The 57,671-nt window shown below is 40.5% G+C and carries 54 protein-coding genes, 8 tRNA genes, 1 pseudogene and 1 riboswitch (2 of these 64 running past the window's edge); of the genes and pseudogenes, 50 read left to right on the top strand and 13 right to left on the bottom strand.

The annotated features are described in order from the left end of the window. The 13 genes from ACXADT_RS14060 to ACXADT_RS14000 form a co-directional block, all read left to right on the top strand. Window positions 1–419 carry the 3' portion of an NRDE family protein gene (locus tag ACXADT_RS14060; RefSeq protein ID WP_474811924.1) on the top strand. Its footprint begins 337 nt before the window's first position, so 419 of the gene's 756 nt are visible here — the last part of the coding sequence; its start codon lies off the left edge, out of view; it ends in the stop codon at window positions 417–419. A 127-nt stretch (window positions 420–546) separates the two neighbouring features. Further along, window positions 547–705 carry a hypothetical protein gene (locus ACXADT_RS14055; RefSeq protein ID WP_270182004.1) on the top strand — a complete coding sequence of 53 codons (159 nt, stop codon included), beginning with the start codon at window positions 547–549 and terminating at the stop codon, window positions 703–705. A 173-nt stretch (window positions 706–878) separates the two neighbouring features. After that, window positions 879–954: transfer RNA gene (locus tag ACXADT_RS14050), tRNA-Val, on the top strand. Window positions 955–977: 23 nt separating this feature from the next. After that, window positions 978–1,053 (top strand) — tRNA-Thr (locus ACXADT_RS14045). A gap of 5 nt (window positions 1,054–1,058) precedes the next feature. Further along, window positions 1,059–1,143 (top strand) — tRNA-Leu (locus ACXADT_RS14040). A gap of 18 nt (window positions 1,144–1,161) precedes the next feature. After that, window positions 1,162–1,238: transfer RNA gene (locus ACXADT_RS14035), tRNA-Arg, on the top strand. 9 nt (window positions 1,239–1,247) lie between these two features. Further along, window positions 1,248–1,323: transfer RNA gene (locus ACXADT_RS14030), tRNA-Ala, on the top strand. Window positions 1,324–1,327: 4 nt separating this feature from the next. Then, window positions 1,328–1,420: transfer RNA gene (locus tag ACXADT_RS14025), tRNA-Ser, on the top strand. A gap of 3 nt (window positions 1,421–1,423) precedes the next feature. Then, a tRNA-Gly gene (locus tag ACXADT_RS14020) sits at window positions 1,424–1,497 on the top strand. Between the two features lie 7 nt (window positions 1,498–1,504). After that, a tRNA-Glu gene (locus ACXADT_RS14015) sits at window positions 1,505–1,579 on the top strand. 239 nt (window positions 1,580–1,818) lie between these two features. Next, window positions 1,819–2,154, top strand: coding sequence for a transporter (locus tag ACXADT_RS14010; RefSeq protein WP_270182072.1), 336 nt, complete (start codon window positions 1,819–1,821; stop codon window positions 2,152–2,154). A 128-nt stretch (window positions 2,155–2,282) separates the two neighbouring features. Next, window positions 2,283–2,933 (top strand): YpjP family protein, encoded by a 651-nt coding sequence (locus tag ACXADT_RS14005; RefSeq protein ID WP_270182073.1) that lies wholly within the window; start codon window positions 2,283–2,285, stop codon window positions 2,931–2,933. A 48-nt stretch (window positions 2,934–2,981) separates the two neighbouring features. After that, window positions 2,982–3,203, top strand: a complete 222-nt coding sequence (locus ACXADT_RS14000; RefSeq protein WP_270182074.1) for a hypothetical protein — start codon at window positions 2,982–2,984, stop codon at window positions 3,201–3,203. A gap of 204 nt (window positions 3,204–3,407) precedes the next feature. On the opposite strand, the gene ACXADT_RS13995 is transcribed toward ACXADT_RS14000, so the two are convergent. Further along, complete coding sequence (locus ACXADT_RS13995; RefSeq protein ID WP_474831679.1) at window positions 3,408–3,644, bottom strand: YuzB family protein; 237 nt, start codon at window positions 3,642–3,644, stop codon at window positions 3,408–3,410. Between the two features lie 198 nt (window positions 3,645–3,842). Here ACXADT_RS13995 and trxB point away from each other — a divergent pair, with 198 nt between their 5' ends. Then, a complete protein-coding gene (gene trxB, locus ACXADT_RS13990; protein ID WP_270182075.1) occupies window positions 3,843–4,784 on the top strand; it encodes a thioredoxin-disulfide reductase in 942 nt (313 codons plus the stop codon). 32 nt (window positions 4,785–4,816) lie between these two features. Here trxB and ACXADT_RS13985 read toward each other — a convergent pair whose 3' ends face one another. Further along, the gene (locus ACXADT_RS13985; protein ID WP_474831677.1) at window positions 4,817–5,260 is read right to left on the bottom strand and encodes an Hsp20/alpha crystallin family protein; all 444 of its coding nucleotides are present in this window, start codon (window positions 5,258–5,260) and stop codon (window positions 4,817–4,819) included. A gap of 105 nt (window positions 5,261–5,365) precedes the next feature. On the opposite strand from ACXADT_RS13985, the gene ACXADT_RS13980 reads away from it, so the two are divergent. Both ACXADT_RS13980 and ACXADT_RS13975 read left to right on the top strand, forming a co-directional pair. Next, entirely contained in the window at window positions 5,366–6,160 is a 795-nt protein-coding gene (locus ACXADT_RS13980; RefSeq protein WP_474831675.1) for a thymidylate synthase, read from the top strand. Beyond that, window positions 6,151–6,642: pseudogene (locus ACXADT_RS13975) on the top strand (dihydrofolate reductase); the annotation flags it as partial. The gene ACXADT_RS13980 and the pseudogene ACXADT_RS13975, both read left to right, overlap by 10 nt. Window positions 6,643–6,682: 40 nt before the next feature. Here ACXADT_RS13975 and ACXADT_RS13970 read toward each other — a convergent pair. Continuing rightward, complete coding sequence (locus ACXADT_RS13970; protein ID WP_270182079.1) at window positions 6,683–7,006, bottom strand: 2Fe-2S iron-sulfur cluster-binding protein; 324 nt, start codon at window positions 7,004–7,006, stop codon at window positions 6,683–6,685. A gap of 169 nt (window positions 7,007–7,175) precedes the next feature. On the opposite strand from ACXADT_RS13970, the gene ACXADT_RS13965 reads away from it, so the two are divergent. Next, the gene (locus ACXADT_RS13965) at window positions 7,176–7,583 is read left to right on the top strand and encodes a DUF2203 family protein (protein WP_474831673.1); all 408 of its coding nucleotides are present in this window, start codon (window positions 7,176–7,178) and stop codon (window positions 7,581–7,583) included. A gap of 403 nt (window positions 7,584–7,986) precedes the next feature. Next, window positions 7,987–9,873, top strand: coding sequence for an ABC-F family ATP-binding cassette domain-containing protein (locus tag ACXADT_RS13960; RefSeq protein WP_474831672.1), 1,887 nt, complete (start codon window positions 7,987–7,989; stop codon window positions 9,871–9,873). 54 nt (window positions 9,874–9,927) lie between these two features. On the opposite strand, the gene ACXADT_RS13955 is transcribed toward ACXADT_RS13960, so the two are convergent. Continuing rightward, a protein-coding gene (locus ACXADT_RS13955) for an IS3 family transposase (RefSeq protein ID WP_474831670.1) occupies window positions 9,928–11,108 on the bottom strand; the annotation gives its coding sequence in 2 pieces (ribosomal slippage) (window positions 9,928–10,817 and window positions 10,817–11,108; 1,182 coding nt in all). Window positions 11,109–11,280: 172 nt separating this feature from the next. Between ACXADT_RS13955 and ACXADT_RS13950 the strand changes: the two genes are divergently transcribed. The 7 genes from ACXADT_RS13950 to ACXADT_RS13920 all read left to right on the top strand — a co-directional run bounded on the left by ACXADT_RS13950 (window position 11,281) and on the right by ACXADT_RS13920 (window position 18,555). Continuing rightward, window positions 11,281–12,102 carry a M55 family metallopeptidase gene (locus ACXADT_RS13950; protein ID WP_270182082.1) on the top strand — a complete coding sequence of 274 codons (822 nt, stop codon included), beginning with the start codon at window positions 11,281–11,283 and terminating at the stop codon, window positions 12,100–12,102. A gap of 15 nt (window positions 12,103–12,117) precedes the next feature. Next, a complete protein-coding gene (locus ACXADT_RS13945) occupies window positions 12,118–13,047 on the top strand; it encodes an ABC transporter permease (RefSeq protein ID WP_270182083.1) in 930 nt (309 codons plus the stop codon). A gap of 2 nt (window positions 13,048–13,049) precedes the next feature. Next, on the top strand, window positions 13,050–14,000 hold the full coding sequence (locus ACXADT_RS13940) for an ABC transporter permease (RefSeq protein ID WP_474811904.1): 951 nt from the start codon (window positions 13,050–13,052) through the stop codon (window positions 13,998–14,000). A 61-nt stretch (window positions 14,001–14,061) separates the two neighbouring features. Further along, window positions 14,062–15,693: a peptide ABC transporter substrate-binding protein gene (locus ACXADT_RS13935; RefSeq protein WP_474831668.1), complete on the top strand. Its 1,632-nt coding sequence runs from the start codon at window positions 14,062–14,064 to the stop codon at window positions 15,691–15,693. A 78-nt stretch (window positions 15,694–15,771) separates the two neighbouring features. Then, window positions 15,772–16,872 (top strand): dipeptide epimerase, encoded by a 1,101-nt coding sequence (locus tag ACXADT_RS13930; RefSeq protein ID WP_474831666.1) that lies wholly within the window; start codon window positions 15,772–15,774, stop codon window positions 16,870–16,872. Further along, a complete protein-coding gene (locus tag ACXADT_RS13925) occupies window positions 16,859–17,761 on the top strand; it encodes a C40 family peptidase (RefSeq protein WP_474831664.1) in 903 nt (300 codons plus the stop codon). The genes ACXADT_RS13930 and ACXADT_RS13925 overlap by 14 nt, the downstream gene beginning before the upstream one ends. Continuing rightward, window positions 17,761–18,555 carry a serine hydrolase gene (locus tag ACXADT_RS13920; protein WP_474811898.1) on the top strand — a complete coding sequence of 265 codons (795 nt, stop codon included), beginning with the start codon at window positions 17,761–17,763 and terminating at the stop codon, window positions 18,553–18,555. The genes ACXADT_RS13925 and ACXADT_RS13920 overlap by 1 nt, the downstream gene beginning before the upstream one ends. A gap of 40 nt (window positions 18,556–18,595) precedes the next feature. On the opposite strand, the gene ACXADT_RS13915 is transcribed toward ACXADT_RS13920, so the two are convergent. After that, complete coding sequence (locus tag ACXADT_RS13915; protein WP_474834549.1) at window positions 18,596–19,093, bottom strand: L,D-transpeptidase family protein; 498 nt, start codon at window positions 19,091–19,093, stop codon at window positions 18,596–18,598. 42 nt (window positions 19,094–19,135) lie between these two features. On the opposite strand from ACXADT_RS13915, the gene ACXADT_RS13910 reads away from it, so the two are divergent. From ACXADT_RS13910 to ACXADT_RS13890, 5 genes are all read left to right on the top strand, one after another. Continuing rightward, entirely contained in the window at window positions 19,136–19,654 is a 519-nt protein-coding gene (locus ACXADT_RS13910; RefSeq protein ID WP_474831662.1) for a metallophosphoesterase family protein, read from the top strand. A gap of 83 nt (window positions 19,655–19,737) precedes the next feature. Next, window positions 19,738–21,243, top strand: a complete 1,506-nt coding sequence (locus tag ACXADT_RS13905; protein WP_474831661.1) for a phytoene desaturase family protein — start codon at window positions 19,738–19,740, stop codon at window positions 21,241–21,243. Further along, window positions 21,240–22,676 carry a phytoene desaturase family protein gene (locus ACXADT_RS13900; protein ID WP_474831659.1) on the top strand — a complete coding sequence of 479 codons (1,437 nt, stop codon included), beginning with the start codon at window positions 21,240–21,242 and terminating at the stop codon, window positions 22,674–22,676. Before ACXADT_RS13905 ends, ACXADT_RS13900 begins: the two co-directional genes overlap by 4 nt. Window positions 22,677–22,682: 6 nt before the next feature. Next, window positions 22,683–23,519 (top strand): phytoene/squalene synthase family protein, encoded by an 837-nt coding sequence (locus ACXADT_RS13895; protein ID WP_474831657.1) that lies wholly within the window; start codon window positions 22,683–22,685, stop codon window positions 23,517–23,519. Window positions 23,520–23,639: 120 nt separating this feature from the next. Beyond that, a complete protein-coding gene (locus ACXADT_RS13890; RefSeq protein ID WP_474831656.1) occupies window positions 23,640–24,821 on the top strand; it encodes a M20 family metallopeptidase in 1,182 nt (393 codons plus the stop codon). Between the two features lie 30 nt (window positions 24,822–24,851). Here ACXADT_RS13890 and ACXADT_RS13885 read toward each other — a convergent pair whose 3' ends face one another. The 3 genes from ACXADT_RS13885 to ACXADT_RS13875 are packed head-to-tail and all read right to left on the bottom strand — an operon-like array spanning window position 24,852 to window position 27,193. After that, complete coding sequence (locus ACXADT_RS13885; RefSeq protein ID WP_474831655.1) at window positions 24,852–25,490, bottom strand: TetR/AcrR family transcriptional regulator; 639 nt, start codon at window positions 25,488–25,490, stop codon at window positions 24,852–24,854. A gap of 16 nt (window positions 25,491–25,506) precedes the next feature. Further along, window positions 25,507–26,304, bottom strand: a complete 798-nt coding sequence (locus ACXADT_RS13880) for an ABC transporter permease subunit (RefSeq protein WP_474831653.1) — start codon at window positions 26,302–26,304, stop codon at window positions 25,507–25,509. Window positions 26,305–26,320: 16 nt separating this feature from the next. After that, on the bottom strand, window positions 26,321–27,193 hold the full coding sequence (locus tag ACXADT_RS13875; RefSeq protein WP_474811885.1) for an ABC transporter ATP-binding protein: 873 nt from the start codon (window positions 27,191–27,193) through the stop codon (window positions 26,321–26,323). Between the two features lie 166 nt (window positions 27,194–27,359). Between ACXADT_RS13875 and ACXADT_RS13870 the strand changes: the two genes are divergently transcribed. Continuing rightward, the gene (locus ACXADT_RS13870; RefSeq protein ID WP_474831652.1) at window positions 27,360–27,563 is read left to right on the top strand and encodes a transcription initiation factor TFIIIB; all 204 of its coding nucleotides are present in this window, start codon (window positions 27,360–27,362) and stop codon (window positions 27,561–27,563) included. A 53-nt stretch (window positions 27,564–27,616) separates the two neighbouring features. Here ACXADT_RS13870 and ACXADT_RS13865 read toward each other — a convergent pair whose 3' ends face one another. Genes ACXADT_RS13865 through ACXADT_RS13850 form a run of 4 tightly spaced genes read right to left on the bottom strand, consistent with a single transcriptional unit; the run spans window position 27,617 to window position 32,560 of the window. Beyond that, entirely contained in the window at window positions 27,617–29,107 is a 1,491-nt protein-coding gene (locus ACXADT_RS13865) for a phytoene desaturase family protein (protein WP_474831651.1), read from the bottom strand. Beyond that, complete coding sequence (locus ACXADT_RS13860; RefSeq protein WP_474831649.1) at window positions 29,104–30,225, bottom strand: glycosyltransferase family 2 protein; 1,122 nt, start codon at window positions 30,223–30,225, stop codon at window positions 29,104–29,106. The genes ACXADT_RS13865 and ACXADT_RS13860 overlap by 4 nt, the downstream gene beginning before the upstream one ends. Next, window positions 30,225–31,037, bottom strand: coding sequence for a carotenoid biosynthesis protein (locus ACXADT_RS13855; RefSeq protein ID WP_474831647.1), 813 nt, complete (start codon window positions 31,035–31,037; stop codon window positions 30,225–30,227). Before ACXADT_RS13855 ends, ACXADT_RS13860 begins: the two co-directional genes overlap by 1 nt. 17 nt (window positions 31,038–31,054) lie before the next feature. Further along, a complete protein-coding gene (locus ACXADT_RS13850; RefSeq protein WP_474831646.1) occupies window positions 31,055–32,560 on the bottom strand; it encodes a phytoene desaturase family protein in 1,506 nt (501 codons plus the stop codon). A 186-nt stretch (window positions 32,561–32,746) separates the two neighbouring features. Here ACXADT_RS13850 and ACXADT_RS13845 point away from each other — a divergent pair, with 186 nt between their 5' ends. The 4 genes from ACXADT_RS13845 to msrA all read left to right on the top strand — a co-directional run bounded on the left by ACXADT_RS13845 (window position 32,747) and on the right by msrA (window position 36,710). Further along, on the top strand, window positions 32,747–33,265 hold the full coding sequence (locus ACXADT_RS13845; protein ID WP_474831644.1) for a glycosyl-4,4'-diaponeurosporenoate acyltransferase CrtO family protein: 519 nt from the start codon (window positions 32,747–32,749) through the stop codon (window positions 33,263–33,265). Then, complete coding sequence (gene fni, locus ACXADT_RS13840) at window positions 33,255–34,289, top strand: type 2 isopentenyl-diphosphate Delta-isomerase (protein ID WP_474834547.1); 1,035 nt, start codon at window positions 33,255–33,257, stop codon at window positions 34,287–34,289. Before ACXADT_RS13845 ends, fni begins: the two co-directional genes overlap by 11 nt. Window positions 34,290–34,363: 74 nt before the next feature. Next, window positions 34,364–35,767, top strand: a complete 1,404-nt coding sequence (locus ACXADT_RS13835) for a Na+/H+ antiporter NhaC family protein (RefSeq protein ID WP_474831643.1) — start codon at window positions 34,364–34,366, stop codon at window positions 35,765–35,767. An 83-nt stretch (window positions 35,768–35,850) separates the two neighbouring features. Next, a riboswitch (SAM riboswitch) is annotated at window positions 35,851–35,964 on the top strand. 98 nt (window positions 35,965–36,062) lie between these two features. After that, the gene (gene msrA / locus ACXADT_RS13830; protein WP_270182104.1) at window positions 36,063–36,710 is read left to right on the top strand and encodes a peptide-methionine (S)-S-oxide reductase MsrA; all 648 of its coding nucleotides are present in this window, start codon (window positions 36,063–36,065) and stop codon (window positions 36,708–36,710) included. Between the two features lie 45 nt (window positions 36,711–36,755). On the opposite strand, the gene ACXADT_RS13825 is transcribed toward msrA, so the two are convergent. Beyond that, complete coding sequence (locus ACXADT_RS13825) at window positions 36,756–38,993, bottom strand: alpha/beta hydrolase family protein (RefSeq protein WP_474831641.1); 2,238 nt, start codon at window positions 38,991–38,993, stop codon at window positions 36,756–36,758. An 89-nt stretch (window positions 38,994–39,082) separates the two neighbouring features. Here ACXADT_RS13825 and ACXADT_RS13820 point away from each other — a divergent pair, with 89 nt between their 5' ends. The 15 genes from ACXADT_RS13820 to ACXADT_RS13750 form a co-directional block, all read left to right on the top strand. Next, window positions 39,083–39,304, top strand: a complete 222-nt coding sequence (locus tag ACXADT_RS13820; protein ID WP_270182106.1) for a DUF2553 family protein — start codon at window positions 39,083–39,085, stop codon at window positions 39,302–39,304. A 94-nt stretch (window positions 39,305–39,398) separates the two neighbouring features. After that, a complete protein-coding gene (locus ACXADT_RS13815; RefSeq protein WP_474831639.1) occupies window positions 39,399–41,555 on the top strand; it encodes a DNA topoisomerase III in 2,157 nt (718 codons plus the stop codon). A gap of 560 nt (window positions 41,556–42,115) precedes the next feature. Further along, window positions 42,116–43,153: an N-acetyl-gamma-glutamyl-phosphate reductase gene (gene argC, locus ACXADT_RS13810; protein WP_474831638.1), complete on the top strand. Its 1,038-nt coding sequence runs from the start codon at window positions 42,116–42,118 to the stop codon at window positions 43,151–43,153. Between the two features lie 25 nt (window positions 43,154–43,178). Further along, a complete protein-coding gene (argJ, locus tag ACXADT_RS13805; protein WP_474811864.1) occupies window positions 43,179–44,411 on the top strand; it encodes a bifunctional glutamate N-acetyltransferase/amino-acid acetyltransferase ArgJ in 1,233 nt (410 codons plus the stop codon). Next, window positions 44,374–45,216 carry an acetylglutamate kinase gene (argB, locus tag ACXADT_RS13800; RefSeq protein WP_270182109.1) on the top strand — a complete coding sequence of 281 codons (843 nt, stop codon included), beginning with the start codon at window positions 44,374–44,376 and terminating at the stop codon, window positions 45,214–45,216. The genes argJ and argB overlap by 38 nt, the downstream gene beginning before the upstream one ends. Next, window positions 45,200–46,366: an acetylornithine transaminase gene (locus ACXADT_RS13795; protein ID WP_474831636.1), complete on the top strand. Its 1,167-nt coding sequence runs from the start codon at window positions 45,200–45,202 to the stop codon at window positions 46,364–46,366. Before argB ends, ACXADT_RS13795 begins: the two co-directional genes overlap by 17 nt. Further along, window positions 46,363–47,442, top strand: coding sequence for a carbamoyl phosphate synthase small subunit (locus tag ACXADT_RS13790; RefSeq protein ID WP_474831635.1), 1,080 nt, complete (start codon window positions 46,363–46,365; stop codon window positions 47,440–47,442). Before ACXADT_RS13795 ends, ACXADT_RS13790 begins: the two co-directional genes overlap by 4 nt. After that, window positions 47,429–50,620 (top strand): carbamoyl-phosphate synthase (glutamine-hydrolyzing) large subunit, encoded by a 3,192-nt coding sequence (gene carB / locus ACXADT_RS13785; protein WP_474831634.1) that lies wholly within the window; start codon window positions 47,429–47,431, stop codon window positions 50,618–50,620. Before ACXADT_RS13790 ends, carB begins: the two co-directional genes overlap by 14 nt. A 13-nt stretch (window positions 50,621–50,633) precedes the next feature. Further along, window positions 50,634–51,596: an ornithine carbamoyltransferase gene (argF, locus tag ACXADT_RS13780; RefSeq protein WP_474831632.1), complete on the top strand. Its 963-nt coding sequence runs from the start codon at window positions 50,634–50,636 to the stop codon at window positions 51,594–51,596. A gap of 70 nt (window positions 51,597–51,666) precedes the next feature. Next, window positions 51,667–52,884: an argininosuccinate synthase gene (locus ACXADT_RS13775; RefSeq protein ID WP_474831631.1), complete on the top strand. Its 1,218-nt coding sequence runs from the start codon at window positions 51,667–51,669 to the stop codon at window positions 52,882–52,884. 12 nt (window positions 52,885–52,896) lie between these two features. Next, window positions 52,897–54,288 carry an argininosuccinate lyase gene (argH, locus tag ACXADT_RS13770; protein ID WP_270182115.1) on the top strand — a complete coding sequence of 464 codons (1,392 nt, stop codon included), beginning with the start codon at window positions 52,897–52,899 and terminating at the stop codon, window positions 54,286–54,288. Between the two features lie 342 nt (window positions 54,289–54,630). Continuing rightward, complete coding sequence (locus tag ACXADT_RS13765) at window positions 54,631–54,768, top strand: hypothetical protein (RefSeq protein ID WP_270182116.1); 138 nt, start codon at window positions 54,631–54,633, stop codon at window positions 54,766–54,768. Window positions 54,769–54,861: 93 nt separating this feature from the next. Continuing rightward, window positions 54,862–55,734 carry a patatin-like phospholipase family protein gene (locus ACXADT_RS13760; RefSeq protein WP_474831629.1) on the top strand — a complete coding sequence of 291 codons (873 nt, stop codon included), beginning with the start codon at window positions 54,862–54,864 and terminating at the stop codon, window positions 55,732–55,734. 81 nt (window positions 55,735–55,815) lie between these two features. Continuing rightward, the gene (gene aldA, locus ACXADT_RS13755; protein WP_474831627.1) at window positions 55,816–57,264 is read left to right on the top strand and encodes an aldehyde dehydrogenase; all 1,449 of its coding nucleotides are present in this window, start codon (window positions 55,816–55,818) and stop codon (window positions 57,262–57,264) included. A gap of 111 nt (window positions 57,265–57,375) precedes the next feature. Continuing rightward, a protein-coding gene (locus ACXADT_RS13750; RefSeq protein WP_474811846.1) for an aminopeptidase crosses the window boundary here: on the top strand, window positions 57,376–57,671 show its start. Its footprint extends 820 nt past the window's final position; only the first 296 of its 1,116 coding nucleotides appear in the window; its start codon is at window positions 57,376–57,378; the stop codon falls past the right edge of the window.

Below are 57,671 nucleotides of genomic sequence, written 5' to 3'. Positions count from 1 at the left end.
ACTTGTTTGTGGGTAATGTAAATGAGTTCTTTTACTATTCAAACCGCGAGAACGAGGTTAGGAAAGTTGAGTCGGGCATTCATGCTGTAAGTAATCACCTGTTGAATACAAGCTGGCCCAAAGTGGATCGAATCAAGAGAGAACTATCAGATTATCTTGACCAAACTAAAGAGATTGACTCTGATCAGCTGTTCAAATTACTTGATCATGCTGAACCAGCGCCAGATAAAGATCTTCCAAACACAGGTATCCCGCTAGAATGGGAAAGACTTTTGTCGCCCATCTATATTAAATCTGAAAAGTATGGCACCAGAGCACAAACGATCGTTATGGTCTCTAACGAAGGAGAAGTGACGTTTCTAGAAAAAGCTACCGGTGAAAAAATAAACAAGTTTCATTTTTCAATCGACCGTTCATAATACGTGCTCTAGAGGAATACATTATATCCTACCTATCATTACCAGCTTAAATATGGTAATAAAGACCAGGTTTATGATTGGTCTAAAGAGGGTAACTAGGGGTTACTAAGTATGAGGAGGGGTTTTATTGAAACGAAAGCGTCACTATGTTGAAGATCAGCTACTAAGGGAAGCCTCTAATATTCGAGAGTATCGTAAGGTAGATGTTGAAGTGGTAGCCAAGAAATATCCTGAACGCAGTGCGCCTCCAAAGAAAAATAAAACTCTTGTTCAATCATCAGTATAAGCAGGGGATTAAATCCCTTGCTTTTTTTATGTGAAAAACTATTGCAATCTAGTAAGATTATTGATAATATAAATCTTGTCCTCATAAACAACGTTTTTCGACACAATGTCTTGAAAAAAAGTGTTGACGTGAATGGACAAGTAGTTATATAATATAGAGGTCGCTGTTTATTTGGAGGATTAGCTCAGCTGGGAGAGCATCTGCCTTACAAGCAGAGGGTCGGCGGTTCGAGCCCGTCATCCTCCACCATTCTTTCTCTATAAAAATACTTCGCCGGTCTAGCTCAATTGGTAGAGCAACTGACTTGTAATCAGTAGGTTGGGGGTTCAAGTCCTCTGGCCGGCACCACATACGCGGGTGTGGCGGAATTGGCAGACGCGCTAGACTTAGGATCTAGTGTCTTACGACGTGGGGGTTCGAGTCCCTTCACCCGCACCATTAGAATCACATAGGTATGCGCCCGTAGCTCAATTGGATAGAGCGTCTGACTACGGATCAGAAGGTTAGGGGTTCGACTCCTCTCGGGCGCGCCATACATACTTGGGGCCTTAGCTCAGCTGGGAGAGCGCCTGCCTTGCACGCAGGAGGTCAGCGGTTCGATCCCGCTAGGCTCCACCATATTGGAGGAATACCCAAGTCTGGCTGAAGGGATCGGTCTTGAAAACCGACAGGGGCTTAACGGCCCGCGGGGGTTCGAATCCCTCTTCCTCCGCCATTTGCGGGTGTAGTTTAGTGGTAAAACCTCAGCCTTCCAAGCTGATGTCGTGGGTTCGATTCCCATCACCCGCTCCAATTTAGTGGCCCGTTGGTCAAGCGGTTAAGACACCGCCCTTTCACGGCGGTAACACGGGTTCGAATCCCGTACGGGTCACCATTTCAAAGAAGCTTACGGGCTTCTCACCCAAGGGTTCCCCTGCAGAAGTTCTCTCGAAGAAGAGAAATCAGCAGGACTAGCTAACGCGTCGGAAACCCATACGGGTCTCCATTTCTTATAATAATTTTATTTGATTATGAAGCGACAGCACACTCAAAGAGGTGCTTTTTTTGTTGTCCAAATGAACCTCTCACCTAAGAAGGGCATACAGTGTCTATATCAAGTGAGAAGGGATGGAAATGATGTACAGTGAAGAACATGAGCACATCGCATACCACATTCATACCTATGAGGCTCCTCGTCAACAACAACCAGTGATGCAGCCACCTTCTAGTCCACCATCAACAACACCACAAATGCCTATGTCAGCACAAGCAGGAACGCAGGCAGTAGACCCGTTTGCGATCAGAGGGTGTTTATACCGCTACACGTATATATGGATGAAAGGTGGAAATCGCTTCTGGTTCTGGCCAGTTTTTGTTGGCAGAAGATCTGTATCTGGATTTCGATGGACTGGAAGAAGATGGGTATATACAGGCATTGATCTTAATCGAATTGAAATGTTTACTTGTTAAGTGGATGAGCGCTTTTAACGAAGCGCTCAAAATATATAACAGAATAGTTAAAAAATTATCTGGCATTTTCGTCGTCTTCATGGGACAATGTAAGAAATCTTTTATTTGAGAAAGTCAGGTGTAGACGATTGCGCTTTCCGTTATGGTCAAGAAAGCTTTTTGTAGCATTCATTGCTGTAATCACGCTTGGTACAGTTATACCAACAGAATATTTACAAGATCTTAAACCTGCACAAAAGACTGAAGCTAACTACCAAAAAGACGTTTCACACGTTGTTGAAACGGACGAGCCTCCTCAACTATCATATGAAGAAGTCGAGAGTGAACCCCTACGATGGCCTGAGATTGCAGAACGCTCTTCATCATCTGAGGTAGTAGAAGAATTCATTACATATGCTTCACTACAAACTGAAGAATTAGGAATAAGAAAGTTTGGCGACACGATTGCTAACCGTGTTGGGTCCGAATACATAAATTTGATCGTTCCGAAAGTAAGCGAGGTCATTACATCTAAAGTCGAAGAACTAGATGTTGATTTCGTTCGTTCACTTCGTTTGACTGATAAACCATCTGGTGGTTATGGTGAACGTATCATGCACGTGTACAACGAGAAAACAGGGAATGACTTGATGAGGTTTCATGTGAGAAGAGACCATCCACCTCAGGATGGGTACTGGTTTAACTTTCATTATCATGACGAAAAAGATAACTTTAGTGAGCATCATGAAGTTGGGAAAATTTATTGGGATAAAAACACTCCGCCAAAATGGCTCTCATAATGAGGCATGCGGGGTGTTTCTGTTTGATTGGAAGGGGAATGAATAGAAATGGAACTCGTTCAATGTATAAGGGATGTATTTGAAGAAGATCCTTTAACAGGTACTGAAAATGAAAGGAAATTATTTAAAAAAGGAAATTTTTATCCAGCCTATCAGGATGATCACGAGAACTGGATAACAGTTGATGACGAAGGGGAGCATCATATCATTGCTAGTGGTGAGTCACCAATAGAGGATTTCTGGTTTTTGTATCGTTTTAGAATCGCATAAGTAAACGCTGCTCAATTGAGCAGCGTCGTATTACTTCTTTTTAGGGCGCGCTTGTTGCGGGCCTCTTTTTTTATTCATTTGGAGAGCATCCTCACCGCTTTTAGTACCCTGAGCCCCTGTTTTGGGATCGTAGCCATTGCGACTTTTCATTGAGCAATCCTCCTTTTAGGTGTCACTCAATACTATGCCCAGACCAAACTCAAATTAAAACATAGGATTTTCTTCAATAAATTGATATACGTTACGTACGAGTTCATCTGAAGATGTAGCAGTAACGCGCTCTCCGTTAACGAGACAATACATCTTCTGACTACATAACGTACAATGCCCTAGACAAGAATATTCTAATACATCTAGATCATGGTCTTTTTCAAGTATTTCCATCGCTTTATGTGAACCGCTTGATAGGTTGCTCATACAAAACTCTACGATAGGATTCATGCTATTATCACCTCAATGCTGATTGCAAGTTCTACACTTGTTCATTTTATCAAGAAGGAATGGTAATGAACAACCTTTTGCAATTGAGCAGAATAATAAGCAATATTCAGTAAATACGATATACTAAATGCGTATAGAGGGTTTATTTCTTTAAAATAAGGAAAAATAAAATAATGAAGCTTATAGAGGAGGGTCATTATGAATAAACCAGTTATCGTAGGAACGGGACCAGCAGGTTTAACCGCTGCAATTTATTTAGCAAGAGCAAATATGGAGCCTCTCGTTATCGAGGGTCCAGAGCCGGGTGGTCAATTAACCTTGACGACAGATGTAGAAAACTTTCCTGGGTTTGCTGATGGAATACTTGGCCCAGAGTTAATGGAAAACATGAAGAAACAAGCATTACGCTTCGGTGCTCGAATTGAAAGAGGCTGGGTTAAGGATATCGATTTTTCAAAAAGACCTTATACTTTAAAAACCGATACGCTTGGTGATGTAGAAGCAGATGCGGTATTGATTTCGACTGGTGCTTCGGCAAAGTTATTAGGAATACCAGGAGAATCCGAGAATATGGGTAGAGGTGTAAGCACTTGCGCGACGTGTGATGGGTTCTTCTTTAGAAATAAGAAGATCGTCGTTGTTGGCGGAGGAGACTCTGCGATGGAGGAAGCCACTTTCCTTACTAAGTTCGCTTCGGAAGTTACGATTCTTCATCGAAGGAACGAACTCAGAGCATCAAAAATCATGCAAGAAAGAGCGCGTAATAATGAAAAGATCTCATGGAAGCTTAACTACTCACCTGTTGAAGTTGTTTCAGATGGAAAGAAAGTAAGCGGAATCAAAGTAAGAGAAAGTGATTCAGGTAATGAAGAAACGATCGAGACGGATGGAATCTTTGTAGCGATCGGTCATAAGCCAAACACTGATTTTCTTGAAGGAAAAATAGACATGGATGACAAAGGTTACATCAATGTTGAACCAGGAACTACCCGTACGAACCTTCCAGGTGTTTTTGCTTGTGGAGACGTGCAAGATTTTACTTATAGGCAGGCAATTACAGCAGCAGGCACCGGGTGTATGGCAGCGATGGATTGTGAAAGATTCCTTGAAGGAAATGCTTTCATCGATTGGAGCATGTAATAAAGAAACGGAGGGATCCCCCCTCCGTTTTTTTATTCGATATCTAAATAGTTTATGGTATCTTTTATTCGATCTGTCTTAGGTATCATGACTTCGAGGATACCGTTCTCATATTTCCCCTTCACATTCTTCATTGAAAAGGAATAGGGCAGTTTGATCAATCTGCTAGTACTCGAATACGCTCTTTCCTGTTTATAGTACTTTTGTTTATCATTCCGTTCTTCTTGAAAGCTGTCTGATTCAATGGAAATACGGATGCTATCTCCTAATGGCTCTACTTTAATTTGTTCTTTTGATACGCCAGGAAGTTCAGCTTCAACGATAAAAGCAGAATTCGTTTCATATAGGTCGACACGAAATGCCTGGTGTGGAAGTAAATTAGAAAATGGATCCTTAAAAAAATCATCGAACGTATTCAACCAATTTTGAAGATTAGGATCCTGAAGAATCTTTGGAAGTTTGTCTCCTTTTCCCATCACATATTCATCCTTTCCTTAATTTCTCATATAACATATGATGTGTGAATGAGAACGTTCCAGTGGTACAATAACTATTAGCAAATGTTTGGGAGGGAAGCATAGATGAAAACATACTTACAATTATGCGAAGAAATACTACATAACGGTACAAAGAAGTCTGATCGAACGGGTACTGGTACTATTAGCGTTTTTGGTCACCAGATGAGATTCGATTTGCAAGAAGGCTTTCCTGCGTTAACTACGAAAAAGCTTCATTTACGATCGATTATCCATGAATTACTGTGGTTCATTAATGGAGATACCAATGTAAAATATCTTCAAGATAATGGCGTCCGCATTTGGAACGAATGGGCGGATGAAAATGGAGAACTAGGACCTGTATACGGTCACCAGTGGAGGTCTTGGACTGGAGCTGATGGTGAAACGGTAGATCAACTTCAAAACGTAATCGATCAAATTAAAACGAATCCTAATTCTAGACGAATGATCGTTACGGCATGGAATCCTTCACAAGTGGATGAGATGGCGCTTCCTCCATGTCATTGTCTCTTTCAATTTTATGTAGCTGATGGAAAACTTTCATGTCAGCTCTATCAGCGCTCAGCAGATGTCTTTCTTGGCGTACCATTCAACATCGCATCCTACGCCTTACTCACGATGATGATGGCGCAGGTATGTGATTTAGAGCCTGGAGAATTCATTCATACTCTTGGAGATGCACACATTTACAATAATCACCTTGAGCAGGTTGAATTACAGTTAACAAGAGATCCACGTCCATTACCTAAAATGAAAATTAACCCTGAAGTTAAATCATTATTCGATTTTTCATTTGAAGACTTTGAACTTACAGAATATGATCCGCATCCACACATAAAGGGAGAGGTATCTGTATGATTTCTTTTTTACTTGCAATGGATGAAAATCATTTGATCGGTAAGAACAATGATTTGCCGTGGCATCTCCCAGCTGATCTTGCATACTTTAAAAAAATGACGCTGCAAAAATCAATCGTAATGGGTAGGAAAACGTTTGAATCCATTGGGAAGCCTCTACCAGGAAGAGAAAGTTACGTGATTACAAGGCGTGAGCTTTCCATCAAAAACGTAACAATTCTACATTCTATCGAAGAATTTTTAAAAATGGCTGAAGAAGATAACGAAAAGGAATGGTTTGTAATCGGAGGTGCTGAGATTTACCGTCAGCTCTTGCCTTACGCCGATCGGCTTTACATCACAGAAATTCATAATGAATTTCAAGGCGATGCATACTTCACTGATTTAAAGAGTGAGGATTGGGTTGAGAAATCTAGAGATATAAATAAGAAGGATGAGAAGAATCCTTACGATTATGATTTTGTTATTTATGAAAGAAGATAAAAAGCGAAACGCCGGTTCCTACGAACCGGCGTTTTACTCTTTATTTCTCTGGGCGAGGACCAGGGTCATCAAGACCCGAGCTTTCGATCGTCATAGCTGGCTTAACTTCACAGTCACCGTTTACTCGGACTTGACATGAGAGGCGTAGGTTCTCTTCTACACCCTTTCTTTTAAAAGCTTCTTTTTCGATATCAGTAAGTTCTCCAAAATCGCCATCTAGCACTTCAACGCGACACGTTGTGCATTTAGCTTTACCACCACATCGATGAAGAATATGTACATCGTTGTCTTCAAGCGCAAGTGTTAGCTTCGTTCCTTCCTCTACATCAAATGTTCCATAATCTGGTACAGTAACTTTTGCCAAGAGAAATTCCTCCTTATTTTATAATGTTCCCCTCACTATCCATCATAGCGGATTTATAGAGCTATTTATAGGGTTTACAACAAAAAGCAAAAATACGTCGAATTATGCTTAAAGATGTCAAGTAAGGGTAAATACATACTATTGAATAATCGGATGGAGGAGAACTCACATGAACAAGAGATATTTTACAGAGCACGAAGCGAATGAGACGATTCCTAAAGTAAAGCGAGAGCTGGCAGGTCTTAAGAGCGTGACTCAATCTTTTGGTGAACAGTATGAACAGCTAGAGCAGCATAAGAAAACCTTGTTATATCGTCACAAAACAAAAGTAGATGAAGATATTCTATTCAAAAAAGAGTCTAGAATGGAATTTATGGAATTAGAGGCTCAAACGTTTATTAGAAACTTACTCAGTTTGGGAGTGAAGATCATCGATATCGAAAATGGTTTGATTGCATTCCCAGCTGTTTTAAACGGTGAAGAGGTGGAGCTTTATTGGAAAGAAGGACAGGAAAACGTGACGCTTAACCCTCAGGTATCGTTGCTAGAACGATCGAAGGAAGACGACCGTGTTTGAGGGTTTCTTATTTTAAATTTCACATACCGTACTAAGTATAAGAACATAACATTCAGAACACCTTATTACTAGTGGAGGTGAAGACGAATGAAAAATCCAAAACAAGCTCATAAGCACGAAACTGAGTTTGCAAGTGAACTTTCTGCTGACCAAAACAACAACAAAAAACATAAAAAAAACAAGAAGCAAAAAAAGAACGCGTAAGCAATACTAAAAGAAGGCTGTCGAGAGAATCTCGAGAGCCTTTCGCTATGCAATATGACAGACCGTGACTTTCAATTCACAGTACGAGAGAGTGATGAGCAACTCACACTTCATCCAGTGATTGTTGTGAATTAGTTCCTTTCTAAAGACAAAAAGGGTAAAATAGAAAGCAGACTATAGAGAGAAAAGGATGAGTGTCATGAGCTTGCTTCAGGCTGAGAATATTACCAAATCTTATGGAGAAAAAACTCTTTTCGATGAAATATCTTTTTCATTAGAAGAACGACAGAGGATTGGTTTAATAGGCGTAAATGGAACGGGAAAATCATCGCTTCTTAAAATCTTAGCTGGGCTCGAATCAGCAGACAGTGGGAGTTTATTTCATGCAAATTCATTTCAGGTGGAATATCTTCCACAAGATCCAGTTTTTCATGAAGAAAAAACGATTCTTGAAACGGTTTTTGACAGTGATATACCATTGTTTAATGCAGTTAGGAACTATGAAGTAGCACTTCAAAACGTAACTGATAATCCAGAAAATACAGGTTACCAAGAGCGTCTTCTTACGGCTCAAGAGGAAATGGATCGATTGGATGCATGGGATTTTAGTACGAAAGCGAAGACGATCCTTACAAAGCTTGGATTAACGAAATTTGAATCTAATGTGAATACACTATCTGGTGGGCAACAAAAACGAGTGGCTTTAGCAAAAGCTTTTATTCAACCAGCAGATTTATTGATTTTAGATGAACCAACAAACCATATCGACCACGATACGGTCGAGTGGTTAGAACAATACCTTTCTACATATTCAGGAACCCTGTTGTTGGTAACACATGATCGATATTTTCTAAATCGTGTTACGAACCGTATTTTTGAGCTTGATAAGGGACGTTTGTTTGAATATGGAGGGAATTACGAAACATTCTTAGAACAAAAAGCTTTACGAGAAGCAAGAGAACAAAAAGAAGCTCATAAACAAAACAAATTGCTACAAAGCGAATTAGAATGGTTAAAACGCGGGGCAAAAGCTAGAACCACGAAACAAAAAGCGAGAAAGCAGCGAATTGAGACCATGCAGGAAGCACCAGAACATAAGACTGACGGTAACGTTGAAATGGCGATTGGTTCTAGCCGACTAGGGAAGAAAGTTATCGAAGCAGAAGATGTTACTAAAATGTTCAACGATCATTATATTACAAACGATTTTAGCTACCTTGTTCTTCCTCAAGATCGCATCGGAATCATTGGCGCCAATGGGTCTGGTAAAACAACATTGTTAAACATGCTAGCGGGACGGATAAAACCAGATAGCGGCACAATCGATATTGGAACAACTGTGAAGATCGGTTTTTACACTCAGCAAAACGAAGGACTAGATGAATCTTTAAGAGTGATTGAATACATTCGAGAAGGGGGCGAACAAATACGCCTTCAAAAAGGTGGGAGTATTACTGCCTCACAAATGCTAGAACGCTTCCTTTTCTCACCAGAGCTGCAGTGGACGTATGTATCCAGGCTTTCTGGTGGAGAGAAAAGAAGACTCTACTTGCTTCGAATCTTGATGGAAGAGCCTAACGTTCTTTTCTTAGATGAGCCAACAAATGACCTCGATGTACAAACACTTTCAGTTTTAGAGGATTATTTGTCCGATTTTCCTGGCGCGGTTATTACGGTTTCACACGATCGATACTTTTTAGATAAAGTTGCAGAACAGCTTTTTGTATTTGAAGGAAACGGTGTGATCGATCACTATTATGGTTCATACACTGACTTTTTAGATGTGAAGAAAAGAGAAAAAGAGCTTGAAGCTGAAGAAAAGAAGGTTGCAACCACCAAAGTAGTAGAGAAAGAGGACAAACCGAAGAAAAATAAGATGTCCTATAACGAAAAGAAAGAGTGGGAGACCATTCAACAAACGATTGAAGAAATCGAATTGAAGATTGAGAACGTAAAGGAAGAGATCACAAAATCCGGCAGCGACTTTGAGAAAGTAGATACATTATACAAAGAAGAGCAAGCCTTAACGATGGAGCTAGAAGAAAAAATTGAACGCTGGTCGGAACTATCTGAAAAGATCGAGTAAAGAGAACCACCTGGAAACTGGTTTTACCCCTGTCAAGTAGACAGTATAAAAAAACTACGCTGCCAACGCGTGTCGATATTCAATCGGCGCGCGTTGTTTTAATTTCTTTTGGAAACGTCTGTAGTTATAGTGGTAGATGTAATCCTCGATTGCTTGTCTGATCTCATTTTCTGTTTTACACTGTTCGATATACAACTTCTCTGTTTTGAGATGCGAAAAGAAGGACTCAATACAGGCGTTATCTAGGCAGTTTCCTTTGCGAGAGTGGCTGCCCTTAACGCCATATTCTTCTATTCGTATGTTGTATGCCTTAGACGTATACTGAAAGCCTTGATCCGAATGGAGAACGGCTTCAGTTACGTCTTTTTTCTTTGTCCATTGGGCTACTGTATCTAATACAAGTTTTAAATCGTTTCGTTTAGAAAGCTGCCAACTTACGATCTCATTGTTGAATAAATCTTGGATCACCGATAAGTAATAGAATCGTTTACCATCTGACACATAAGTAATGTCCGTCACCATTTTCTGATTCGTTCCCTTGGCTTTAAAGTTGCGTTTTAACCTATTTGGATAGACGACAGACGGGGTGTATCCATGCCTTTTTCTTTTTTTACGGATTACCGATTGAATGCCCATTTCTGTCATCAAGCGATACACTTTTTTGTGGTTAATGTGGTAACCACTTTCTTTTAATAAACGTGTCATGGTAGGATAACCTGTTTCCGGGTGAAGAAAATGAATCCCCATCATATGCATTTGGATGTCATGATCTTGATTGGCCTTTTCATCTCGCTTTGCTTGACTGGCTCTCCATTTGTAATAACTTGATGGTTGGAGGGAAGCAATCTCTAATAACCAAGTGACAGGTGCTTTGCCCCTTAAGCCTTCCACGGTTTCATACTTTATTTTTTGCGTGATTTTTCCTCCTTTTCGAGATTTTGATACTGCTTTTTTAAGTAATCCACCTGCGCTTTCAGGTAATCTCTCTCTTCTTCAATTGTGTTAAAGTTTGTACGCGGCCTACCATACATAGGATTTTCTCCACTGCGACTTCGAATATCAAACGGCTCACCATTCTTCCACTTCTTGACCCACACTTTAAGTTGTGTACAATTCTTTATTCCCAATTCTTCCGCTAGAGCTTTATAACTTTGGGAACCGTTAATGTATTTCATCACGGCATTATGTTTAAAATCGTCTGTATACTGTTGAAACGTTTGTCCTTTTTTAGCCATAGAAAAATCCCCTCCAAGTATCATCCTTTCCTCCACCATATCATGGAGGTTTTTTTGAATGTCTACTTAAAGGGGATAATATCAAACAGGTGGTTTTTTCTTTTTAGTAAATTTTGAGAATTCGTGATATAATTATTCAGAAAGTTAAGAATTGAGTGGAAGGAGGGAAAGAGTGAAGCTATATTTATCAGTCGATATGGAAGGGATTTCTGGGATCGTAGATGATACGTTTGTGGATTCATCTAAACACAATTATCGTCGCGGCCAAGAGTTGATGACGCAAGAAACAAACCACGTAATTGAGGCTGCTCTAGCAAGTAGAGTGGAAGACGTGATTGTAAACGACAGTCATTCCAAGATGAACAACCTTTTAGTAGAAAAGCTACATGAAGATGCAAAACTTATTTCTGGAGATGTAAAACCGTTTTCCATGGTTGAAGGATTAGACCATACATATGACGGGGCAGGATTCATAGGCTACCATGCTCGGGCATCATTAAAAGGAATCATGTCTCATTCAATGATACATGCAGTAAAAAATTTCTATATTGATGACATAACCGTTGGAGAACTAGGGTTGAATGCGTTCGTAGCTGGGTACTACGGCGTTCCTGTTTTATTAGTAGCTGGAGATGACAGAGCGACAGCAGAAGCAGAAGCGCTTATTCCAAACGTTACCACTGTTACAGTAAAAGAATCGATTTCGCGTTCATCCGGATTAGTTCCATCACCCAACAAAACTGGCAAACTACTAAGGGAGCAAACGACTGCTGCCATCGAAAGTCGTCATCGAGTAGATCCTTTAGTTCCTCCAAAGAAACCGATCTTCCGTATCGAATTTACGAATTATGGACAGGCCGAATGGGCGAGTATCATGCCAGGAGCTGAGATTGAAACTGGTACAACAGTAAAGTTTCAGGCAAAAGATATGCTAGAAGCCTACCAAGCTATGCTTGTCATGACAGAACTAGCATCAAGAACGACATTTAGTTAGAAAGTAGGGATTTTATTGGCGAAATACGTTGCAAATCGATTATTCGCCATGCTAATTACACTGTGGATTATCGTGACGATTACATTCTTTTTAATGCATGCCATTCCTGGATCACCATTTAACCAGGAACGTAATACTAGCGAAGCTGTTCAGCGAAATCTTGAAGCACACTACCATTTGAATGAACCAGTATTCGTTCAATACTTTATCTATTTAAAATCACTTGCAACGTTAGACTTTGGACCTTCTATCAAACAATCATCAACTTCTGTAAATGAGATGATTGGTAGGGGATTCCCTGTTTCAGCGGAGTTAGGAATGCTGTCATTAGCGATTGCAGTTATTTCGGGAGTGATCCTCGGGATATTTGCTGCTTTAAAGCATAATGGCACGATCGATTACATAGCAATGACGTTTGCAGTTATAGGGATATCCGTTCCAAACTTTATAATGGCTACATTACTCATTCAACAGTTAGCTGTAAACTGGGAGATCTTCCCTGTGGCCACTTGGTCTTCACCAATGCATATGGTGCTTCCTGCAGTTGCGCTTGCTACAGGTCCTATGGCGATCATTGCTCGTTTAACCCGGTCGAGCATGATAGAGGTTTTGAATCAAGATTATATACTGACAGCAAAAGCAAAAGGAATGTCAACGTATCAGATCGTAATCAAGCATGCGATGAGGAATGCACTACTACCTGTCATCACGATTTTAGGTACGCTAGTCGCAGGTGTACTGACAGGAAGCTTTGTTATCGAGAAAATTTTTGCAATTCCAGGTATGGGTAAATACTTTATCAATGGGATTAATGATCGAGATTACCCAGTTATCATGGGAACAACGGTGTTTTATAGTGCGTTTTTAATCATGATGTTATTTATCGTAGATATCGCTTACGGCATTCTCGATCCTAGAATTAAGCTTCACAAGAGGGGGAATTAGAGATGTCGTTACCAGAAAAAACAAACAAAGGTACGCCCTATACACCTGACGACTTGTTCGTGCCTCTTGAAAACTCTTCATATGATGTCGATCATATTGCGAAGCCGTCTGTCTCTTATTGGAAGGATGCATGGATTCGCTTAAGACAAAATAAGTTATCGATGGCAGGATTAATCGTATTGATCCTATTAATCTTGATGGCCGTATTTGGACCGATCATCTCACCATATTCGTATGACCATCAAGTACTTACGAATGGGAACCAGGCACCATCTTCTGAACATTGGTTTGGCACAGACAACCTTGGCAGGGACATGTTCACACGAACATGGAATGGTGCAAGAATATCGTTGTTTGTAGGGTTTATGGCTGCATTCATCGATTTCATTATAGGTGTAGCTTACGGTGGCTTTTCAGGATACAAAGGTGGACGCGTAGATAATTTTATGATGAGAATCATCGAAATCCTTTATGGTCTTCCATATCTCTTGATGGTTATTCTACTGATGGTCGTGATGGGACCAGGATTATTTACTATTATCGTGGCTTTGACCGTTACAGGATGGGTCGGAATGGCGAGGATCGTTCGAGGACAAGTATTGCAGTTAAAAAACTCTGAACATGTTCTAGCATCTCGAACGTTTGGAGCTAGTGCAGGTCGTGTTATCAGGAAGAACCTGCTTCCAAACACTATGGGACCGATCATAGTTCAAATGACCTTAACTGTTCCTACAGCAATATTTGCCGAAGCCTTCCTGAGTTTTCTTGGGCTTGGCGTTCAAGCTCCAATCGCTAGCTGGGGAGTCATGGCGAATGACGGACTATCTGCCATACTGTCAGGACATTGGTGGAGATTATTCTTTCCTGCATTTTTCATTTCATTAACGATGTTTGCTTTTAACGTTTTAGGAGATGGATTACAGGATGCATTAGATCCAAAGCTTAGAAAATAATAGGATAGTAGAGTGCTCATTATGAGCGACTTTTCTATAAACTAGTTTAGGGGGAAACGAAATGAAAAAAATAGTCACCATGTTTCTTTCGCTTCTTCTTCTTATTGGAATTGTAGGCTGTACAACAACGCAAGACAGCTCTAGTAATTCGAATAGTGGAAGTGAAGGAGATAGCCAAGAACAAAGCTCAAAAATTCTTAAATTAAACAATGGAGCAGAGCCTACGTCATTTGATCCACCGATCGGGTTTGATAGTGTATCATGGAATGCATTGAATAACTTGATGGAGGGTATGACGAGGCTCGACGATAATGATGAGCCACAACCGGCTACTGCAAAAGAGTGGGACGTTTCAGAAGATGGAAAAACCTATACGTTCAACATTAGAGAAGACGCAAGTTGGTCGAATGGGGAGCCTGTAACTGCACAAGATTTCGAGTTTGCGTGGAAACGACTTGCTAACCCAGATACAGCATCACCAGCTGCTTTTCTTGCTTACTTTATTGAAGGAGCAGAAGCTTACAATACTGGCGAAGGTTCCGCTGAAGATATGATGGTAACAGCCGTTGATGAAAAAACACTTGAAGTACAACTTACTAGCCCTGTTGGGTTCTTTCCAACTTTAATTTCAAACCCTGCTTTCTTCCCTGTTCATAAAGAAACAGTAGAACAAAACCCTGAATGGCATACAGAAGCAGATAGCTATGTAAGTAATGGTCCATTCAAACTTTCAACATGGACTCATGAAACGAAGTTTGTTTTCGAAAAGAACGAAGAATATTGGGACGCAGAAAGTGTAAACCTTGACGAAGTTCACTGGGCGATGGTCGATGATACAAATACAGAGTATCAAATGTATAAGACAGGAGATCTTCATACATCTGACGTACCTGCAGACTTGAGTGAACAGTTATTCGACGAAGGAAAAGCACAAGTAGAAGACCAGTCTGGAACGTACTTCTATCGCTTTAATACTGAAATGGAACCGTTCCAAAATGCAAACATTCGTAAAGCATTCGCAATGGCTGTCGATCAGCAGCAAATTGTAGAATTCGTAACAAAAGGACAAGAAAAACCAGCTAAAGGATTTGTTGCATACGGATTTGAAGACCCATCAGGAGGAGACTTTAGAGAAGTCGGAGGAGATCTGGTTTCTACCGATGCAGCAAAAGCGAAAGAACTGCTTGAAAAAGGAATGGAAGAAGAAGGGTATGACACACTTCCTGCTGTAACACTTACTTATAATACGAGTGATTCTCATAAGAAGATTGCTGAAACACTTCAACAAATGTATAAAGAATCGCTAGGAGTCGATGTGGAGCTTGCGAACCAGGAATGGAACGTCTTCTCAACAGAGCAAAAAGCATTAAAGCTGCAATTCTCTCGTAGTTCGTTCCTTGCTGACTACGCTGATCCAATTAACTTCTTAGAAAGCTTCCAAACTGGGCATTCTATGAATCGAACTGGGTGGAGCAATGACGAGTTTGATAGCTTGATCGAACAAGCAAAGAATGAAACAGATGAAGAAAAGCGATTTGAATTGATGCACGAAGCAGAATCGATTTTATTCGATGAAATGCCAATTTTCCCAATTCACTTCTACAATCATGTTTATTTACAAAGTGAAGATGTAACAGGAATCGTTAGACACCCTGTTGGTTATATGGAGCTTAAAACGGCAGATATCAAATAGTTTAAAGAGCCGGGTGCGTTTGCGCCCAGGCTCTTTCTTATGAAGTTGCAGACAATCATATGCAAGGAGAGAATCGTGATGAAAATAACTAATATCGAAACATTTGCTGTGCGTGCACAATTAAAAAAACCTTTTAAAACAGCACTTCGAACGGTTACTACAGCAGAATCTGTCATTGTGAAAGTTACGGCAGAAGATGTAATTGGCTGGGGAGAAGCACCACCTACCGTTGCGATCACAGGTGAAAGTAAGGAAAGTGTGATTTCATCGATCAACAATCATATTTCACCTAAATTGATTGGATTAGAGTTATCTTCTTACGAGACCATCTTTAAAGTCTTGCACACTTCTTTAGTAAGAAATACAAGTGCAAAGGCTGCTGTTGATATGGCTATTTATGACCTTCTTGCGAAACAGTCCAATCTACCTCTCTATCAATATCTAGGCGGGTTTCGAGATTTGCTTGAAACAGACTACACAGTAAGCGTGAATTCTCCTGAAGAGATGGGAGATGATGCCTCTCAATATGTGAGTGAGGGTTTTAACATATTAAAAGTAAAAGTAGGCAAGGATACGATCGAACGTGACTTAGAGAGGATTAAAGAGGTACAAAATCGCACAGGTAATAAGGCAAGTATCAGATTAGACGCCAATCAAGGCTGGACAGCTAAAGAAGCGATTTACGCGATAACGAAATTAGAGCAAGAAGGAATTAATCTCGATCTTGTTGAACAACCTGTTCCTGCCCATGACATCGAAGGGCTTAAAAGAGTGACGGATTCTGTGAATACTCCAATCATGGCTGATGAGAGCGTTTTTTCAGCGCGAGATGCGTTACAGGTAGTTTCGATCCGTGCAGCTGACTTGATTAATATTAAGCTAATGAAAGCAGGTGGAATCCATCAAGCTTTAAAGATAAATGCCATAGCGGAGAGCGCTGGGATAGAGTGTATGGTTGGAAGTATGATCGAATCAAAACTAGGAATTACTGCAGCGGCTCACTTTGCTGCAAGTCAGAAAAATATTACGCGTTTCGATTTTGATGCCCCCCTAATGTTTAAGGAAGAGAATGTTGATGGAGGGGTAGCGTACAACAAAAGTATGATAACATTTAACTCATACACAGGATTAGGTATACATTCAGTTAAACAAGGGGGTTTACAAATTGGAATTAACTAGAAAAACAGTAAGTGTTACAGTAGCCACTTTGTGGTCTAATCCGGAAAGCGCTAGAAACGTGGATGAAAAAGCGATACATAACCCAGTAAATCTAGAAGGATGGTTAGATCAACTTTCCTATTCATCGAGCCTTGCACTATGCGATGAAAACCGAGTTCAATCTCAGGTCCTTTATGGGGATGAGGTATTGATTTTAGAAGAAAAAAATGACTGGTCTCATGTTATCGTTCCTTCTCAGCCATCATCGAAGGATCCAAGAGGCTACCCAGGCTGGATTCCTACAGAGCAACTATCAGAAGAAATTTATGATGGCGATGGAGTATATGTATCAATAATAAAACATGGTGCTGCGGTAACCAATCAAGGTGATGATACGTTGCATCTAAGCTATCAAACAAGACTTCCTCTAATTGATCACACTATTGATGAATATAGAGTTTGGACACCACATGGCGATAGGTTGATCAAAAAGGAGCACTCAGAATTAGTTGAAGTAAATGGTGATGTTGGAAATGGAGATGAGCTAGTAAAAAACGCAGAAAAATTTATTGGACTTCTTTATCTCTGGGGAGGGATGTCCTCTTATGGCTATGATTGTTCAGGTTTTAGTTATAACATGGCACGTTCGATCGGTTGCACCATCCCAAGAGACGCTCATGATCAGATGAAGTCAGGTGAGCACGTACAGGATGGAAATTGGGATGTGGGAGACTTATTATTCTTCGCTTATGAGAAAGGAAAAGGGAGCGTTCACCATGTCGGGATGTATTATGGTGATGGAAAGATGATTCACTCTCCAAGTACAGGCCGCATAATCGAAATAACACCATTAAAGGGAACGATCTACGAAGAGGAGCTCTGTGGTGTTAGGAGATATTGGGGAAATTGATGTTAGATTTCAGTATGATCTCAAACAAAGTAAAAGACTGTTTCATTGGTCTTGAAGGTAATCATTCAATTCTTATCAAAGGTCCAGATGGTGATATCACATTACAATCCGAACAGCCTGTATCATCTGCTAGCATAATAAAAATCCCTATTATGATTGAAGCATTATATCAAGCAGAAAATGGACGGATTCATTTAGACGATACGATCATGGTAGAGAACCATAATTGTGTTCAGGGATCAGGGGTGCTATCTCACCTTTCTATACAGGATGGATGGAAGGTTTCGGATCTTATCATATTGATGATCATCTCCTCTGATAATACAGCAACAAATCAGTTGATCGATCTACTAGGGATTTCCTCTATCAACAGTACGATGAGAAAATTAGGGTGTTACCATTCTACATTGATGAGAAAGATGATGGATCATGAATCTCTGAAATTAGGAAAAGACAATTTGATGTGTGCTAGCGACACAGTGACATTGTTACACGCAATTCATTCTGGTAACATGCTATCAAATGAGTCTAAAGAATGGGCATTATCAGTATTAACAAAACAACAATTTCAAGATAAGTTTCCTTCAAAGATTTCTCATCTTTCAGAAGGGGAACTCGCTCATAAAACAGGCGAATTAGAAGGAATCGAGCATGATGTAGGAATATTATTCACTCAGCATGGCCCTGTTTTCTACGCGTTTTTAACAGCTGGACTGATAGAAAATCGATATGGAAGAGACGCGATCGCAAATGCAGGCAGATTGCTATACGATTACTATAGTGAAAAAGTATAATAAACGAAGAGACACCGTCATATCGACGGTGTCTCTTCGTTTAAGTACCTATTTCTACTCGTGTTCCAATAGGAACCGTTCTAGAAAGCTCTTCAACGTCTTCATTATACATTCGGATACATCCTCTAGATACATAGTTACCTATTGATGAAGGGTCGTTGGTACCATGTATACCATAGTGTTTTTTTGAAATGCTCATCCACATCGTACCATATGGCCCACCTGGATTAGGCGCTTTATTGATGATGATGTACAAACCTTTTGGGGTTTCATGAAGCATACGACCGACACCAACAGGGTATACCTTAACAATGGCACCATTTTTGTATAGTGATAGTTTACGGGTAGAGAGTGATACATAAATCGTATAGGGAATAGTAGAAGGATCAGGATACCCAGGAATCAAGATGATTTGACCTGGATAGATAAGGTTAGGATTAGGCAAAGTATTCACTTGTAACATTTCCCAAAGGGGGACGCGGTAATCTCCCGAGATGCTTGTTAGAGTTTCACCAGGACGAACAGTGTGCTTCAAGATAATTCACCTCTTGTAGGAATAGTCGACAAAGGAGCGAATGTATTGAATATCGTAATTATCGCAGACACTCATCTACCAAAGAAAAAGAAAAGCTTGCCTTTTAAACTTGTGAATGAGCTTGAAGATGCTGACTTCATCATCCACGCGGGTGACTGGCAAACAATCGATGTATACGAAGAATTAATACACCATGCGCCAACTTCAGGAGTATATGGGAACGTCGATGATAACCAGATTAAAGAAAAGTTCGATTTGAAAAACATCGTTGAGATAGGATCATTGCGAATCGGGATTACTCATGGACACGGACGTCGTAAAACAACTGAAAAACGTGCCGTGGAATTATTTGAAGGTGATGGGGTAGATATCGTCATCTTTGGTCATTCGCATATCCCTGTTCATAAAGAATATGATGGGAAAATCGTTTTTAATCCTGGCTCCCCAACCTATAAGCGAAGACAACCAAAGTATTCTTTTGGAAAACTAGAGTTATCAGAAGATGGGTGTTTCACACTTGAGCATGTATTTTTTGATGAAAGCGAATCGGAAGCATCGAAATAATTGAACAAATCTCCATGCAACTGTATAATGTTTGTATAACAATTGTACGACTTTTTGCGGATGAGCTGGAAGGGGAAGTTTTCATGAGTAAAAACAAAAGAGTCATTGTAATAGGTGCTGGGCCAGGCGGACTGACTGCAGCTATGTTATTAGCCAGTAAAGGATATGCAGTGACGATATATGAGAAACAATCATTTGTAGGAGGACGTACATCCTCGTTCGAGCGTCAGGGTTACGTATTCGATAGGGGTCCAACCTTTCTTAATATGCCGCATATACTAGAAGAAGTTTTTGAGCAATCAGGTCGTAATGTTCATGACTATATAGATTTAGTTGAAGTTGATCCTATGTATGAGTTGAAATTTGGTCATATGTCATTTTTTCCAACACGTAAGAGGGAAGAAATGGTCGAACAAATTGAAAACTTATTCCCTGGTAACGGTGAAGGGTATAGAAGGTTTATGAAAGAAGAAAAAGAGAAGTTCGAGGCTCTTATGCCAATTTTACAAAACAAGCACGATTCGTTATTTGATTATGGAAGGTGGCGGTTTTTAAAAGCGTTACCTAAGCTTACTGTAACGGATAGCGTTTATGAACGCCTGTCCACATATTTTGATGATGAGCGTCTTCGCCTCTCGTTTACGTTCCAAGCGAAATATCTTGGTATGTCACCATGGGAGTGCCCTGGAGCGTTTACCATTTTATCGTATATGGAGCATGAATATGGCATTTTTCACCCGATCGGAGGCGTGAACCAAATATGCAAAGCGATGGCAAGAGTCATCGAAGAAGAAGGAGGTTCCATCCATACCGGAACAGCAGTTAAAGGCATTCTTATCGATGGATCAAGTGTACAAGGTGTTGAACTTGCAGATGGAAGAAAGGAATATGCTGACGAGGTTATCGTTAATGCTGATTTTGCACACGCCGTAAATCACTTATTTCCAGAAGGAAAAGGAAAAAGATACTCCCCTAAAAAGATGGAACGGAAGAAATATTCTTGTTCAGCATTCATGCTTTACCTAGGTGTTAACAAATCTTATGATTTATCACACCATACAGTTGTATTTTCTGGTGATTATAAGAAAAATGTCGAGGAAATCACTAAACAAAAAATGCTTTCAGAAGATCCTTCTATTTATATTCAGAATGCTAGCGTAACGGATAAAACGTTGGCACCTGAAGGGAAATCTTCTATCTATATTCTAGCTCCAGTCCCGAACAACTTTAGTTTAATAGATTGGGAGAAACATAAAGATAATTTCAGAAGGTTAGTATTAAACCAAATAAAAGAAAAAACAGGCTTTAACGATCTTGAAGATCATATTGAGGTAGAAGAAATGTACACACCTACTGATTGGGAGTACGACATGAACGTTTACAAAGGTGCGACGTTTAATCTTGCTCATAACCTCCCTCAGATGATGTTCTTCAGACCTCCAAACCAGTTTAAAGAATTCGAACACTGTTGGCTTGTAGGTGGTGGAACACACCCAGGAAGTGGTCTTCCTACGATTATGGAATCGGCAAGGATCACTACGAATCTTCTACATCAAGAAAACATCCAGCAAGAAAGGAGCGGCACATGAACATAGGAATTATTGGTGGCGGAATCGGTGGCATGTTGTCTGCTCTCATGCTTGCTAGAAAAGGACACAACGTTACGATACACGAAAAAGCTAACGTTCTCGGTGGTAGACTCGCATTTGTCGAAAGGGAAGGTTTCAAGATCGACAAAGGACCAACGATCGTACTATTGCCAGAAATGATCTATGAGTTTCTAAATAAAGCGGGAGTTGATAGAGAAGAAGTGGAAATGATCCGCTGCGATCCACTTTATCGAATGATTTACCCTGATGGTTCTTCATTCACCAAAACGAGTGATATTCAAAATCAGGTAGATGAAATTAGATCGATGTTTCCTGGAGAGGAAGAAGGGTTTTTACGCTACCTAGATGATATGAGAGTAAGATTTAATAAAGGAAAAAAAGCTTTTCTAGAAAAGTCTTTTATTCATAAGAGAGAATTTTTTACTTTTAAAAATATGAAGCTCCTCTTAGAACTAAAAGCTCATCAAAACGTTCGCTCACAGGCTTCCCAATATTTCAAAGACGAGCGTTTACAGGATGCCTTCTCACTACAAACGCTATACATTGGTGGCGATCCTTCTGGATCTCCAGCGCTCTATTCACTAGTACCTTTTAGTGAGTACGAGCATGGTATCTGGTATATCAAAGGCGGGTATGCCAGCCTCATATCCCTATTAGAAAAACATATTCAAAAAGAAGGGATTACCGTTAACTTTGGCTCTGCAGTTGAAGAGTTGATAATAAATCAGAACGATTGTAAAGGATTCCGAGCCTTAGATGGTGAATTTTATTATGATAAGGTAGTTTTTAACGGAGATTTTCCAATGATTCATAATTTGATTAAAGCCGAGAAGCCACCGAAGAAAAAGTATACACCATCATCAGGTTGCTTGCTCCTTTATCTTGGACTCGACCGAATTTATGAAGAAGTCGATGTCCATCAATTTTTCATGACGGATGAGTTTAAAGCTCATATGAAAGACGTCTTCAAAAACCGATCGATTTCAAAGGATCCAGCGATCTACACGTTCCACCCTTCAAAAATAGACCATTCTCTTGCCCCTCCAGGTAAAGGTGTCCTCTATGCACTAATCCCGGTGCCTTCAGGTACTGCTACTAACTGGGAAGAAAAAGATTCATTAGCAAATGAAATCATCGGAGTACTAGAAGAAAGAGGCTTCCCACATTTGAAGGAAGCAATCGAATGGATGGAAATTCGGACCCCACTTGATGCAGAAGTGGAAGGATTATTTGAAGGGGGCAGTTTTGGAATAGCACCAACGTTAACACAGTCTGGTGCATTTCGTCCTCAGGTTAAACCATTAAATTACAAAAACCTATATGCTGTAGGAGCATCTGTACACCCAGGCGGTGGAATACCGATCGTGATGCAAGGTGCCGATCTCTTAGTAAAAGAAATAGAAAGGGTGTGAGTGAAAATGCTGGAGCAATCATATAAACATTGTGAATCGATTATAAAACATCATTCAAAAACATTTTATAAAGCTTTTTCCTTGTTACCCTCAAACAAAAAGAAAGCAGTCTGGGCCGTTTATAGTTTTTGTAGGAGAGTCGATGATATTGTAGATGAAGGCACTGATCCAGAGAGAGAATTGACTGAGTTCAGATCTCAATTCGCTCGGTTTTTGAACGGTGAAAGATTGGTGAATGACCCTATGTGGATTGCTCTCCACGATGTTTTTCAAAAATTCAAGATGGACCATCAACCTTTTCAAGATATGATTGTAGGACAGGAGATGGATCTCTATAAATCTAGATACAAATCGTTGAGTGAACTTGAACATTATTCGTATCACGTTGCCAGTACCGTTGGATTGATGCTTCTACCGATTTTAGCACCGAAAAAGGTTGAGTCACTTTCAGATGGCGCGGTTTCTTTAGGCATCGGGATGCAGATTACAAATATATTAAGAGACATTTCTGAAGATCTTGATCGAGATCGTATTTATATTCCGACTGATGAAATGAACGCTAGCGGTGTATCATCGGCAGATCTTTTTAATCGAAAGGTAACGCCAGAATTCATTGAATTGTGGGAGAAGCTAGCTGCTCGAGCGGAATATCACTATGAGAATGCTTTTGCTACGATCGACCTTTACCCTCTCGACGCCCGTCTCCCAGTTAAAAGTTCAGCACTTTTATACCGAGCGATTCTGAAATCGATTCGAAAAAAAGAGTACAATGTATTTGATCATCGCGCATATGTGACAGATGACGAAAAAGAAGAACTATTATCTGCAATAAGTGGAAGTTAGATGGTAGAACCCTCACTGAAGACGTGAGGGTTTTTTGCTTGTTATATTCTTATTATTCTGAAGGTGGTAAACTTTAGTTTATTAAGATACCAGATCATTTCATTCTGAAGGGAGAAGGCTATGAATCAACTATTTAATAAGCTTGAAGATTTATATAGTGAGATGGTAGAACTGAGAAGACATTTTCATCAATATCCTGAGCTTTCATTTGAAGAAGTTGAAACTCCCAAACTTATAGCGAACTATCATCGAGAGTTAGGTCATGATGTCAGAGAGCACGTTGGTGGTAGAGGAGTAGTTGCAACGTTAAAAGGAACGAAGCCTGGTAAAACCGTTGCTTTGAGAGCCGATTTTGATGCGCTGCCAATCCAGGAAGAAAATGAGGTTCCATATAAATCCAAGGTGGATGGTGTGATGCACGCTTGCGGTCATGATGGACATACGGCTATATTACTTTGTTTAGCAAAAGCGCTAAATGCGATACAGAATGAGTTAGAAGGGACCATCGTCTTTATCCATCAGCATGCAGAGGAATATCAGCCTGGTGGTGCGATCGCAATGATTGAAGATGGTTGCTTAGAAGGAGTAGATGTCGTGTTCGGAACACACCTGAGGGCTACAGAGGAAATGGGAAAGATCATGTATAAAGAAGGTCCGTTTATGGCTGCCGCTGACCGGTTCGAGATTGAAATCATCGGACGAGGTGGTCACGGTGCACAGCCACATTTAACAAAGGACAGTATCGTGATCGCTTCACAATTAGTAGTCAACTTACAGCAGTTAGTATCCAGAAGAGTGAACCCCCTGGATTCTGCTGTACTATCAGTTGGAACATTTGATGCACGGAACGCATTCAATGTCATCGCTAATAATGTTCAACTAGTAGGGACGGTGAGGACATTCAAAAAGAACGTAAAAGAGTTAATGGAAAAAGAGATCGAAAGGGTGGTTAGAGGGACATGTTTAGCGGCGGATGTCGACTATAAGCTTAACTATGTTCATGGCTATCCTGCACTAGTCAATCATAAAACTGAAACAGAGCTATTGAAGAACTATGCAGAGCTAGTTCCTGATGTAAAAGAAGTAACTGAACACGAAGCTCAAATGGGTGGAGAAGACTTCTCTTATTATTTGCAGCATGTGCCTGGTACCTTTTTCTTTACAGGTGCTTTAAACCAAGATGCAGAACAAGTATACCCTCATCACCATCCTCGTTTTTCATTTGATGAAAGGGCGATGTTAGTCGCAGCTAAAGTTATGGCGACGGCCGCTTTATCGTATAGTAAATCCCAAAGAAGCTAAATAAAAATTGCGCCTCGCGCGATTTTTATTTTAGACTCTTTTCAACGCTCCGTATTTAATGATATCGATATATTCATCTAACTCGGGTTCGATTTTTTCAAGTATTTCTGAAAAGCTCATTGCTTTTTCTTGATATGCTTTTAGGTTTTTTTGAGCGATTTGGTCTAGAATAGTCATCGTGAGATTGATCACTTTATCTGGAGTTGCATTTTCCTTAAGAAGACTTCGGTCAATAAGCTTTTCAAGGTATTGGTCACTATACACGTCGATGTTCTTCTGAAGCATGGATTGAATTTCTTCCTCCATACCTTGAGGAGGGTTAAGAAGTGTTTGTGTGACAAGCTCAGTTTCTTTTAAATAATGAAATTGAACTCGCTTTTTAATTAAGACAACTTCTTTTACTCGGTTAAAGAAATCCTGTGACTCGACATGTTGTAATTCGGCCATAATGTTGTCCCCAATCAGCTTTCGGCAATAGTCGACAACATAGATGAAAAGGTTTTTCTTGTTTTTAAAATAATGATACAAGATTCCTTTCGAAATTCCTGCACGTGCCGTGATTGTATCCGTCGACGTTTTTTCATATCCAGTATCGGCAAACTCTTCTATACAAATGGTGAGAATTCGCTTTTTCTTTTCATCTGCCAGTTTTTCGAAATTTGAATACATACAGATTCCTCCTTTCCTATACGGCGATATCTTTCTTACGATAATAGCTAAATGTACCCCAAATGCTTAAAACGATAACGATTAACATAATGCCAACGTATAAGGAATTCAGCGATTCGTTAGAAATAATATCTGCTGGGTCAATGTATTTGAATAGGCTAAAATACGTTAGGAATTCCAAACCATCCGTTATACCTGACACCACACTAAGAAAATACGAAATTAATACAAGACCAAGGGAAACAGAAGTTATTGTTCTCGCTTTCTTCATGGTTGCGGATAATAAAAAGGCTATAGCTGCGAACGTGATGTGCATGAGTAGTGTTCCAATGATCAATAGCCCGAATGTTTTTAAAGGAACATCTTCATCTGCAAATTGAAACCCGACTAAACAAACTAGCATAATAACGACATTGAGAATCACAATATTCGTCAAGACAGCTAGAAGCTTTTCTGCGATTACTCGAGTTCTTGTAATTGGTTTTGATAGTAAAAATTCAACCGTTTTCTCATTTTCTTCTTTTGCAATCATATTCGACGCAAGCATGACTGCAAAAATACTACCAAACAATGTTGTCATGAAATGAATTTGCATCCCGTAGAAGCCGAGTAGTGAGCCAATATTTAGTCGATCCATTCCAAAAGCTTGCTTAAATGAATCCGGGTAAGCACTTAACAAATCATTCATTGTCTGTTGATCTTGGGTAAACTGAGGATAGATACTGAGCGTCATCAAGATGATTCCAGCTAAAATGATGGACCAAATCAAAAGTGACTTCATATTTTTCTTCATCTCACGGTTATAGATCATCATTTGGTTCACTCACCTTTCATTCGTAATAGTGCATGAATACTTCATCAAGAGAAGGTTCTTGGATGAGCACATCCAAAATGTCGAGAGTTGCTAGATGGTTTAAGAGCACGTTCATGTCTCCACGATAAAGGAACGTTGTGTTCTTATCATGAGTTTGTTTATCTTTGACACCTTCAAAAGGGAATTGAACGTCTTCACCATTCTCTATGGTGAGACTAATTTTCTTAAGACTATTTTTGATTAAGGTTTCAACTTTCTCCACAGTAACTAACTTGCCATCTTTAATGATGGCTACGCGATCGCACATTTTTTGAACTTCACTCAGAATGTGAGATGAAAAGAAGATCGTTGCTCCTTTTTCCCTTTCTTTAGAAATCAATTCAAAGAATGTGTTTTGCATCAGTGGATCAAGGCCACCGGTAGGTTCGTCAAGAATGAGAAGTTTAGGTTCATGGAGGATCGCTTGAATGATTCCAACTTTTTTGCGATTACCAAAAGAAAGATCCTCCATCTTCTTGTTTAAATCCAACTGAAGCTTTTCAGCAAGTTCATAGATTCGATTCGTATTTTTGTATTGATGAAATTTAGCAGAATACTGCAGCAAATCGATTGCTTTCATATCATCGTAATAATGAACTTCTGAAGGAAGATAACCAACAATCTTCTTAATTTCCTTTGAGTCAGACACGATATCTTTACCGAAAATTGTCGCAGTTCCACCTGTCGGCTGTAGTAAATTCAATAGCGTACGTATCGTTGTACTTTTACCCGCCCCGTTCGGACCGATAAATCCAAAGATTTCTCCTTCATGAATCGTAAGTGATACATTCTCAATTCCACGGCTTTTCTTGTAAAATTTTGAAAGATTCTTTAATTCTACCGCTTCCATGATATCTTCTCCTCCCCGTAAACCATAGTTGACTCTGAAGTCAATTTCAGAATACACCTCATTGACTACTTAGTCAATAACATGTTTTGATATGTACCTATTATTAGATCAGTGATAAAATTGGTTGTATGATGAGGTAAAATGGGATGATAAGGAGGGGATCTTAATGACTAAATTACCTACGACAACGTGCCCAAAATGTGGTGGAACAGATCTTGGAAAAGGAAAGCATTCAGGGTATGCCGTCATGACTCCGATGAGAAGAAAACTGAGTTTAGGGTCGGAGATTGAACATCTATTATGTACGGATTGTGGTTTTATAATAGAAAGCTATGTAAAGAACCCAGAAAAATTTAAAAACACCCTTTAACCTTATTACATAATAATAAAAAAGCATGGAAGCGTCGGCGCCTCCATGCTTTTTTAGTTGTAAGACACTCTAGAGTCTTTTTTTTCGTGTTTCGATATGATATGATTCGCAACATTATTTCCGCTGATGACGACCATAGGTGATCCACCACCAGGATGAGTGCTTCCACCTGCGAAATAGACGTTCTTTATGTCTTTTGAACGGTTTGAAGGACGTAAAAAGCTATTTCGGAGAGTGTTGGAGGATATACCATATAAAGCTCCTCGATAAGCATTAAAGCGGTCCTTGATTTGAGATGGACCGATAACTTTCTCAACTACTTTTAGTTTTCGAATAGGAAGCCCATGTTTTTCAAGTTTGTCATAGATCCGTTCTTTGTACGCTTCTTCAGGCATCTCATTATGATTAGAAAGAGGCGGTGCATTAACTAGAATGAAGAGGTTATCACCATCAGGCGAAACATCAGGATCTGAATGAGAAGAATTTGAAATATAAACTGTAGGATCTTCAGGCCATATTCCGTTAAACAACTCTTTGAATTCTTTTTGGTAGTCTTCTGAGAAATACACTTGGTGGTGTACTAAATCAAGTCTTGAAGACAGCCCTACCATTATGACAAAAGCGGAAATAGAAGGGGATACGCTTTGAATTCTTGAGTCTCGAAATGATGGTCGCTCAGACTCTTTGACGAGAGAAGGGTAAACTTCTAATAGATCACCGTTGATGATGACTTCTTCTGTCTTTTGCACCTTACCGTCAACCGTTTCAATCATTTCTGCTCGACCATTACTAACATGTACTGTCTTCACTGGGGTTTCCAAATGAATTGTAACCCCTAGTTCTGATGCTAGTTTTTCCATCCCGCGTGCAAGTGAGGTGTTTCCACCTTTCACATAATATACGCCTTGTACCATTTCTAAATATCCAATCATCGCAAACGTTGCGGGTGATAAAAAAGGTGATGAACCTATATAGGTTGCATAGCGATTGAACGCTTTTAAGATTAGAGGGTGTTTAAAATATCGTTCATGAAAATGATTCATTTTCTCTAAAGGTCTTACCTTTAGCATGGATTGAAAAAGGGAAGGGGACAAGTAGTCCTTCCAAGAAAGAAACATCCTCGGGAAAAATGACGATTTTGATAGTCGGTATAATCGATCGACTTCCTTAAGATATGTTTGATAGTTTTTAGCTGCATATGAATCTAGCTTTTCAAACTGGTCGACCATATCTTGTGGATCTGTACTCATCATGAATGAACTGCCATCATGATCAATGTTTCTAGTGTGCCGTTCAATTTTTATCCATTCAAAGTAATTCCTTGGGTCAACACCGGCTTCTTCAAATACGGAATCAAAGACTTCAGGCATCGTCATCGTATTGGGACCGAAATCAAAATGGTATGTTCCTAACGATACCGGCATCATCTTGCCGCCAGCGTATCCGTTTTTTTCATACACATCGACTTTGTATCCTTCACTTGCTAATTTAATCGATGCAGCAAGTCCTGCCAGTCCTGCACCTACGATTGCAATTTGTTTCATGAGTAGGTTCTTCCTTTCCAAACATATCCTTTTTGTTTTATCCCTTTCATCATCGAATTGATCAGAAGACACATAAATGCTAGTGAACTAATCGGCATCATGAATGAGAGTAGAATGGACTGATTGGTTTTCCAATCGACCCAGGCTTTTTGGAGCGTGATCAATATGTAAGGAATGAAAAGAGAGTACATTGGCTCACCTATCGTATAGCTTACAACCCCTATGATCAGCAGTACGGCAGGCAAGAAGTAAAAACAGCCGTAAAAGAGAAATAGAATACTAACAAGCAAACGAGACCGACCGAGTCCTGGAAACAAGTTTTTTGTAAACCCTTCCCACACATCTTTGTTAGAACGATACATATAGCATGTTGTAAATTTGGTAACGTTCGCTAAAATCGAGCGATATCCATTTACCTTAAATGTACGTGATAGGTGAACGTCGTCGATTAAACTGTTTTGGATGGAGCGATGTCCACCGATACGCTTGTAAGCCTTATGATCGACTAAGATAAATGCCCCATGAGCAGCAGTAAATGCTGGTCTTGTTGTATGGTTTGCTGGTAAAAGGGGCAGATGGAAGTTAACGACGAAATGCTGAAGGGGTACGAGTAATTTCTCTAATAATAATGATACTGGAAAAGCGGGAAATCCAGATAGCATAGATGCCTTCGTTCTCCTAAGCATTTCGAGCGATGCTTGAATCGTGTCCTTATGTAGACGCATATCAGCATCGATAAAAAGTAGGTAGCTCCCTTTAGCTCGTTCACTTAGTTGGTGACATGCAAACACTTTACCATTCCAGGAAGGAGGCAGTTCTTCACCCTCAAGTATCGTGAACCGATCATCACGTTTTGTATGTTCGGTGAGTAGAGGTAACGTATGATCCTCAGAGTTATCATTTAATACTAGTACTTCAATGTTGGGATAAGTGAGCGCTTTTAAATTCGTGATAAGATCGACTACATTCTCTTCTTCATTACGAAGAGGGATAAGGACGGAAACGAGTTCCTCCTTATCCCTGGTTGCTTTTTCGTTACGCAGACTTGGCATGAACAGTGAATTTATGATAGTCCATAGAAGGAAGCTCGCTAGTATGAGAATATAACTAATCAACATTAGACGATCACCTTTTCAGAAGAAGACAGCTCAAAGTTTTTTATACTTTTTCGATATGCATACAAGAAAGCATAAGTAGGTATACCAGTAATCGTTACAGCTAACCAGAGCTGATCTAGAATGCCTAAGAAAATAAAGAAGCCCATCACCATTCCAAATAGGGCGACCATACGATGCTTCCAAAATAAGAAACTTTCTTGAGATTGTGGAGAAATCCTGATATAAACGGGATATAGCAGGACATGAAAGAAGAAAGAAACAAAAAACCATCCCGAAAAATTTTGTAACGGAACTTGATAATAAAAACTGTCTCCTTCCCAACCCCAGTAACCCTTCACAAGGTATGCAACAGGATCGATTATCAAATCGATCAGAACTGCAATAACTGCTCCTATTAGGGAATATGCAAACCATTTTAGTAGTGAGTCATTCATCTTCTTCAAAAACTGAGCAGAAAGAACATGGGTAACAGCTACGACCATCACCCATGCAAATCCAATTCCGATCGGAACCTCAGCGATTTTATAGCCAAAGTCTCCTGAATAGTTGTATTGACCAAAGATCCATCCGTAATGAACACCAAGTGATTCCGCTGCCATGCTCATGATAAATATGAAGATGCTGATCGACGTTCCTAGAGTCTTACCGAACGTTCGAATAAAATAAAATGTAGCTAACACGCCACAAAGAATGAGGAAGAAAGCATTTGCCCATTCAAGAAATGGGGGTAGGATGTCGAATCCAACGAGGAAGATTCCACATCCATACCAAAATAGAAATAAATTAAAGACGATTTTATCTAGTTTGAGCATGTAATGAAGATCCCTTCTTAGCCAGTTTGTTCTTCAGATAGTTTAAGGTCTTCAGCGATTAAATCAGCTGTTAGCTGACCTGATAATGTTACCATCGGTACGCCTCCACCAGGGTGAGTCGATCCACCGACAAAGTAGAGGTTCTCTACAAGGGAGCTTCTAGAAGGAATCTTGAAGCCGCCGTTGACTTTGCGATCAGTCGCAACCCCGTAGATCGAACCACCGTTTGAACCATATAATTCACGGATGTCATCAGGAATAAATTGATATTCAAATTCGATCGATTCCCTGAGACCTTCCATTCCCATACGTTCTAGTTTGTCGAGAACAGTTTCTCGGTATCTCCCTCGGTATTCTTCAAAACTCTCTCCGGCTTGAAGTGGAGGAACATGAGTCAACACGAAAAGATTTTCTTTCCCATCAGGTGCTTGCGAAGGATCCGATTTAGAAGAAATACCAATGTATACTGTTGGATCATCAGCCGGAACACCCTCGTCGAAAATTTGCTGAAACTCACGCTTAGGATCTTCTGAGAAGAAGAAGTTATGGTGTTGAAGCTGATCGAACGTCTTATTGACACCAAGTAGTAGGACGAGACCTGATACAGTAGGAGTGTACTTCTTCAGTTCTTGCTTCACTTTGTCAGCACCAGGTTCTTGCTTCAATAAAGTATCGTGAGCTGGAATGCCCTCAAGGTTACTAACGATCAAATCTGCTTCCATCACATGACCACTAGATAATCTCACGCCAACCGCTTTCTTATCCTTTGTCATGATTTGAGTAACTTCTGTGTTCACTTCAACATCAACATCTAACTCTTCTAGGAGTTTCAACATCCCTTTGGCAATGTTATACATGCCACCCTCGACGTAATAGATTCCGAGCCCAAGTTGCACATAGACTAGCTGTGATAAAATTGCAGGAGAATGGTATGGAGATGACCCGATGTACATGACAAAGAAGTTGAACAGTTGACGAAGATGCTTGTCTTTTAAATACTTTTCTGTTGCCTGATTCATCGATTTCATTGGATCCATTGCGAGCAAGTCCTTAAACGAGTGAAGCTTTTGCATATCTTGTATTCCAGAAAGGCTCTTGCTATAAAAGCTTTTTAAGCTCAGGTCAAACATCGATTTGCAATAATCTAAATAAGATAGGAAGTTCGAATAATCTTTCTCTGATTGTTTATGTACCTCTGAAAGCATAACTGCTAAATCACTCGTTACATCGATCTCAGCACCATCCTCAAAAAACGTTCTCCACTGAGGCTCAATACGTGTAATCTTCATATAATCACTTACATTTCGATCAGCACTTTTAAACAGTCTTTCTAAAACCCATGGCATCGTGAGAATGGAAGGTCCTGTATCGAAGGAAAAGCCTTTTCCAGAACGTTTGTTAAGTTTCCCGCCTGGTCGTTCATTTCTTTCGAGTACCGTTACATCATGACCATCTGCGGCTAAGCGAATGGCTGCAGATAATCCACCTAGTCCTGCACCGATTACAATTGCTTTTTTTCCCATACTTTTCTCCTCCTCAGTGTAAATAAGGTCTATACGTCGACTTTTTTCACATGCGGCTGTATAGTGTAAGTATAACCTTTGTGAAAGTAAGATGACAGTCTTGGTGTGTTCTCTGCTCTAAAACGTATGACTGAACTATTACCTTAAATGAAAGACTGTAAACAAATAATGAAAGTTGGGTAGCCCATGCAAGTATTTCATCTATCGATTGCCGGTTTGATCGTAACTAACGTTTTTGCGTGGCTTGCCATACATGTTTGTATCTCTTATTTCTGTTTGAGAGTCCCTGATTCCTTCTATGAGTCCTTCATAGTAAGGAATCGTATAAAAAGCTTTGAAGCTAGTTTATATGAAAGTTTGAAAATCAAGTATTGGAAAACGATTTTACCGGATGGTGGTGGCGTTTTCAGAGGGGGCTTTAGAAAAAAAGAACTTAAAGCGCTTACGGTTGCGTACGTTAGCAAGTTCATTGTTGAAACGAAACGAGCGGAAATCAATCACTGGATTCTAATACCGCCTTCACTATCATTTTTCTTCTGGAACCCGCCTCTAGTAGGTTGGATTATGGTCGGGTATGCACTCGTTGTAAATATCCCTTTCATCATGATTCAACGGTACAATCGGAACAGACTTGAACTACTTTTACCTAAATTAAAGAAAAAAGAACAACGTAGGAGGTCTACCGTTGAAACCTATGGAACATGATCTTACAGAAAAACGAAAGAATGAACATATCGATATATGTCTTACTGAAGAAGTAGAAGGCCAAGGAATTACAACCGGACTCGAGAAGTTTAGATTTAAACACCAAGCTCTGCCTGAGATTGCATTTGATGAGATCGATCTCTCAACTTCATTTCTAGGTAAAAAAGTATCTTCGCCTTTTTTGATCAGTTCGATGACTGGTGGTACGAAAAGGGCATGGGAGATCAACAAGCGGCTCGCGAAATCAGCTGAAAGAGAAGGATGGGCTCTCGGTGTAGGATCAATGCGGGCAGCGATTCAAGAAGACCGATCAGCTTATTCTTTCGAAGTAAGGAAATACGCTCCTACGATCCCCATCTTCGCAAATATTGGAGCTGTTCAGTTAAACTATGGATTCACTATTGATGAATGTAAGAAAGCAATCGAGCTTGTTGATGCAGATGGTCTTATTCTTCACGTAAATCCGCTTCAAGAAGTGTTTCAGCCTGAAGGAGATACCAATTTTAAAGAACTATTGCCTAAAATTGAAAGTGTCGCGAAGGCACTCGATGTTCCCGTAGGGATTAAAGAAGTAGGAATGGGAATCGATGGAGATACTGCAAGGCGGTTGGTAGAAAGCGGAGTAGGCTTTATTGATGTAGCTGGTGCAGGTGGAACATCATGGATTAAGGTCGAGAGCTATCGTTCACATCAGAGTATGAGAGAACAAGCAGCTGAAGCGTTTCAAAGTTGGGGGAACGCTACCGCTGAATGTTTGATCGAAGTTCGAAATGAACTCCCACACGCGCCGATCATTGCAAGTGGCGGTCTTAAAAACGGTGTTGATGCCGCCAAAAGTATTGCCTTGGGGGCTGATCTTGCAGGGTTTGGCCGAGCACTTCTTCATAGCGCAGTAGACGACAGTGAAGAAGCGTTATTAGACCAGCTGAGACGAATTCAGTTCGAACTACAAACTGCTATGTTTGGAATTGGCGCGTCTTCAATTGCGCAACTCAAAAAAACAAATTTGCTTCGTCAGTCGTAGCCGGAGAATTTACTCCGGTTTTTAGTATAGCACCCTTTTCCGAGCACAAACTAACCGGAAAGGGGGAGTGAAAAATGGATTGGCTTTCGATCGTACCGTTCTTGGTCATGATTCTCGTAGCGATGAAGACGAAACTCGTTATACCTGGGTTAACAGCAGGGTTGCTAACAGCTTCATTCATACATAAGCCTCAACCTATAGAAGGACTCGAGCAGTTTTATCAATTTATTATGAGTGGTTTAAAAGATGAGAGCAACATTAAAATCATCATCTTTTTATACATGTTTACTGGTCTCATCGGAATGATGAAATATACTGGTGGAATAAAAGGCTTCGTTCGATTCGCTTCTGGAAAAATCACTTCGAAAAAGGGAGCGTTATTTTTAACATGGTTATCAACGCTCGGGACGTTTAGTGCTCCGAGCTTTCGCATCGTTACGGTTGCCCCGATTATGAAAGCACTCTTGAAAAAAGTGAAGATGACCCCTCAGGAACTTGGCTTTGTGATTGAAACCACAGCAACTCCAGTAATTGTTCTAATGCCGATTGCGACTGCGTTCGTTGGATATATGTCCTCTGTTGTCGACCTTTCTTTAAGAGGACAGGGTCTTGAGGGAGATGGCTACAGATTGTTTTTGCAAAGCATTCCGTACAATTTTTTCTCAATATCGATTCTTATCATCGGATTTTATTTAAGTTTCTTTCATCATACGAAGATCCCGGCTACTGATGCTGGGAATATGGAGAAAGAAATCGATGACAAATGGGAAGATTGTCATCCTGTTGTTTCAAAAGATCTTCCGGCAAAACCTATGAACCTTTTGCTGCCACTAGGAGGAGTAATTTTCCTAACGCTTTTAATCACATATTGGAGTGGGTATGAGAAAGGGTTCAAAAGCCCAGTACAGGCATTCATCGAAGCAGATGTATTAGATGCGATGGTCTTCGCTCTAATGACAACCGTTTTGTTAACGTTTCTATTTTATTTATTTCAGAGGTTCTCATTAAAAAACCTTGTCACGTTCTTTATTGAAGGCGGTAATGATATGATGTCTGTCATCGTATTACTAACGATTGTTTGGGGACTTGCTTCTTCTGCTGAAGCATTAGGATTTTCTCAGTTTGTAACGAAGAACTTAAACTGGATTCCTGCATTATTCGTGCCACCGGTGTTATTCCTGGTGGGGGCATTCATTTCATACTTCATTGGCTCTTCATGGGGGACTTGGGGAATTCTTATGCCTTTAGGAGTCTCTCTCGGTGCTACCACAGGAACTTCATTGCCACTCGTGATCGGTGCTGTGTTTGCTAGTGGAACGTTCGGTGCTTTTTCGTCACCACTTAGCGATAATACGAATACAATAGCCAAGATACTTAAGTTGAACACGATGGCTTATGCTTCCTTTAAGCTAAAACCTGCACTGATCGGTGCTAGCGTATCAGCAATCGGATATTTTTTAATTTCTTTGTTCGTTTAGCACACTAATGCAAGCTTTTCTATTGACACCTACTGTTACAACCTTTAATATTGTCATTAACTTAATAATCCTTTTCAAGGATCTTCTTATTCAGAGAGGTGGAGGGACTGGCCCTTTGATACCTCGGCAACGGATTCCTATAAATGTTATACGGGAGCACCGTGCCAATTCCTGCGGCGAAAGTCGGAAAATAAGAAGAGGCGATCGGTAAATCCAAACCCTCTTCTGTTCGGGCAGATGAGGGTTTTTTATATGCACTCCTCATCATACAAACTACTTCAAGGAGTGAAAGGAATTGCAGAAAACGTCAGACAAAAAACAAATGATAATCAACCATCTTCTAGGAAAAGGTATCTATAAGGAACAAGGCAAACAGCTTTACATGTTAACTCTGAGTGAGCTCGAGAAGGTATATACAGAGAAAGCTGTTCAAAATAGCAACAACACTTGGAGAAATGGAGTGGAAAGAATGGAAAAAGCGGTATTTGCAGCAGGATGTTTTTGGGGAGTAGAAGCACTATTTCAGCAGCTGAATGGTGTCGTGTCTACTTCAGTAGGATTTACAGGTGGAAGTACGATCGATCCTTCTTATGAAGAAGTATATAAAGAACTTACTGGTCATGCTGAAGCGGTGCTTATCGAATATAATCCAGCGATTATTACGTATGAGGAACTGCTCCAAGTTTTCTTTGATAATCATAATCCCACATCTTTGAACCGTCAGGGTGAAGATGTGGGTACTAGGTATCGTTCCGCTATTTTTTATAACTCAGATTCGCAAAAGACTTCAGCAGAACTTGCACTGAACGAGCTTACTGAAGCAAAACGTTTTAAGAAGCCAATCGTAACTCAAATTGTTCCTGCAACGAATTTTTATAAAGCAGAGGAGTACCATCAGAGCTACTTAGCAAAGCGTGGACAGTCTTCTTGTAAAATTTCATAATTTAAAAAAGAGGCTTTCCCTTTGTGGGAAGCCTCTTATATTTTATTATCGGTTAACGCCAATGTGATCTAAGAATATTTTTCCTCTTTCTGATTGATCAAATTGAAATGTTATGGAGGTAAGGGTATCTGGTTCAAACGTGTTGTTTTGTTCAATAAATGTACTCATCGGTATGTTGAACGTTTGAAGGACCGGTTCGGTAAGGGCTCCGAATCGCGCTTCTTCATAGAACTTCGTTTTTGTGTGCTGAATCGGTAGCACAGGATGCATACTCATCACATCGCTCAATTTGACACTAGCAGATTCACCGTTTTCAGATGTGGCTGTTATTGTGAAATCCACAAAAACTTCTTCTTCTACTTCAGATACATTCGCCGCTGCAAACGTTAAGGAGCTATCTTTCTTAAACGCGTAAGGATCTTCTAACGCTTTGGTAAACGAAAGCTTGTATGAACCATTCCTAGAGTAGTCGTGATTCCATTTAAGGTAAACGCCGTGATTATCTCTCACTTTATTTCTTCTATAGTCTAATTCACCTTCATACCATTGCAATAGGCCGTTTCCTTGCAATTCAATATAAGGGGTCGAAGCTGTATTGACATCAACATCCTCTTCGAATGTACTAAAAATATGATAAGAAGTATCTTCATATTTACTAATGTACGTTGTTGAAGGGAGCCAATCTAACGCATAGCGGTAATCTTCCAGCATAGGTCGGTAGGAGTTGTCGTTATTCAAGGTAGCTTCTAAAAATCCAGAAACGTATGTTTTTGCAATCTGCATCTGTTCCTCTCCGCTGATCAAAGGCTGTTTGTTCAATAAAAGAGTGAATGGAAAGTAAGTATCGTTATCACCCCAAGTTGTATTAAACTGACCATGGTTAGCTCGGTCGATGTAGAGTGCAGACTTGATCACATCTTCACTACCTGTTAACTCGATGCCATTGAATTGTCGATCTCCCTCAAATTCAGACAGGTCACTATCATATGATCCATGCAGAATTAAGTAATTTACATCGTTCAATTCAATTTTTCGATCAGCTAACGTATGATAGTCAGTCGGAGCGATCGCAATAACGCTTTGTATATTGTATTGATAGTCAAACGACTTGTAGGCGTTATTTGGATAGCGATCTAAGCGATTGAACTTCGCAGCTAAAATTGCAGCCTGACCTCCTCTTGAATGACCAGTCAATGCAATTCTTTCAAAGTCCACTTTCTTATAAAATGGCGTTCCCTCTTCTTCAGAAAGCTTCTCAATTTCTTTTAGATGTTCGAGGAGAAGCCATGCTCTTCCGTTAATATCGCCCCCTAATCCACCTGACCATGATGAATTCAAAAAATTCTCGTCTACAGAGACAGTTATGAACCCTCTACTTGCAAGCAGTTCTCCTAAATAGCTATACCCTTCATCTGAGAATTCTTCCATTTTATGATTGCCATGGACGATTAAGACGAGAGGGAATTTCCCTTTATCGTCAGGCATCCATACTCTGCCGTTTAGTGGAAGGTTCGTATCAGAAAACCCCCAAAACCATTCACGTATTGAAGACCATTCTCCAATTAGTGCTGACCCATTAACAGAGGATGTTTCAATATCGACGTTCTCTCTAAACACATCTCTGTGTTTATCAGTTCCGCTTCCATATGTAAACGTCTTAATATTGTAAGGTCCTGTTAGAGACGGATTTTCACTTACTGGTGAAAAAGATTCCTGCTGAACATCTAACCGTTCTTCAACAATTCCTGGAGTGAAAAGCCAGTAGAAGACCATTCCAGTTATTAGGGTGCCGAGCGCGAGCATAAAAATAGAAGAAGGTCTCTTAAATCCATGGACCAGTGGATAACCAAATAATCCACCGATGAGTAGGCCAGCACCAGCAAGAAAATAAGCAAGTGGAAGGATATTTTCAAAAGCTTTAAATTGATCGAGAGTATAAATGATCACTCCAACCGAAACGATTGCAGCGGATATAAAGAACACCGGTAGTTTGATGATAAACCTCATTATGAGTCTCACGATAAAGAAAGTGGCAAACGTACCTAAAACACTAAGGAGGGAGAAGATGAGTATATCGATTCCTTTACCGAGTCCAGTATGGAAATCAAAACCTATCGAAAAGATGAGGAACATCGTCATGAACAATGCACCGTAGGATGCTCCTTTCCACGTTCGACTAATAAAGGTGTTGATATGAACTTTTAATTTAGAAAGAAAAACTCCTATTTTATTTCGTTTGTTATGTACCGTGCTGCGTCTTTCGAAGTCATGCTGTTGTTCCAACGTTACCCTCCCTTTCTCGTATCATTTCTTCATTATATCAAAGACGACTTTTGTTTAAGGTCATATTTATTAGAAAAGAGGGATATGGGATGAAAAGAATTGAGGTCACAAGTTTTGTTACAGGAAAACTTAATAAAGGTAACATCGATCTTTATAGAAATAAAGTGAAAATTGGTGAACTCAATATCAAAACAGCTGTTTATCAAGTAGATGCTTCATATGTTGTTGAAGATCACCGCATCTATGTTTTAGAAAAAGAACCAGAAGACATTAAACAATTCGTGTTCGATTGTGATTTAGGCTGGTGTTAAAAATGCTGCTGGCGTTCCAGCAGTTTTTTTATGCCCACAACGATTACGTGGTAAGCTATACTGAGATAAGGAAAGATTTCATGAAGAAGAAGGGATGTTTAGATTGGAAGCAGTATGTATTATTGCGGAAAAGCCAGACCAAGGCTCAAGATTAGCCGCTCCTTATCCCTCTGAAAAAAAACAAGGATACATCTACATTAAACCTACACCTGATTTTCCGGGTGGTGCTTATGTAACGTGGGCAGTAGGACATCTCTGCGAATTAGTCCCTCCTGAAACCTATAAGTCAGAATGGAAGCAATGGTCGTTACAGACTTTACCGATGATTCCAGAGCAATTTCAATATCAAGTTACAAAAAGTAAATGGAAGCAATTCAATGTCATAAAAGACATCGTACATAGGAAAGACGTAGGATCCATTATTCATGCAGGTGATGCCGGTCGCGAAGGTGAGTTGATCGTGAGGACGATCTTGAATCAGGTTCGCAGCAAAAAACCGATGAAGCGACTATGGATATCATCTTTAACGGAAAAAGCTGTTAAAGAAGGGTTTAGAACTTTACGGAGTGAAAGTGATACACGGAACTTGTATTTCGAAGCTTATGCACGTTCTTGCGCAGACTGGGTCGTTGGAATCAACGCATCGAGGGCATACACACTTTTATTTAAACAGAAAGGAATCCAGGATGTCTTTTCAGCTGGAAGAGTTCAAACGCCAACTTTAGCTTTAGTTGTTAAGCGTGAAAAAGAGATCGCAAACTTCAAATCTGAACCGTTTTGGGAAGTTAAAGGGACATTCAATTACAATGGTCAAAAGGTAGTCGGAAAGTGGATAAAAGAAGATAAGACGAGAATCGATACTCCGGAGATGGCTAATGCGATCGCCTCTTTTTGTCTCAATAAACCATGCCGGGCCAGTGATGTAAAAAAAGAAAGGAAACAATATAAACCTCCTTATCTATTTCAGTTATCGTCACTCCAATCTGCAGCGAACAAGAAGTATAAGTTCTCACCGAAAAAAACACTCGATATCGCACAGAAACTTTACACAAAAGGGATGATATCGTACCCGCGAAGTGATTCGAGTTTTGTAACGACAGAGGAAGCTGCAGAATTTCCGTCAATTCTCTCTAAACTCCAGAAGCAAGACGCATATAAAGAGTTTTTTCCATTAGCAAAACAATCCATCATGAACGATAAGCGATATGTGAATGCCTCAAAAGTGAGTGATCACTACGCGATCATTCCAACGGAGCAGGTTCCTAAACTAGAAAAGCTATCTGGTGAGGAGTCAAAAATCTATGACCTTATCGCAAGAAGCTTACTCGCTGCACATGAAGATGTCGCAATCGTCGATTATACGACATTAACGACTTTAGTAGATGATCGTGCAGAATTTGTATCTAAGGGACAAGTGAAAGTTCAAGAAGGATGGCATAAGGTCATAAACTCAACGCAAAAAGACGAAGTTCTACCTCAAATCGACAAAGGGCAGGCTGGGATTGTATTATCTATGGATGTAGTAGAGGGCAAAACGCAGCCTCCAAAACGATTTACAGAGGGTCAGCTCATTACGATGATGAAAACAGCAGGAAAACATCTTGAAGATGAATCGTTAGAAAAAGTGCTTAAAGACACAGAAGGGCTTGGAACGGAAGCCACCCGTGCGGGCATAATAACGATGCTGAAAGATCGAAAATATATCGAAGTCGTCAAAAACCAGGTTTCAGCAACGGAAAAAGGAATATTACTCATCGACTCGATCGGGGAAGCAGTACTTGCAAGTCCAGAAATGACTGCAAAATGGGAGCAGAGGTTAAAAGAGATCGGAAGTGGACACGCTTCACCTCAAGCTTTCATGGAATCAGTTAAGAAGCTAGCTGCAAAATTAACAGAAGATGCGATTCGATCTTCAGAGTCATGGGATACAAAAGGAATTACAATCGAACCCTCGACAACTTCAAAGAAAGCTCTTGGAAAAAAGGTTGGAAGGTGTCCACTATGTGGCGCGGATGTTATTGATAAAGGGAAATTATATGGATGTAGCGGTTATTCCAAGAACAAATGCCCATTTACGTTATCAAAACGAATCCTTGGAAAACAAGTTTCACAAACAAATGCCAAGAAAATACTTAAAGATGGTAAATCGAATATAATAAAAGGGTTAAAAGGCAAGAAAGGATCTTTTGACGCTGCATTGGTATGGAATGCGGCTGATAAGAAACTAACTTTCGAGTTTGATAGAAAATAACATGAGCACGCTCCTTTTCGAGGGGGGGTGCTTCAGGCTATTGATAAATTCTATAGAGGTATGTCTAAAGGAATAGGAGTGAATTGCGAACGCCCCTTTCCAATGGACGGTGAGCAACCTCACACTCGTCTCGCTTGAATCGAGAAGTCTTCCGCACCTCGTTCTCGCAAGGTTAATTATCCAAATTAAGAAGTTAATTGAATTGATATGTTTTGTAAGAATAATCGTTCGGAAAGTATATATGGTTTGAATGTTTTTTAGTAGGAGCGAATACCTCATAACTCCCGTGGTCCAACGGGCGTTCTAGACACGCAGGGGACGGTTTTTGTCCCCTTTGATGCTCGGGCATTCGTCCATAGGAAAGCATGAGGTATTCTTGCTCCTACGTCATTGGGATCATCATACGTCAGGTTTTCTACAAATTGAAGCACGCTCCTCATCGAGGGGCGTGCTTTTTTATTGTTTATAAAATAATTTTTAAAATATCTAAAAACCTATTGTATATATATTCTTGTGTATGTATAATCATTCAATAACAAAGATTTAAGGGAGTTGAAGTAGTGAAAGCAGGTATTGTAGGTGCAAGTGGATATAGCGGACTAGAATTGATACGAATATTGCTTCAACATCCGCACATAAAAATTGATACGATCGTATCTCCATCGAATACAGAAATGAGAGTAGAAGAAGTGTTTCCACATCTTAAAGATCTTGTCATAGAGGAGTTCGATTCCCTTCAATGTGAGGAGCTTGCCAGTAAGGTAGACGTCGTCTTTTTTGCTACTCCTGCCGGTGTTAGCTCTGAGTCTATCCCAACGTTGCTCAAATTAGGTGTTCCGTGTATCGATTTATCTGGAGATTTCAGATTGAAGGGTGAAGGAACATACGAAGAGTGGTATAAACATACATCACCACCAAAAGAGGTGTTAAATAAAGCCGTGTACGGTTTGCCGGAATTCTATCGTGAAGACATTTCCACAGCAGCTTTAATTGCGAACCCAGGCTGTTATCCGACTGCGACCTTACTTGGTATTCTGCCAGTCCTAAAACGAAAGTGGGGTAACCCGGCTACGTTAATCATAGATGGCAAATCAGGGTTATCTGGTGCAGGACGAAAGATTAGCCAAACAACACATTATTCTGAAGTTAACGAGAACATATCGGCTTATAAACTAGGGAAACATCAGCACATCCCAGAGATTGAACAAATTCTGTCAGATCAAATTGAAATGGATAGTCGTGTTTCTTTCTCAACTCATCTAATCCCATTAACGAGGGGGATGATGTGCAGTATGTATATTGATTTAAGTGAATCGAAAACAACAAGTGACATCATTGAACTATATCGCTCTTACTATGACGATCATCCTTTTATCCGAATTATGCCTGAAGGAAAGTGGCCAACACCAAAAGGAGTATCTGGATCGAACTATTGCGATATTGGATTTTCAGTAGACCCTAGAACAAATCGCTTAACTGTCATTTCAGTAATCGATAACTTGATGAAAGGTGCAGCAGGGCAGGCAGTACAAAATATGAATCTACGCTTCGGATTACCTGAAAAAGCAGGCTTAGAACTTACACCTGTATTCCCATGATTCTAAATTGAAAGGATTGAAAGATGTGACGATAGCAGTTAAAGAAGAAGGGCAGTTTACTATTTTAGAAAACGGTACAGTGACTTCACCAAAAGGATATGAAGCAGGAGGGTTTCATGCAGGATTTAAGCGAAAACGTAAAGACCTAGGATGGATTACCTCGCACGTTCCAGCAGTCGCTGCAGGTGTATTCACGATGAATACCTTTCAAGCCCCTCCGCTTAAGGTTACTCAAGAAAGTCTAGTTGGTGGAACCTTACAAGGGATCGTGGTCAATTCAGGGAACGCGAACGCATTTACAGGTAAGAAAGGCTTAGAAGACGCATACGAAATGAGAAAACAGTTTGCGAACATCATGAATTTGAAGGAAACAGAAACAGCCGTTACTTCTACTGGTGTTATCGGTGAATATTTGCCGATGGATGCCATTCTTAATGGAATTAATAGAATACCAGACTATAAAAATTCAACGAATGGTAACCAGTTTGCTGAGGCGATCGTTACGACTGATAAAGTTACGAAAGAAGTAGCGGTAACATGTGAGATCGATGGAAAAGAGGTCACGATCGGAGGAGCAGCCAAAGGCTCTGGAATGATCAAACCCAATATGGCGACCATGCTGGCATTTGTTACGACAGATGCAGCTGTGGAACAGAAGGCTTTACAATCTGCTCTAAATGACATAACGAATCGAACCTATAATATGATCACAGTGGACGGCGAAACGAGTACGAACGACATGGTGCTCTTAATGGCGAACGGAAAAGCAGCTAACGTGCCGTTAAATAAAAACCATTCAGATTGGTCAACATTTGTTACCGCTCTAGAATATGTCAGCCAGCAGCTAGCAAAAATGATCGCGAAAGACGGAGAGGGAGCGACTAAGTTAGTTGAAGTTCATGTGAGTGGGGCCGAAACAAAAGAAGGCGCCACAGCGATCGCAAAATCGATCGTAGGATCTAACCTCGTCAAGACTGCAATTCATGGTGCCGATGCAAACTGGGGAAGAATCGTATGTGCGATCGGTTATAGCGGTGAAACAGTTGAGGAAGAATCACTATCCATATCGATCGGACCGATCAACGTCGTCGATCACGGAATCACAACAGCTTTCAGTGAAGAGAAAGCAAAGGAATACTTAGAAAGTGAAACGATTGAGATTCATGTCGATCTTCATAATGGGAACGAAAAAGCCGTTGCTTGGGGGTGTGACCTTTCTTATGACTACGTCAGAATCAATGCATCATACCGAACGTGAGAAAAGCTATTTTGTCATTAAATGTGGAGGCAGTGTTCTAAGTGAACTACCAGAAAGCTTTTATCATGACATCGTAAAATTAAAAGAAATCTATGGTGTTCATCCAGTCATCGTCCATGGAGGCGGTCCAGAGATCTCATTGATGCTCGAGCAAGCCTCGATCGAGACACAGTTCGTAGATGGAATGAGAGTAACTTCTGAAGAGATGGTGGATATCGTTGAAATGGTCCTAAGTGGAAAAGTAAATAAGTTACTAGTTAAAAAGATTTACCAAGCTGGAGGGAAGGCAGTAGGAATAAGCGGAGTGGACGGAGCATTGTTTCAATGTGAGATCATCGACCGAGCACTCGGTCGGGTTGGGAAAGTCAATAAGGTAGATAGGACACTGATAACCCAGCTTTCTGAAGGTGGCTATATTCCGATCGTTTCACCAATCAGTATGGACCAAGGCGGAGAAACACTAAATATCAATGGCGATGAAGCAGCATCTGCCGTAGCCAAAGCATTACGAGCCCCTATTTGCCTTGTCAGCGATATACCAGGAATTTATGAAACAGTGAACGGAGAGAACGTTGTTTATCCGTGTCTAGATGAAGAAAAAATTATGGAATTGATCGAAAGTGGCGTTATTTTCGGAGGGATGATTCCTAAAGTAAAAAGCGCATTAGCAGCGTTATCTGAGGAAGTCAGTTCTGTCATTATTTTAAATGGAAAAGAAGAGCAAGCGTTACAAAAAGCCGTCGAGAATCGCTCGATTGGCACCCGAATCGTACGGAAGGAGCTAGAGGATGTCGCATCAAACTAAAGTTACAGAAAGCCTTATGAAAACATACAATCGCCTTCCATTAACCGTAGAAAAAGGGTTCGGAAGCTACCTTTACGATACGGAGGGGAAGAAGTATCTTGATTTCACATCGGGTATTGCCTCTTGTAATCTTGGCCATCAGCCTTCATTCGTAAAGAAAGCGATAGAGGAGCAGCTTAATATGCTGTGGCATTGTTCAAATCTCTACAACATCCCAAAACAAGAAGAGCTCGCAAATCTTCTTACTCAGAATAGCTGTTTTGACGAAGCGTTCTTCTGTAATAGTGGAACAGAAGCAAATGAAGCAGCGATCAAACTTGTAAGAAAGTGGAGCGGAAAAGAAGCAATCGTGACCTTTTCAAATTCCTTTCATGGTCGAACGTTAGGATCGTTATCGGCGACTGCACAACCGAAGCTTCAGCAAGGATTCGGATCCATGCTTGAAGGGTTTCATTATCTACCATTCAATGATTATGAAAGCCTCACAATGATCGAAGAACTAAAGCCCGCCGCTGTGATGTTTGAACTCGTTCAAGGTGAAGGAGGCGTTAGACCAGCAAACAAAGATTGGATCGATCAGCTCGTTGCTACTTGTAAAAAGCATCATATCCTTCTCGTTGTGGATGAAGTCCAAACTGGTATCGGTAGGACGGGGACGCTATTTGCACATGAACAGTATGGGTTTGATCCGGACATTATCACACTTGCAAAAGGTCTAGGATCTGGATTTCCGATCGGAGCTATGTTATCAAAATCGGAAATCGCGACGGCCTTTGGCCCAGGAACTCACGGAAGCACATTTGGTGGCAATCCATTAGCAAGCGCGGCTGGGGTTGCGACAGTGATTGAAGTGATCGACCTTTTGGAAAAAGTGAAAAGCGTTTCAGAAACTCTTATGAGTGAATTACAACCATTCACGAAATACCCGGCTGTACATGAGGTAAGAGGGAAAGGGCTGCTTCTTGGAATCGAAGTAGATCATGCAGCTTCATTCATCAAGGCACTTCGAGAAAAAGGCGTACTTGTTTTACCAGCTGGGCCGAATGTAATCAGAATTTTACCTCCATTAAATGTAAGCTACGAAGAAATAAATGAATTTATATTCGTATTGAAGCAAGTATTTGAACTGCAAGGAGAGGATCACAAATGAAGAAAGGATATCTCGTTCTAGAAAACGGTGCTGTGTTCGAAGGCGAACTAACGAATGATGAAGGAGAGGCTTTTGGAGAAGTAGTTTTTAATACGAGTATGACTGGTTATCAAGAAATTGTTTCTGATCCTTCCTATGCAGGACAGATCATTGTTTTTTGCTATCCGCAGATCGGAAACTATGGATTAAATGAGCTGGATAGTGAAAGTGAGGGGCTCTACTTACACGGAGTCGTCACAGGTGAACAGTGTGATATCCCTAGTCATTACTTATCTAAGAACTCATTTTCAAATGGACTCGAGGAAAAAAAGATTCCTTCCCTTACCGGTGTTGATACGAGAGCTATAGTAAAGCTGCTTCGAGGACATGGGACGATGAAGGGGAAGATCACATCACAAGCTCCCAATGAGATCGAAGAAGATTGGACCTATGACAATGTGTTTGTCCCGTTCGTTTCCTCTAAAGAGACAAAGCATTATCCTGCTGATGGTCCTCACGTGATTTTGATGGACTATGGATATAAGAAATCGATCTTAACGTCCTTACTTGATCTAGGATGTTGTGTAACGGTTATCCCATATAACACTAGTTACGAATCCATCACTGCTCTAAAACCAGATGGCATTGTGTTAAGTAACGGACCAGGTGATCCGAAAGACTTATCAGATCAGTTCCAAATCATTAAAAAGATTAGTGAACAATACCCAACATTCGGGATCTGTCTTGGTCATCAACTTCTCGCGCTTTCACATGGTGCACAAACGAGAAAGCTTCTTTTTGGACACAGAGGTTCAAATCACCCTGTTAAGCATACAGAGACAGGGAAAGTTTATATCACTTCTCAAAACCACGGCTATGAAGTGGTGAGTGAAAGCCTTGAAAAAACCAATTTCACCGTATCGTTCACTAATATAAATGATGAAACCGTAGAAGGGTTAAAACACAACAAGCTCAGCATCCAATCGGTTCAATTCCACCCCGAAGCACATGCTGGACCTTCTGATACCGCGTTTCTGTTCAACTCATTTTTACAGCAAATTTCACAAACAGGAGAACATCACTATGCCTTTACGTAAAGAACTGAAAAAAGTCGTTATTATAGGATCTGGTCCAATCGTGATCGGTCAAGCTGCAGAATTTGATTACGCTGGCACACAGGCGTGTCTGGCACTTAAAGAAGAAGGAATCGAAGTTATTCTTATCAACAATAATCCAGCAACCATCATGACCGATTCTTCAATTGCAGATCGCGTTTATATGGAGCCAATGACACTTGAATATGTAGAAGAAGTATTGATGAAGGAACAACCCGATGGACTAATCGGAACACTAGGCGGCCAAACAGGGCTTAACCTTGCCGTTAACTTATATGAAAAAGGAATATTAGAAAAACACAATGTCGAGCTGCTTGGAACTTCAGTCGAGTCGATTCAAAATGGTGAGGATCGCGAAAGATTCAGACAGATGATGATCGACATCGGGGAGCCGGTTCCTGAATCAAAGATCGCTCTTTCAAAAGAAGACGCGTTAACGTTCGCATCGGAAATCGGTTACCCGATTATGGTGCGACCAGCCTATACACTTGGCGGTGAAGGGGGCGGTTTTGCTGCGAATGATCAGGAATTAGAAGAAATCGTGGAGAGAGGCCTATCCCTTAGCCCAATACATCAAGTGTTGATCGAGAAAAGTATGCTTGGATGGAAAGAAATCGAATATGAAGTGATGAGAGATAAAAATGATACGTGCATGATTGTCTGTAACATGGAAAACATGGATCCGGTCGGAATTCATACCGGTGATTCAATTGTCGTCGCACCTTCACAGACGCTAAACGATTATCAGTATCAAATGCTAAGAGACGTTTCGTTAAAAGTCATTCGAGCACTGGACGTGATCGGCGGTTGTAATATTCAAATCGGTTTACATCCAGAATCGAACGATTACCACATTATTGAGGTTAACCCTCGGGTGAGTCGTTCCTCAGCACTTGCATCAAAAGCAACAGGGTATCCCATCGCCCGTATGGCAGCAAAATGTGCGATCGGTTACACCTTAGATGAATTGCCAAATCCAATAACAGGGAACACGTTCGCAGCATTCGAACCCGCTCTAGATTATCTTGTCGTCAAGCTACCAAGATTTCCATTCGATAAGTTTCCTGAAGGAGATCGCGTGTTAGGTACACAAATGAAAGCAACAGGCGAAGTGATGGCAATTGATCGTAACTTTGAAGGGGCGCTCAATAAAGCGATCCGCTCACTAGAGATCGGACGTTATGCCTTAACTGGTGAACACTATCAAAACTTACAGAATGAAGAATTACTAAAGAGCTTAACAACGCCTACAGATGAAAGATTATTCCTTATTGGAGAAGCGTTCAAAAGAGGGCTGAGCATTGAAGAGGTAAGAAACCACACGTCGATCGACACATGGTTCCTCGTAAAAATTAAAAAGGTCGTCGATACAGAATTGAAATTGAAACAAACGACTGAACCGTATACAGAGCTGCTTGTTCAATCGAAGAAGCTAAATATTAGCGATGAGTTTATTGCTGAGGCGATCGGTAAAACAATCGATATCGTGCGTACTCAGTGTAAAAAAGTAGGAATCGAGCGAGGAATGAAGCAGGTGGATACTTGTGCAGGTGAGTTTGAAGCCGTCACACCGTATTTCTACTCAACGTACCTTGGAAAAGATGAAGCGGAGAATCAGCCTGATGCATCCATTCTTATTCTTGGGTCAGGTCCAATCCGAATCGGTCAAGGAGTCGAATTCGATTATTGCTCTGTGCATGCCACTCTCGCAGTAAAAAAATTCGGTTACCGCGCTGTCGTTATGAACAACAACCCAGAAACTGTGAGCACAGATTACTCTATTGCTGATCGTTTATACTTTGAACCACTTGCAATCGAAGATGTGCTAGCTGTTATTGAGAAAGAAAACATTGTGGGAGTAGCTGTTCAGTTCGGCGGTCAAACAGCAGTCAACCTTGCGGAGGAACTGCATGAAAGAGGTATTCCAGTCCTCGGTACGCCTGTTGAGAACATTAATAAAGTGGAAGACAGAGATCAGTTTTATAAGCTTTTGGATTCCTTAACCATTCCTTATGTTGAAGGGAAAATGGCATATGACCCTGAAGAAATGGAACAGTTAGCAGCTGATTTAACGTTCCCAATCATCGTTAGACCTTCCTACGTAATCGGTGGACAGAATATGTTTATTTTTAGAACGATGGATGAACTGAAGCGATATACGAAAAACCTTGGCTCAAGTTCAAAGAAAATGTGGCCGTTTCTATTAGATCGATTCGTTGAAGGCACGGAGTGTGAAGTAGACGTCATTTGTAATGGCGAAGAGATCGCGATTCCAGGTATTATGGAGCACCTTGAACGTGCCGGCGTTCACTCTGGAGATAGTACCGCTATCTATCCACCAATCTCGTTAACGTATGAACAAAAACAAGTAATCACCACCTATTCAGAAAAGCTATCGAAGGCACTTCAATGCAGTGGACTTATGAACATTCAATTTGTCATTAGCGAAGATACTATCTACGTGTTGGAAATCAATCCACGAGCTTCGAGAACGGTGCCGTTAATGAGCAAAGTGACGAATGTTCCAATCGTTGAATGGGCGATCGAAGCGCAGTTAAGCAACGGAAGTAAGCTTCCTGAACAAGGATTATTGAAAGAACAACCGTATTACACCGTTAAGTTTCCAATATTCTCAAACGGTAAGTTAAAAAACGTGGATCATGTGCTAGGGCCTGAGATGAAATCAACTGGAGAAGTGCTCTCTGTCGCTTCAACGGTTACGGAAGCACTGAGTAAGGCGATTATCCCTACAGTTAAATCTAGCCTTCCAAAAGCAGTTCTATGTTCAATCAATAACGAAACGAAAGACGCCGCTCTTCTGCTACTTGATGAGCTCACAAAAAAAGGCGTCACATTATATGCAACTCCTGGTACACATAACTTTCTAGTGAGCGAAGGCGTTCAGTCTATAGAAGTTGAGAAGAATCTAACAGCGATTGAACAACTGATCAGCAAGGAGGTTGAAGCAATTATTTCGATTCCAACTATCGGTCGTGAGAAAAATCGCTTAGGTTTCCAAATCAGAGCGTTAGGTACACGTTACAAGATTCCATGCTTCACACACTTAGACACGCTTCAATTGATTACGTTAGGCGAACAACAGAAAACAAGCGTTACATCTATTCAAGAATGGCACGATCTTAAGCAAGTTACACAATAGGAAGGATGAGAATATGATTCAAACATATGAACAGAAAATTGAAGAAAGCTTAAAAGGAAAAGATTTCTTAACGATCAATGAGTTATCAACTGAAGAACTATTATATATCCTAAAAGTCGCAGAAGAATTAAAAGACTTACAAAAACAAGGCATTCCACATGAAGAGCTAAAAGGAAAGGTCCTTGGGATGATTTTCGAAAAGTCTTCAACGAGAACTCGCGTCTCATTTGAGGTAGCGATGCTGCAACTAGGAGGGCACGCCCTCTTTCTAAGTTCAAAAGATATTCAGCTAGGGCGAGGGGAGTCAGTTGTTGATACAGCGAATGTGTTAGCTGGCTATCTCGATGGCGTGATGATTCGAACGTATGCACACGATACGGTTGAACAGTTCGCAGAAGCATCCGAGATTCCGGTAATTAACGGACTCACAGACCTCCATCATCCAGCCCAAATCCTAGCAGACCTTCTTACGATCGTAGAGAAGAAAGGGTACTTAAAAGGCCTAAAAGCAGCTTATTTTGGAGATGGAAACAACGTTGCACACTCTTTAATTGAAGGAGCAGCAAAAGTAGGAATGCATTTTACAATCGCATGTCCAGAGGGATATGAACCAGATGAAACGATCTTGTCGCAAGCGAAAGAAACTGCACAAGAAACAGGTTCTATTATTGAAGTGACGACAGATCCAGAAGTCGCGATCCAAAATGCTGATGTGATCATAACCGATGTATGGGCGAGTATGGGGCAAGAATCTGAACAAGAAGAACGTGAAGGTGTGTTCGAACCTTATCAAGTGAATGAAGAGCTATGTATAAAAGCGAATGAAAATTACATCTTTATGCACTGTCTTCCAGCACACCGCGGAGAAGAGGTTACAACAGGCGTTATAGACGGTCCACATTCCGTTGTATACCAGGAAGCAGAAAATCGTCTGCATGCCCAAAAAGCACTTTTAAAAATTTTATTAAAAAATTGATTTTTTTTGATGCAATTTGAATAAATATACGTTAGTATATATATTAATACAGAGATAGGGAGTGGATCACATGAGTAAAGAGAAACTGATTCTTGCTTATTCCGGAGGGCTAGATACCTCAATTTCAATCAAATGGCTTCAAGAGAAATACGACTATGAAGTGATTGCTCTTGGACTTGATGTTGGTGAAGGTAAAGATCTAGAAACCATTAGAGAAAAAGCGCTGAACGTTGGCGCTTCGAAAGCATATATGATCGAAGGTAAAGAATTACTTGCAGAAGAATATCTGCTACCAGCACTAAAAGCAAACGCACTATATGAAGGGAAATACCCGCTGTCTTCCGCTCTTTCACGTCCTTTAATTTCGAAACTTCTTGTAGAAGTAGCAGAAAAAGAAGGCGCAACAGCCGTCGCACACGGATGTACTGGAAAAGGAAATGACCAGGTGCGTTTCGAAGTTTCCATTCAAGCGCTGAACCCGAACCTAAAAGTGATTGCTCCAGTTCGTGAATGGGGCATGACACGTGATGAACAGATTGCCTATGCAGAAGAAAAAGGGATTCCGGTTCCTGTAAAGCTAGATAACCCGTTTTCAATCGATGCGAATATCTGGGGTCGTGCATGTGAGGCTGGAGTACTTGAAGATCCTTGGGCGGAAGCACCTGAAGCAGCATTTGATTGGACGGCACCACTCGAAATGACGCCTGATAAACCTGAATACATCGAAATCGACTTTGAAGAAGGCCGCCCAGTCGCATTGAATGGTGAGAAATTAGGGTTCGTCGACTTGATCGAAAAACTAAACATCATCGGTGGAAAGCATGGAATCGGCCGTATCGATCACATCGAAAATCGTCTTGTTGGGATCAAATCAAGAGAGGTGTACGAAAACCCAGGTGCATTGATCTTGATCAACGCTCATAAAGAGCTAGAGTTCTTAACACACACACGTGAAGTATCTCAGTTCAAAACAACGATCGATCAACAAATGTCGAAGCTGATTTACGACGGTTTATGGTATTCACCGCTTCGTCAAGCGCTAGAAGGGTTCATTAACGAAACGCAAAAAGTAGTGAGTGGGAAAATACGTATCAAACTACACAAAGGAACGAATACAGTCGTTGGACGTAAATCAGAGAACTCCCTTTACAACGAACAGTTAGCTACTTATCTTAAGGGAGACATGTTCGATCATGAAGCAGCGGTAGGATTTATTAAGTTGTGGGGCTTACCAACGAAAGTAAACGCTGAAGTTCACAAAAAGCAAAAGCAAAAAGTCCATCAATAAGGAGATGTTAGTGTGTCTAAGTTATGGGGAGGACGCTTTACCAAACAAACCAATAAACTCGTTGAAGAATATACAGCTTCCATTCAATTTGATAAGGAACTAGCAGAAGAAGATATCGAAGGCAGCCTAGCCCATGTTCAAATGCTTTCAGAGTGCGGTGTGATTACAGAGGGCGATATGAAAGAGATCAAGCGCGGTTTATCGATCGTCCTCGAAAAAATTCAGTCTGGCCAATTTGAATATGATGTTTCTCATGAAGATATTCATATGAATATCGAGAAAGCTTTAATCGATGAGATTGGACCTGTAGGTGGGAAACTTCATACGGGTAGAAGCAGAAATGATCAAGTTGCAACAGATATGCATATGTATCTTGTGAAAAAAGTGAAGCAGTTTATTAAGCATATTGAGCTTGTTCAAGAAGCCATCATCACCCAGGCTGAAGAGCATGTGGAAACCGTATTGCCGGGGTATACGCACCTGCAGCGTGCACAGCCGGTTTCATTTGCTCATCACATTCTCGCGTACTTTTGGATGTTCGAACGGGATAAAGAACGATTTCAGGATAGCTTGAAGCGTGCGAATATGCTGCCGCTCGGAGCTGGAGCTCTTGCTGGAACGACTTTTCCAATCGATCGACAGCGTTCCGCTGAGCTTCTCGGTTTCGATGCTGTTTATCCAAACAGTATGGATGCTGTCAGTGATCGCGACTTTATTCTGGAATTCTTATCGAATGCCTCCATGCTTATGATGCACATGTCTCGCTTATCAGAAGAATTGGTGATTTGGAGCAGCCAGGAATTTCAGTTCATCGAACTCGATGATTCTTTCTGTACTGGGTCGAGCATCATGCCGCAAAAGAAAAATCCGGATGTTCCGGAATTGCTAAGAGCAAAGACAGGTCGCGTCTACGGAAATCTATTCAGTCTTCTTACCGTCTTAAAAGGACTGCCGCTTGCTTATAACAAAGACATGCAAGAAGACAAAGAAGGAATGTTTGATACAGCGAAAACGCTAGATGGCGCACTTCAGCTTCTCGCACCGATGATCGCGACCATGACAGTGAAGAAAGAAAACATGAAACAAGCAGTTAATGAAGATTATTCGAATGCAACCGATATTGCCGATTACCTTGTTAACAAAGGGATGACATTTAGAGAGTCACATGAAATGATCGGAAAAATCGTTCTCCATTGTATTCAACAAAACAAGTACCTGCTGGATCTTAGTCTTGATGAGTACAAAGAGTTTACAGACTTATTTAGTGAAGATGTTTTTGAAGTCTTAAAACCATATAACGTGATGAGTGCAAGAAAAAGCTATGGTGGTACATCTCCAGAGCAAATCGTTCAGCAGCTGGGCTTAGCAAAAAAACACCTAAGTGTTGAAGAACCCATCACATAAAGAAAGGGCCCTACCCTTATGGATAAGACCCTCTTGAAGAAGGAAGGTTAGCTTTTGCTAATAAAGCGATGGGGTAAAACGGTAATTGTCTTTTGGAGACACCTCTTTCTAATGAAAGTAGTTAGAGCCTTGTTTTCCCAACAGAGTTGTTCAACGCGACCATCTCCCTAGATAAGTTAGCCGTAATTCCTTTTGCACTTTTAACTTCCCTCTTCAAAATATATGATGCACACATTGTTGGTTTTATATACAATCCATTTCAACTTTTTTAATTTTATTTCAGAATAGAGTAAGGTGCGCGAGAGATACTATTCATGAAAGTTGGAAAGGAGGAGATTTCTTTTGGGAAGAGGGAAAGCATTCGACCATAAGAAGAAAGGCATGCAGCGAAAACGTCCTCAGCACGCAGATGAAACAGCATTTCCTAATGAAGCCTCTACCGGTCACAAAACGGTTAAAAATGAAGAGCGTGAAGAATAATCCCTGCCCTTGCAGGGGTTTTTTTCGTGTTGAGCTAAACGGAGTAATCCCTTACACTTATTATAAGAAAAAAATGTAAAAGGGGGATTATCTTTGGAATCGATCGGTTTAGTATTAGAAGGCGGCGGTATGAGGGGTGTATATACTGCTGGCGTACTCGAATACTTCATGGAGAACGAGCTTTATTTTCCTTATGTGATCGGTGTTTCTGCCGGAGCTTGTAACGCAGCATCTTATCTCTCAAGGCAGCCAGGGAGGAATAGAAAGGTCACCATCGACTATGTGAATCACCCTGAATATCTGTCTTATAAAAATTTAATAAGAAAGAAACAGCTTTTTGGAATGGATTTGATTTTTAATGACATACCAACTGAACATGTACCGTTTGATTTCGACACCTTCGCATCCACTACTGAGAAATTTATAGTTGGTACGACCGATACATACACTGGTGAACCCGTTTATTTTCAAAATGAAAAAGCACCTGATCAGCTCCTATCGATTTTAAGAGCTTCTAGTTCATTACCTTTTATGGCTCCTCCAGTGAGAGTGCAGGATAAACTATTGTTGGACGGTGGAATTGCAGATCCAATCCCGATCTTTAAATCTGAACGTGACGGTAATCATTTGAATGTCGTCGTACTAACACGGAATGCCGGGTATCGAAAGAAACGGTCCAAGTTCTCGTGGGTCATCAAACGACTGTATAAAAGAAATCCGCAGCTCGCCTCAGCCATCAATTCTAGGTATGAACGATACAATCGAACACTCGAGCATATTGAGTCAAATCCCGAACACTATTATGTCATCCAACCATCTACACCGTTAGCAGTGGATCGTATCGAACGTTCAAAAGAAAGGTTATCCCTTCTGTATGATCAAGGATATGAAGATGCGAAACAGCATCATGCAGCACTTCAAAAATGGATCGCTAGACCATTACACGCTGGAATTACTAGTATCTAAGCATACTCAAGACGTCCTTAAGGTTTTGAAATGTTTATTCCTGGGAATGTATCCTCCATCAAGACGTAGGAGGTATTGCAATTGAAACGGTATCAGCTATATATAAACGGAGAATTTACGAATAGTAACAGTGAAGAAACGATCGATGTCATCAACCCAGCGACGGAAGAAACCATTTCACAAATTCAGCTTGGGGATGAAAAGGATATCGAACGTGCCATTTCGGCTGCAAAAGCATCTCAAAAAGAGTGGGAAGCGAAAACCTCGATTGAACGAGCCGATTACTTATATAAAATTGCAGATAAAATAGAAGAAGCTAAAGATTCGTTTATCACGATGCTCACTGAAGAAAACGGAAAGACGGTAGACGCTTCGAAAGCTGAAGTAGAGCTTACGATCGATTATTTTAGATACATGGCAGGATGGGCGAGAAGATATGAAGGAGAAGTACTTCCTAGCGACCGCCCGAATGAGAACATCATGGTCTTCAAAAAGCCAATTGGCGTTGTTGGGGGAATCGTACCATGGAATTTTCCGATGTTCATCTTCGCTAGAAAAGTAGCTCCAGCTTTTGTAACCGGGTGCCCGATCATTATTAAACCTAGTCAGTATACTCCAAACACTGCATGTGAACTCACTTCAATCATCCATGAAGTCGGTTTACCAAAAGGAGTCTTCAACCTCGTGACTGGTAAAGGATCTGATATTGGAAATCCGCTCGCATCTTCACCTGATGTTGCGATGATCAGTTTAACCGGGAGTTATCCAGCAGGATCAAAAGTGATGGAGGCAGCAGCTAAAAATATCACGAAAGTCAACCTGGAACTCGGAGGAAAAGCTCCTGCAATCGTTACAAAGCATGCGAATATCGATTTAGCAGTTGAGAAAATCACGACTTCTAGAATTACGAATAACGGCCAGGCTTGTACGAATGCTGAACGGGTATATGTCCACGAAGACGTTGCAGATGAATTTATTGAAAAAATCACTCAGTCCTTTAAAGATACAAAGGTAGGCAACTCTTTGGATGAAGAAGGATGCGATATCGGTCCATTGGTTAACAAAGAACAGCTTGAATCAGTTGAGAAAATGGTGAACAATGCTGTTGAAGCAGGTGCAGTAGTGAAAACGGGTGGAAAGAGAATAGACCGAGAGAAAGGCTATTATTTTGAACCAACCGTGTTAACGGACGTTTCTCAAGATATGGAGATCATTCAAGAGGAAATTTTCGGTCCTGTCCTACCAATCGTAATCTACAGCGATTTCGATCATGTTCTTGAAGCGGCTAACGATACACGTTACGGTCTTTCATCTTCTATCTTCAGTGATAATATTCATGAAGTGATGAGAGCTTCTAATGAGCTTAAGTATGGTGAAACGTACGTTAATCGTGAAAACTTTGAAGCTGTTCAAGGGTTCCACGCAGGCATGGGGCAATCTGGAATCGGTGGTGCGGATGGAAAACATGGTCTAAACGAGTACCTTAAAACGCATGTGATTTACATGGAATACGATCCAAATACGAAATAACAGAAGACCGGAGACTTTCTCCGGTTTTTTGTTATTAACGAATCATTTGAAGGATAGATAACAGAGCGCTTATAATATAGGTGTAAAGTCATTAATGAAAAGAGGGAGAATATGATCGATTCTCGTATTAAGAAATTAGCAGAAAATCTTGTTCACTATTCTACAAGAATTGAAAAAGGTGAGCATGTTTTAATCGAAGCATTTAATATCGATAATTCACTTGTTCGGAGCTTAGTAAAAGAGGTACATAAAGCAGGCGGCTTTCCACATGTGAACCTTCGAGACAATCAGATTATTCGTGAACTATTATTAGAAGCGACCGAGGAGCAAATCGAAGCTTGGACTACACATGATCTTCGCCAGATGGAAGGCATGGATGCTTATATCGGTATTCGCGGCGCGGACAA

The sequence above is a fragment of the Anaerobacillus sp. ABR4_321 genome (assembly GCF_056158505.1).
This window is presented reverse-complemented; position numbering and strand designations above follow the sequence as displayed.

What these genes read in the sequence shown, in the direction of transcription:
- ACXADT_RS14010 (WP_270182072.1), top strand. Translation starts at nt 1,819, where the DNA reads ATGATGTACAGTGAAGAACATGAGCACATCGCATACCACATTCATACC.
- ACXADT_RS14000 (WP_270182074.1), top strand. Translation starts at nt 2,982, where the DNA reads ATGGAACTCGTTCAATGTATAAGGGATGTATTTGAAGAAGATCCTTTA.
- ACXADT_RS13995 (WP_474831679.1), bottom strand. Translation starts at nt 3,644, where the DNA reads ATGAATCCTATCGTAGAGTTTTGTATGAGCAACCTATCAAGCGGTTCA.
- trxB (WP_270182075.1), top strand. Translation starts at nt 3,843, where the DNA reads ATGAATAAACCAGTTATCGTAGGAACGGGACCAGCAGGTTTAACCGCT.
- ACXADT_RS13985 (WP_474831677.1), bottom strand. Translation starts at nt 5,260, where the DNA reads ATGGGAAAAGGAGACAAACTTCCAAAGATTCTTCAGGATCCTAATCTT.
- ACXADT_RS13980 (WP_474831675.1), top strand. Translation starts at nt 5,366, where the DNA reads ATGAAAACATACTTACAATTATGCGAAGAAATACTACATAACGGTACA.
- ACXADT_RS13965 (WP_474831673.1), top strand. Translation starts at nt 7,176, where the DNA reads ATGAACAAGAGATATTTTACAGAGCACGAAGCGAATGAGACGATTCCT.
- ACXADT_RS13960 (WP_474831672.1), top strand. Translation starts at nt 7,987, where the DNA reads ATGAGCTTGCTTCAGGCTGAGAATATTACCAAATCTTATGGAGAAAAA.
- ACXADT_RS13940 (WP_474811904.1), top strand. Translation starts at nt 13,050, where the DNA reads ATGTCGTTACCAGAAAAAACAAACAAAGGTACGCCCTATACACCTGAC.
- ACXADT_RS13935 (WP_474831668.1), top strand. Translation starts at nt 14,062, where the DNA reads ATGAAAAAAATAGTCACCATGTTTCTTTCGCTTCTTCTTCTTATTGGA.
- ACXADT_RS13930 (WP_474831666.1), top strand. Translation starts at nt 15,772, where the DNA reads ATGAAAATAACTAATATCGAAACATTTGCTGTGCGTGCACAATTAAAA.
- ACXADT_RS13920 (WP_474811898.1), top strand. Translation starts at nt 17,761, where the DNA reads ATGTTAGATTTCAGTATGATCTCAAACAAAGTAAAAGACTGTTTCATT.
- ACXADT_RS13905 (WP_474831661.1), top strand. Translation starts at nt 19,738, where the DNA reads ATGAGTAAAAACAAAAGAGTCATTGTAATAGGTGCTGGGCCAGGCGGA.
- ACXADT_RS13900 (WP_474831659.1), top strand. Translation starts at nt 21,240, where the DNA reads ATGAACATAGGAATTATTGGTGGCGGAATCGGTGGCATGTTGTCTGCT.
- ACXADT_RS13895 (WP_474831657.1), top strand. Translation starts at nt 22,683, where the DNA reads ATGCTGGAGCAATCATATAAACATTGTGAATCGATTATAAAACATCAT.
- ACXADT_RS13890 (WP_474831656.1), top strand. Translation starts at nt 23,640, where the DNA reads ATGAATCAACTATTTAATAAGCTTGAAGATTTATATAGTGAGATGGTA.
- ACXADT_RS13885 (WP_474831655.1), bottom strand. Translation starts at nt 25,490, where the DNA reads ATGTATTCAAATTTCGAAAAACTGGCAGATGAAAAGAAAAAGCGAATT.
- ACXADT_RS13880 (WP_474831653.1), bottom strand. Translation starts at nt 26,304, where the DNA reads ATGATGATCTATAACCGTGAGATGAAGAAAAATATGAAGTCACTTTTG.
- ACXADT_RS13875 (WP_474811885.1), bottom strand. Translation starts at nt 27,193, where the DNA reads ATGGAAGCGGTAGAATTAAAGAATCTTTCAAAATTTTACAAGAAAAGC.
- ACXADT_RS13870 (WP_474831652.1), top strand. Translation starts at nt 27,360, where the DNA reads ATGACTAAATTACCTACGACAACGTGCCCAAAATGTGGTGGAACAGAT.
- ACXADT_RS13865 (WP_474831651.1), bottom strand. Translation starts at nt 29,107, where the DNA reads ATGAAACAAATTGCAATCGTAGGTGCAGGACTGGCAGGACTTGCTGCA.
- ACXADT_RS13860 (WP_474831649.1), bottom strand. Translation starts at nt 30,225, where the DNA reads ATGTTGATTAGTTATATTCTCATACTAGCGAGCTTCCTTCTATGGACT.
- ACXADT_RS13855 (WP_474831647.1), bottom strand. Translation starts at nt 31,037, where the DNA reads ATGCTCAAACTAGATAAAATCGTCTTTAATTTATTTCTATTTTGGTAT.
- ACXADT_RS13850 (WP_474831646.1), bottom strand. Translation starts at nt 32,560, where the DNA reads ATGGGAAAAAAAGCAATTGTAATCGGTGCAGGACTAGGTGGATTATCT.
- ACXADT_RS13845 (WP_474831644.1), top strand. Translation starts at nt 32,747, where the DNA reads ATGCAAGTATTTCATCTATCGATTGCCGGTTTGATCGTAACTAACGTT.
- fni (WP_474834547.1), top strand. Translation starts at nt 33,255, where the DNA reads ATGGAACATGATCTTACAGAAAAACGAAAGAATGAACATATCGATATA.
- ACXADT_RS13835 (WP_474831643.1), top strand. Translation starts at nt 34,364, where the DNA reads ATGGATTGGCTTTCGATCGTACCGTTCTTGGTCATGATTCTCGTAGCG.
- ACXADT_RS13820 (WP_270182106.1), top strand. Translation starts at nt 39,083, where the DNA reads ATGAAAAGAATTGAGGTCACAAGTTTTGTTACAGGAAAACTTAATAAA.
- ACXADT_RS13815 (WP_474831639.1), top strand. Translation starts at nt 39,399, where the DNA reads ATGTTTAGATTGGAAGCAGTATGTATTATTGCGGAAAAGCCAGACCAA.
- argB (WP_270182109.1), top strand. Translation starts at nt 44,374, where the DNA reads ATGACTACGTCAGAATCAATGCATCATACCGAACGTGAGAAAAGCTAT.
- ACXADT_RS13795 (WP_474831636.1), top strand. Translation starts at nt 45,200, where the DNA reads ATGTCGCATCAAACTAAAGTTACAGAAAGCCTTATGAAAACATACAAT.
- ACXADT_RS13790 (WP_474831635.1), top strand. Translation starts at nt 46,363, where the DNA reads ATGAAGAAAGGATATCTCGTTCTAGAAAACGGTGCTGTGTTCGAAGGC.
- carB (WP_474831634.1), top strand. Translation starts at nt 47,429, where the DNA reads ATGCCTTTACGTAAAGAACTGAAAAAAGTCGTTATTATAGGATCTGGT.
- argF (WP_474831632.1), top strand. Translation starts at nt 50,634, where the DNA reads ATGATTCAAACATATGAACAGAAAATTGAAGAAAGCTTAAAAGGAAAA.
- ACXADT_RS13775 (WP_474831631.1), top strand. Translation starts at nt 51,667, where the DNA reads ATGAGTAAAGAGAAACTGATTCTTGCTTATTCCGGAGGGCTAGATACC.